Raw genomic sequence first — 57,671 nt, 5'->3', positions numbered from 1 at the left:
ACGAAGCCGGAGAATGGTTTCTCTGTCGGTGCGACAGTGCGGATAGTGGCATCGCGTGCGCCGGGCGGCTGAGCCCAGTCGATCAATGCATTAAGAATTTCGCGGATACCGAAGTTGTTAATCGCAGAGCCGAAAAACACCGGCGTCTGAATACCCGCTAAAAACGCTTCTTTATCGAAAGGATGGGATGCGCCATGCACCAGTTCGACTTCCATCCGCAATTGTTCAATCTCACGCGGGAACATCTCATCGAGACGTGGATTGTCGATGCCTTTGATGACTTCGAAAGTCTGATCGGCTTTTTCACTCCCTGGCGCAAACAATAAGATTTCGTCCCGCAGCAGGTGATATACGCCGCGGAATGATTTACCCATACCAATTGGCCATGTCACCGGCGCGCACTGGATTTTTAATACTGTTTCCAGTTCATCGAGCAACTCTAGCGGATCGCGGGTTTCGCGATCCATCTTGTTCATCAATGTGATGATCGGTGTGTTGCGCATGCGGCAAACGTTGAGCAGCTTGATGGTTTGTGTTTCGACACCTTTGGCGGCATCGATCACCATCAATGCAGAGTCTACGGCAGTCAGCACGCGATAAGTATCTTCCGAGAAGTCCTGGTGACCGGGCGTATCGAGCAAATTGACCACGTGGTCACGGTATTCGAATTGCATAACCGAGCTGGCGACAGAAATGCCGCGCTGCTTTTCAATTTCCATCCAGTCAGAGGTGGCGTGGCGTCCGCTCTTGCGGCCCTTGACGGTACCGGCTAACTGAATCGCGCCTGAAAACAGCAACAGTTTTTCGGTCAGCGTGGTTTTACCGGCATCAGGATGGGAAATAATACCAAAAGTGCGGCGGCGTCCAACTTCGCTGGCGATTTGTTCGAGCGAAACGTTATTTGCGGAAACTTCGGCAGAATCGCTGATTTGCTCGCTGGCGTGATCAATCCCCTGAGCGATGGCTTGATCGACTGACGGTTGCGCGGAAATGGGTTCTTGCATGATGCGTGCTTCAAACGACTACGGTCGCTTGCCTTGATAGATTTCAGAAAACGGGAAAATGCGCGTGGGCTGCTGCAGCGGATGCTGCAATTGGGCATTACCGGGAACTCGCGATTATAACGTATCGGGAGCCTGTCGGACTGACGAGAATCGGTGCACGTATGATCTGGGGTATCCTTATTTATCCCGGTGCTCCACCAATAACAGTATGCACGCCGCGAATACAAGGAGACATTACAATAATCGTCGACCTCGCTCAGCCTGACGTTTGCATCGGATTGGTTGGTACTTCAGGGCGGTAATACTGCAATATGCCTGGAAGATTTTTACCTTCTCGTCATTCTAACCAAACCATATCACGTGATTCACCCATCAGGTAGGCGCGGTTAGGTTCCATCACGTCGCGCAGATAGCTCCACAGAGCGGCGACGCGGGCTACATTGCGGGTTTCGGCCGCTGCGACCAGCCAAAACGTGCGCTGTATGTCAACTTGGCCGTCGAGTACCGGTACCAGATCATTGCTTTGCTGGGCCAGAAAACAAGGCAGGATCGCCAGGCCTTGGCCGCGGCATGCCGCCGTATATTGCGCGATTACGCTGGTACTGCGAAAAGCGCGAAATGCAGAGGGCGCGACGTTTTCTTTATAGCGTAACTCTTCCGAAAAAACCAAATCATCCACGTAGCCAATGAAAGGATGGCTTACCAGATCGTCAGTTGTGCGGATAGTGGGGTGGTTAGCCAGATATGCCGGAGTTGCGTATACCTTGAGCACGTAATCGGTGAGCTTGGTCATGACATAATTACCACTTTGCGGCCGCTCAAGGGTGACGCCGATATCCGCCTCTCGTTTAGATAAATTAACAAAGCGTGGCACCGGTAGCAAATCAACACTGATATGCGGGTGGCGGGCGCAAAAATGCGCCAGATGCGGTGCCAGCACAAAAGTGCCAAAACCCTCGGTGGCACCCAATCGGACTTGTCCCGACAGCAATCTATTGTGTCCACTCAACTCTTCTGCCGCCGCATACACCGTGCTTTCTACCTGCTCTGCGTATTCGATCAGGCGATGACCTTCGGCGGTCAAGGTATAGCCTTGATTATTGCGCTCAAATAGCTGGCTACCAACTTGTTCTTCAAAGCGCCGCATTCGTCGCGATACGGTCGAATGGTCTACACCCAGTTTTTTTGCTGCGTCAACCAAGCCCTGACTGCGTGTCAGCTCCAGAAATACGCGCAGGTTGTCCCAATCTAGTGCCGCCATCGTTGTATTTTCTTAAATATACTTGCTTTGCAAAAATGCAAAGCCATTGTGAATTATTTTCTATTGTCACAATAATAATGCACATGCAGAATGTGTCGACACAATATCGAAGGATTTATTCAAGATTGTCCCGGCCAGTCATACCGACGAAGACTTTATGAGAGTGTAAAGCTACGAAGTGTTGGGCTGCTTAAACATTTTGCGTAAATCTTATATCAATAAAATTAGGGGACAACCATTATCTCAAGGCAACAGCTGCTACAAAATCCCACGACGCGAATGTTGTTTCCAAAAAAATGCGTGAAATTCCGATCAATGATGCGGTGATGCGCAACGCCTCAATTCGCCCTGATGGCAGGGTGATTCACGATGTGTATTTGTATCAGGTCAAAACGCTAGCCGAGTCGAAAGGACCTTGGGACTATTTGAAGTTGTTATCGACTATTCCGGCAGATCCGGCATTTAACCCAATGGATGCCTCTTGCTCGCTGGTGAAATAAAGAAGTGAACGCAGCGTGATGCCTGAGTTTAATTAGCATTCTTGCTTTCGTTATTAAGTTTATCTCTCGATTTAATGTGAATTATTTCTGCACGCCTAATTTTTATTATTTATTTGAAGGAAGTTAATCATGTCTGACACAAGTATCCCTAACGTGCCGCTGTACATCAACGGCAAAGCAGTTCAGTCCACCAGCACAGAGTGGCGTGATGTCGTCAATCCGGCCACGCAAGAAGTCGTCGCCCGTGTTCCGTTTGCGACCAAGGCCGAAGTCGATGAGGCGGTTGCTACCGCCAAACAAGCCTTCCGCACTTGGCGCAATACGTCGCTTAGTCAGCGTATGCGCATCATGTTGAAGTTTCAGCAGCTATTGCGTGAAAACATTGCACCGCTCGCTGAATTAATTACGCGTGAACATGGGAAAACTTTACCAGACGCAGAGGGCGAAATCATGCGCGGCCTGGAAGTGGTCGAGCACGCTTGCTCCATTACTTCGTTGCAACTCGGCGAATTGGCAGAAAATGCGGCGACAGGCGTCGATGTTTATACAATCCATCAACCAATTGGGGTCGGTGCAGGAATCACGGCATTTAACTTTCCAGTTATGTTGCCGTGTTTTATGTTTCCGGTCGCAGTTGCGTGTGGCAATACTTTCGTATTGAAACCCTCCGAGCAAGATCCATCTTCGTCGCTGTTTTTAGTTGAATTGGCGCAAAAAGCCGGTTTGCCACCGGGTGTATTGAACGTCGTCCATGGCGGTCCTGATGTCGCCAATATGTTGTGCGATCACCCTGATATTAAAGCGGTGTCGTTCATCGGCTCCACCAATGTCGGTACCCATATTTATCGCCGCGCCAGCGAGTCCGGCAAGCGTGCGCAATGCATGATGGGTGCGAAGAATCATTGCATCGTGCTGCCGGATGCGAATAAAGATCAAGCGATCAATAATTTGCTGGGCGCTGCGTTTGGTGCTGCTGGTCAACGTTGCATGGCGAATTCGGTGGTTCTTTTGGTTGGTAAGGCAAGAGATTGGTTGCCGGAGATTGTGGCACGCTCCCGCACCTTGAAAATCGGTCCGGGCAGTGACCGGACTGCTGATCTCGGACCGATGGTGTCAAAAGCGGCCAAGGCACGCACAGAACGTTTGTTAGGGACCGGCGTAGAGCAAGGCGCAAATCTGTTGTTGGATGGTCGTAATTGCCAAGTCGCTAATTACCCGGATGGCAATTTCGTCGGCCCGACTATATTCTCCGGCGTAAAAGCCGACATGGATATTTACACGCAAGAGATTTTTGGGCCTGCGATGTGCGTAGTCGAAATGGAGACATTGGACGATGCGATTGCGTTTATCAATGCCAATCCTAATGGCAACGGCACTTCAATCTTTACGTCTTCGGGTTGGTCGGCGCGCAAATTCCAAAATGAAATTGATGTCGGTCAGATCGGTATCAATGTCCCGATTCCGGTGCCTGTGGCGTACTTTAGCTTCACTGGTTCACGTGCTTCCAAGCTTGGGGATTTGGGACCAAACGGCAAACAAGCCGTTCAGTTTTGGACCCAGACAAAGACGGTGACGGCACGCTGGTTTGCACCCGACGATGATGGTGGTCAGATCAATACCACGATCTCAATGAAATAAGCTTGCACGCACATCATTAGCGAAGGCAGCGTGCTGTCTCCTGATCGACCATTTGGATTCTTCTGGTCGACAGGTTTTGATCAGCCGTTTGCCAGAGCAATATCGCGGGCTAAATACGACGCTAAAGTTATTTAGGTGTTCTGCTAAATGTAGAGTTCAGTAGTTAAGGAGATGGAATATGAATAGCGATGTAGTCTTTATCGGTCTTGGCAATATGGGTTTGCCAATGGCGCTGAATTTGGTGCGTGCCGGGATGCGTGTTAGCGGCCATGATTTGGTACCCACCAGTGTTGAAAAATTTATCGCCGGTGGTGGCAACAACAATCCGGATTTGGTTTCTGCAATCAAGGTCGCCAAGACGATTATTACCATGCTGCCGGCCAGTCGCCATGTTGAATCTGCGTACTTTGGCGATAATGGTATTTTGGCGCAGGCAAAGCCTGGGACGCTGCTCATTGACTGCTCGACTATTGCGCCGGATAGCGCTCGCAAGGTAGCCGCGGCCGCGAGCGAAAAGGGCTTCACAATGGTCGATGCGCCAGTATCTGGGGGCACGGGCGGGGCGGTTGCGGGGACGTTGACGTTTATGGTCGGCGGCTCTGAGGACGGATTTAACGTCGCCAAACCAATGTTTGAGATCATGGGAAAAGCCATCTTTCATGCTGGCGAAAGCGGGGCTGGTCAGACCGTTAAGATGTGCAACAACATGCTGCTGGGGATATTGATGATCGGCACCTCCGAAGCGATACGTTTGGGTATGGCGAACGGTATGGACCCCAACGTATTATCGGAAGTCATGTCAAAAAGTTCGGGCCGTAATTGGGCGCTCGAGGTATACAATCCCTGTCCGGGCGTGATGGAAAATGCCCCCGCATCTAAAGAATATAGTGGTGGTTTCGGTGTCGATCTGATGTTGAAGGATTTGGGCCTCGCGACCGAAAATGCATTGTCAACCAGCAGCAGCATTCCACTGGGATCGTTAGCGCGAAATCTTTACGACATTCACAGCAAGAGCGGAGCGGGCGGTTTAGATTTTTCGAGCATTTTCAATATGTTTGCCAAGGCGAAATAAGGACAGGGTTCGCCCAATCCGATCGCGCGCTTGCATTCTTTTGTGATGGGTGATGGCGATAAGGATGCAGGCCGATCGCTTGTAAAGCGATATCGATTTACTCGCGTTGATCACATTGGACTTCGCATAGTGCTAACAAAAAAATGCCCCGACAGTCGTTGAGACTTCGGGGCATTTTATCTACGTTAATACCGCTTTTTAACAGCCTACATAAAGACTCTTAGATGGCTAAGCGGTATTTGCATTAATTGACAGTAGCTGACATTAGTTACGAACAACTTTTTTGTATTCGTTGGTGCGCGTATCGATTTCGATCATGTCTTCCTGGCTCACGAACAGTGGCACTTGAACGGTGTGACGATGCGCTTCGACAGCATTTTCAATCTTGGCTTCTTTCAGGACGTTGCCCGAAGTATTGCCTTTAATTGCTGGCTCTGAGTACACAACTTGACGCACGATTGTGGTTGGCAGTTCGACTGAAATTGCTTTGCCATCGTAAAACACAGCTTCGCATTCCATGCCGTCTTTTAGGTAGTGCAAAGCATCGCCCAAGTTCTCGCCTTCAATTTCATATTGCTCATAGTCAGCGTCCATGAATACATACAAAGGATCGGCGAAATATGAATACGTCACTGCTTTTTTATCTAGCACAACGACATCAAACTTATCGTCGCCGCGCATGACGTTTTCTTGTGGGCTATTTGTCAAAAGATTCTTCATCTTCCACTTATAGGTAAAGCCCGTACGGCTCGAACCGTTGACATCAGAGCGCAAAATGATCATTGGCTTACTGTCAACCATAATGATGTTGCCAACGCGAATTTCTTTTGCAGGTTTCATAGCGAATAGTCGTAAAAAAGGTGGTTACTGAAGAATCATCTGTAGATCACTGGCAAAGAGCCGCGTGCCCACGTTTGATTGAATGTTGAAATGCGTTAAAAATTAGCCCTACATTTTAACCTAATTTCCAGCCTCTATTACCGAACTGTTTCGGCAAACTTGAGTAAATTAGAGGTGAAGTCACCATTTTTCATCATTTGAGACTCCCAATCCATAGACAACATGGCAATTTTTTCCAGGTCCGCTGCGAATAGAAGCCAACTCTCGGGCAAATGCGACGTCCAGTTACGGTTGTCATTGGTGGCACCGTTCCAGCCCAGACAGAAAGCTGTTGAAATCTCCGTTTCGGCTGTATGGCATTGCAGAAATGCCTTCAATTTAACGTGGTGTAAATCTTTGTCTTGTGGATAGATTTGCCAGATAAACGGTTTTCCCGCCCATTGGGCACGGACGAATGAGTCCTCGCCGCGCACAAAATTCAGATCACAGGCCCATAACAGTTTGTCGTAATCTGGTTGCGGCATGAAGGGCAGCACCTGCACGGTTAAACCGGCGCGGGTCGTAGTGGCACCCGCAATTGCATCCCGTCCAAGAAATGCCTGCACGGCATCCACCGCGACGCCTTCTGGTATCAGGCAAGTAACCGCAGTATTACCATTTTTCCAGCTATCAAACAACGCCGAAACGGGGGCATTCGGATAGCAGAATAGCGAGACTTTGAGAGATGCCATCTCCGCCGGTGTTACGCCAAATCGGGCAAGAAAAGCCGACATTGCGGCAGGATCATGTTGAAAGGCATGGCGTTGTTGTTGTAGTTCTGACTCGCGCAGTAAACCGCCAGTTTTATCCGTAAATCCAGGAAAGAAAAAATACTTGGTCAATGATTGCGATGGCAGCGACGATAGCTTATGACAGCCTTCTACCCAGGTTTCTGCGCTGAGACCTTCCAGATTAAGCCAGACAGGTTTAGGCGAACGCTGCGCCATCGCTACAATGTAGGTCGGCGGTATGTCACAGGCAAAAAATTCAATGACTATATCGGCAACATCTTCCGACGTAAACGGCGCACTTTGATCGCGCCAATGGCGCACCGTTACGTTCGCAATCTGCTGCGTCTCTCTTTCCACACTGACCTCAGGACAAATCTGCTGAAAACTCCGCAAGTCATCCACCCATAAAGTGACGGCGATGTCATGCTCGCGCTCTAACTGCCTGGCCAAACGCCAGCAAATACCGATGTCGCCAAAGTTATCAACGACTTTACAGAACAGTGCCAGCGATGTTGGTTGTGTTTTTATTTGATGCATTTTTAATGATTTACGATATAGATTAATTGATTTTTTTCGCTGAACGGTTTTCACTGCGGGGCGAACGATCTTGGGAGCAGATAGCAAGTTGCTACAAGCAGGGCAAAAGTAATCGGGAATAGCCGCACAGCCGCCACCGCGGCATATTCTCAATCGTCATAACAGCTCGACATTTAGCAAATTCAAATAACAACTTTCGCGTGTCGTGTTAACAAAGTCCGCCAAATAAGGCTTTTCCGACGCTTCCGGCAGACAAGCGGCATAGAGTTTGCCAATCAACCCCGCGGGTGTAATGCGTTTGGATAAAACATAGTCGCGGTTCAAATAATTTTGTGCCGCCCAGATCGGCAGGGTAGCGATTCCACGTCGACTTGCCACTAGTTGCAGCATGGCGACGGTCAGTTCAGTCGTGCGGCGAGCCGTATTAATACCAGCAGGTTTAAGGACCTGGCGCACCACGTCGAGCATGTCGTCGGGAACCGGATAGGTGATCAAGGTATCACTGGCAAAATCTTCCGCCACCAGAAAATCGTGTGCGGCCAACGGATGATCGTGCGCCACCAGCGCCACGATTTCAAAACTGAATAACGGATGATAATCGACTTTCTCGTCCAGATCGATTTCTGCCACGATAGCGACATCAGCTTTATGTTCGTACAACAAACCGACCGGATCAGCCTGAAAGCCAGATACGATATCCAGTTCGACCTCGGGCCAACGCTTGCGAAAAATATCCATCGCCGGCATCAGCCAGTCAAAACAGGTGTGACACTCAACCGCTATCCGTAATTGTCCAGCGACACCTTGTGCCATCCGGACCAGATCGCGCTCGCTTTCGGCGACCTGCGGCAATACCGTATCCGCTAGTTTTAGTAGTCTTTCGCCCGCTGGCGTAAATCGGACTGGAATCGATTTACGCTCGAACAAACTGGTGCCGTGGTGATCTTCAAGTTGCTTAATCTGATGAGATAACGCGGATTGGGTGACATTCAGCAGCGTAGCAGCGCGCAGCAGATTGCCAGCCTCTCGCAAGGCGTTCAGGGTCTTTAAATGACGTAGTTCCAGAATAGATTGCATTGACGAAGTGTCCTCGTGATCTGTGTAGCTTTGGCAGTCTTGATTTTGACTATGAGTAAAATTCAAGTTGATTCTTAATATTTGTCGTTTGAATCATACGGCAAGTTACCTCAAACTACCAGCCATCGCATTCCAGCGCACCCACGCATCGTTTTTAAGGAAATATAATGGCACTAGCACACGTTTTGGGATTTCCCCGTATTGGCGCTCAACGTGAGTTGAAATTTGCACAGGAATCGTTCTGGCAAGGAACGACCGACGAGACTGCGTTGCGTGAGACCGGGGCAACACTACGCGCCCGTCATTGGAGGTCGCAAGCCGATGCCGGGCTGGATTTCGTCACCGTCGGAGATTTCGCATGGTACGACCAGGTCTTGGGTACTTTGGCATTGCTGGGTGCGATTCCCAAGCGCTTCGGGTTTGATCCAAAGCAATTGAAATTGGCCGAATATTTTACTTTGGCAAGAGGCGACAAGCAGCATTTTGCAATGGAGATGACCAAATGGTTCGATACCAACTATCACTATCTCGTGCCAGAGTGGAGTGCCGATAGCCAGTTTGACGGTGGCGTTAACTGGTTATTTGATGAGATTGCTGAAGCGCAAGCGCTCGGTTACCGCGTCAAAGTCGCGTTAGTCGGACCGCTGACGCTTTTGCATGTGGGGAAGGTGAAGTCTGACCGCAAGGTTGATGCTGAGCGCGATAATAAGCTGGACTTGTTACCCAGCGTCCTCGCCGGCTATAAAAAATTGCTCAGTCGGTTGCAGGTATCCGGCGTGGAAGTCGTTCAGATTGACGAGCCGATTCTGGCGTTGGAACTCGATAGCACCTGGATTCAGGCTTTCTCTCCGGCATACGCGGCGCTGGAACCGGATGCGCCACCATTATTGTTGACCACCTATTTCGGTGAAGTGCAAGAGCATGCCGCACTGCTGCGCGAGTTGCCCGTAATGGGCGTCCATCTCGATTTGGTACGTGGCGCTGGCCAACTTGATGCCATTACCCACGATTGGCCGGACGGCAAAGTATTGTCACTCGGTGTGGTCGATGGGCGCAATCTATGGCGCTGCGATCTCGATAGCGTATTGACCACACTCAAACCGTTGCAGGCGCAATTGGGCGACCGATTATGGATTGGCTCTAGTTGTTCGTTATTGCACGTTCCCGTTGATCTCAAATGTGAAGATAAACTCGACGTTGAGTTGAAAAGCTGGCTCTCATTTGCGACACAAAAACTATCAGAGATCGTCGCTCTAAAACTGGCCTTGAATACCGATAAGCTTTCAAACTGCACACGCGAAGTCGATGCGCAATTTGTTGCATCAAGGACGGCATTGGCAAGCCGACGGCACTCAACGCGGATTCACAATCCACTCGTGCAGAAGCGTATGGCAGCACTAACGGAAGGCGATGCGCACCGGACCAGCGCATTTAAAACACGTATCGATAAGCAGCAAGAAAAGTGGAAGCTTCCGCTATTTCCTACAACGACGATTGGCTCTTTTCCTCAAACGCAAGAGATACGCAAGTCGCGCGCGGCGTACAAGCGCGGCGATATTGGTCATCTGGATTACCTTGATCAAATGCGCGATGAAATTCGCCTGGTGGTACAAAAGCAAGAGGAGCTTGGTCTTGATGTGTTGGTACACGGCGAACCGGAACGCAATGACATGGTGGAGTATTTCGGTGAGCAATTGTGGGGTTACGCATTCACGGCCAACGGTTGGGTGCAAAGTTATGGTTCGCGCTGTGTCAAACCACCGGTCATTTACGGTGACGTGTATCGTCCAGAAGCGATGACTGTGGGATGGAGCCAGTTTGCTCAAACACTCACCGACAAGCCTATGAAAGGGATGCTAACCGGCCCCGTGACGATGTTGCAATGGTCGTTTGTACGCGATGATCAACCGCGCGAAACCACCGCGCTACAGATTGCCTTAGCGCTCCGTGACGAAGTGCACGATCTGGAAAAATCCGGTATCGGCATGATTCAGATTGACGAACCAGCGTTCCGCGAAGGCTTACCGCTCAAAGCAACTGAGTGGAAGCATTATCTTGATTGGGCTGTGCGCGCATTTAAGATCAGCGCCGCTGGCGTATCCGACGAAACGCAAATTCATACACACATGTGCTATTCGGAATTCAACGATATCTTGCCGTGGATCGCCGCCATGGATGCGGACGTCATTACAATAGAAACCTCTCGTTCTGATATGGAATTGCTGGATGGATTCGGTGAATTTTCCTATCCAAATGATATCGGTCCCGGCGTCTACGACATCCACTCCCCGCGGGTGGCGCAAGTCGACGAAATGGAACGTTTGCTACGCAAAGCCCGCGGTGTGATTCCTGATCAGCGGCTATGGGTTAATCCTGATTGCGGTTTAAAAACGCGTGGATGGCCGGAGACTTATGCCGCGCTGGAAAACATGGTCACGGCAGCAAGGCGGTTGCGGGCCGAGGTGGAAGCCGAGCGCAAGGCTGCTTAGATTTGATGATTCGGAAAGAATAGAGATAAATCTATGTCTGAAGTTATTTTATGACTAGCGTCTATTTGAAATTTCGTTTTGTGAATGTGCATTACATGGGTTTTTTATGCACAAAAGTGTACAGTAAAGGCGCAGTAAGTCACTGCGAATAATTGCAAAAATCGGAGGTAGCTTTAGTCGCTCGGATAAGCTCTGCTACAACGAGTATTTTTGTGAACAATTGAAGTATTTAAATATCAATAGTTACAGGCTATCGTGGCGACTTATACCACGTTAGTCTGGTAAGGCCTCATCCCCATGCCACCCATTCCATATAAAAAATCAGGCACTATTGAATTTTGGCGCCCTGAACGAACTGCATTAATACAGTGGTTTTTGAGATGCATTTTTAATGTCTCCGGATGTGGAGACGTAAAAATTATGCGACATAGTATTTCAATAAATTACACCAGATTAGTCGGGCAGGATGGCGTTGATTAGTATCGGCATAGAGATGATAAGATTGTCCCTGAAATAGATAATCGCGGATTATTCTTAATTTTGAAAATGGCATACATTTTCAGAAAGTTCTTAGCACTATTGATGATCATTACCGCTTAATATTGCCATAGAGTTTTTCACCTCCACGATTGCAAGATGCGATAAAGATTGCATTAAATCGTCCTCACGTTCGTAGCGGAAGGTCTTTCCCCAATGTCCAGCAGTCGCACTCTCAGCGCATCTAGCAGCGCTATTCCAACACGCCTGAATCAACCTGCGCTGGTGCCGATTAGTCTCTCTGGCACGGAAGGCATGAACGCATTATTCGATTACACCGTCGTGCTGATGACACCCGAATCCTTGATTCATCTGAGTGAAGATATCGGCAATGTCAATCTCGATGATTTCATTGGTCGCGAGTTAACCATCATGATTGCATTGGATGGCAGCGGTGGATTTTTCGACAGCGCATTTGCTGACAATCTGCTTGGCAACATCGGTGCTGGGACGCGTGAAATCTCCGGCTTGATTACCGCTGCCCGTGTGCTGCGTCAGGAAGGACGCCATGCGCTGTACGAAGTCACCTTGCGCCCATGGTTGCATCTGGCGACACTGACCACCGACTGCAAGATATTTCAGGATCAAAGCGTGATCGAGATCATCGATCTGCTGTTTGCCGACTACGCCTTTCCAGTCGACAAGCGTCTCATTGAGACTTATCCCAAACGCGACTATCAGACCCAATACAACGAAAGCGACTTTACGTTCTTTAGTCGATTGTGCGAAGAATGGGGAATCAATTATTTCTTCGAGCATGATAATGGCGTCCATCGACTGGTCTTAATCGACAGCATCGGTGCGCATAAGAATTCGCCCAGCAGCGCTTATCACGTGGTGCAGTTTCATACGGAAGGCAAACATATCGATGAAGAGTGTATTCATGCCTTTTCACCCGTACATCAACTTACCTCCGGCCAGTACACGACGCGGGATTATGACTACACAAGGCCCAAGGCCAATCTCACCGCCAACCGCTACGATCCCCGCCCCACTGCGCACAGTGAGCAAGCCGTCTATCAATGGCATGCCGACGCGCATTATAGCCAGCCGAAGGCGGGTTCCGGTTCAGCAAGCACCAACCCGGAAAGCCAGAATGATCCGTTTGCCGAAGGCGATTTCATCGCCCGTTTGCGCATGCAAGCCTTACACAGCGTCGGCCAACGAGCGCAAGGCCAAGGCCATCTACGCGGCATGGTGCCCGGTTGCATCTTTACATTAGAGCGCCATCCGCAGACCGCCGCCAATCGCGCGTATGTGATTGTCTCGACCACGCTGATAATCGACGAAGCCGCACAAGAAACCCAGGCATCCGACAATGCACACCGGCAACGTTATCGCGTCCACGTCGACTTTACGGTGCAACCGGCCAGCGAGAACGTGCGACCGGAACGGTCTACACCCAAACCGTTCACCCACGGTCCCGCCACCGCCACAGTGGTCGGTCCGCAGGGACAAAACATCTGGACCGATACCCTCGGGCGCATCAAGATCCAGTTTCCATGGGACCGCCTCGGCCAACACAATCATCAGAGCAGTTGCTGGGTCCGCGTCGTCGCACCGTGGGCTGGCAATCAACTCGGCGGCATGCATATTCCGCGCATCGGTCAGGAAGTCATCGTCGACTTTCTCGGTGGTGATCCCGACTTGCCGCTATGTACCGGACGGGTGTACAACCAACTCAATACGCCACCGTGGGCATTGCCGAGCCAGAGTGCGCTATCCGGATTTCGCTCACGGGAACTGACACCTGACGGCGGCAATGCCGCCAGCGGACGCAGCAACCATCTGATCATGGATGACACCGCTGGCAAGATTCAGAGCCAGCTTAAAAGCGATCATCAGCACAGCCAATTGAGTTTGGGCCACATTACACGCATCGAAGACCACGCCGGTCGCAAGGAATCCCGCGGTCAAGGATTTGAACTGCGCACCGACGGGCATGGCGCAATCCGTGCTAAAAACGGTCTGCTGATCAGCACCGAAAGCCGCCCCAATGCCAGTCGTCACATCACCGATCTGGGCGAGACGGCACAGCGCCTGATCGATGCGCACGGCCAACAGAAAAGCCTCGGTGAACTGGCGCAGCAACATGGTGCGCTTGAAGCCGATGAGCACAAAGCGGTCACCACTTCACTCACCGATCAGAACGATGCGATTCAAGGGACCGTTGGCGAGGCCAAAGACGGCAGCTTTCCCGAATTAACCGCACCGCATCTGATACTCGCCAGTCCAGCGGGGATCGCTACCACGACGCCGCAATCGACCCACATTGCCAGCGGTGAACATGTTGCGATCACCAGCGGACAGGATATAAGTTTGTCGGTCGGACAGCGGCTCATCGCGAATGTGAAAAATGGCATCCGGCTATTCACCAGCAAAGGCGGTATTAAGGCCACGTCAGCCGATGGGAATATCGACATTCAGGCGCTTAAACACAGCGTTAATTTACTCGCCAAACTAAATATTACCCTCACCGCGAATCGGATCGCTATTAACGCCAAAGAGGAGGTCGTAATCAATGGCGGTGGCAGTTATACCAAATGGAGCGCCAACGGAATTGAAAGTGGGACGAACGGCGGTTGGGTCGCACATGCCGCCAGTCACGCAAATATGGGCGCAAAGAACGTGACGATACCCATATTGCCAGAGCCGGTAATGGTGAAAGAGCAAATGGTCTTTGATCTTCACACTGTAGCTGGCCTAAAGCTGCTTGCGCCAGAACCTTATGCCCTCTATCGCGATGGCGCCTTGCTCAATCAAGGCGTCACTGATGCATGGGGACGAATCGTGATTGACAACCATACCAAGACTAGTCGCTACGAGGTGGAATGGGCAGACGGTAATCGTTTCACCTTGCCCGTAAGCGCACACCCGGGCGAAGCACAACACCAGCTGTCGCGAAAAGGCTTGCGCCAATTGGGCAAAACAGATGATGGCCGGGATTCGCAAGTCCGTAATAGCAAGAACTAATAGCAACAGCTAAAGCACAAACTATTTTTTCGATTTACCTGAAAGCCAAAAGACAGGAGTTCCATGCCACCGAATATCAAAGACCTATTTTTTACTGAAACGACCCATGTTGATGAAGTCAACTGTCGGGCTACCATGAGTCGGCAATGGTTATTGGAGAATCGTAATGGTGTTGGTCGGCATCCGATTTCGGTCGACAATCACCTCGATTTTTATATCTGCGCATCAGAAGCATTTCCCCACATTGTTAAAGATATCAACGGGGCTATAAAAAGCATTGATTTGATCTGCTGGGGTTTTGATCCCGGTATGGAAGTGACAGATCGCAACGCAAAGGATTGGCCGCGTAGTACCACTTACGGCGATTTATTGCGTGAGAGAGCCAGTAAAGGCGTGACGGTGCGTTTGCTGGTGTGGTTCGCTGATGGATGGTTTGGCCCTATTGGTCGTGTGGCAAGCAATCTTTACGGTCATCCTAAATGGGGGCGGGCCAACAAGAGCGACCCCAACTATGCGCGTGCCAAATTTTGTGAAGACTGGTGGGATGATGCGATGGCGGGGCGTATTCCCAATCTGCATGTGCGTTATCGCTCAGCTGATGCTGGAGCGATAACGGCGAGCTTGAAAGGAGAAACGCCACGGTTTACGGATATTGAAGTGTTAGGCCTGATCCGCGTAGCAACGCATCACCAAAAGCCGATTCTGATTGATGTCGAACTGCGAGAGGAAGCGGTCGGCTACGTGATGGGACTCAATTCCACCACCGACTATTGGGATACGCCTGCGCACCTTTATAACGATGAGCGACGCGGGCATCAACGCGAAGGCGGAGCGGATAAGCGCAATCCTGGGCTCGGACTTAAACCATTCCGTGACTACGCGATTCGGGTGAAGGGTAAAGCGCTGCATTGCCTGAACCGGAATTTTGTGACCGCATGGGATAAGGCCAAACGGAACTGGGACCCTGTGCCTGAATCCTCTAAAGTGTCTGCCATACAGGGAGAGACGGGCAAGAAAAATTCCAATACTAGCCGTGCCAAACTTGTTAAAGACATGTTGGACGAGACCTTCAAGGGCCCGATTGTCAAACTGGGCGGAGGCGACAGTCAACCGGGCTGGTTGCAGTCCGCGCGGGAGGCGATCACGCCGGATGCTTTTAGGCTTCTTCCTTCCGGCACAACGCGGCAGATGGCGCAGATCGTGCGTACCCAACCGGAAGAGTCGGACAAAACTATTCAGGAAGCCTACTGGCTGGCCACCAGTCAGGCGCGCAATTATCTCTATATCGAAAATCAATACTTTCAGTACACACCATGGGCAGAACATCTGAAAGCCATGCGTAAGCGTTATGTTAAGCGTATGCGGGAATGTGGATGGGGAGCCAATGTTCCCGATTTATATGTTTTTATCGTCATTCCCGAAGCCGAGCGCCACGGGATGGTCCCGCGCACCTACGATACCGTGGCCGAACTGGGCCAAGCCCAGACCATGAAGAACTACGATGAGGCAGTCAGGCAGCAACGTGAATGGAGTTTGGGCTTTTTCAATCAATGGATTGCGACTCCTTTCAAGAAGCTTATGTCGCTTGGGAGGCTGATACCGTCAATTGACGAGATCACCAAGGGGGATATTGTCGACTCGGCTGCGCGCATCCCGGTAACCGAGGCGGAGTTGGAGGGGATGGGCATCAAAATCCTGATCGCCAAGCTGTATACGCAGGATTCGCATTCGAACCGATGTCGTGAAATTTACATCCACAGCAAACTGATGATTATCGATGACGTGTTTTTAACGCTCGGTAGCGCCAACATGAACGTGCGCAGCATGGTGGTGGATAGCGAAATCAACATCAGTTGTGTGAATGCGGAATTTGCACGGGGCGCACGGACGAGGGTATGGGGAAATTTGGCGGGAGAGGAGTTGGATGGCAGCCAAAAGAGCATCAAAGAAGTCCACCGCGACTGGATAAAAAAAATGAAAGAAAATGCCAAATTTGTTGATAAACAAAATGGGCGGATTCAGGATTTCATCGTCACCTACTCCGACCAGCGAGGGGGAACTGGCGTTACTGGCGTCCGCGTGGCGCAAGCCCCTGCTGCCGCTACCTATAACGAGGCATTGGCATGACAGTCCAATGCAGTGGGCAACCGGTTTGGAAAAATGGGATGCTCACCTTGCTCAACGTTATTTCACCCGCGCCAAACCGGACCCGATGCGGATTAGGCCGCTGGTCATCAGCGCTTTTTCTTTTTATTTCACTTACACTGACAGCCTGCTCCATGGATAACACACTTCCCCGTCACCAAATTCCCCCGCTTTTTTTTCCACACCGTACCGAGTTCCTCTGCAAGCATGAATTGACGGTAACGCCGCCAGTGGATCCGCAGGCAGAAATCTGGTATCAACAGGCGGTGGCGCTGGACACGCCCACGCTCTGGAAGGAGGACCGTGACTGGCCGCAAATTCTGGCGCTGTACACCAAAGCAGCGGAGCGCAAGCACTGGAGGGCGATGAACAATCTGGCAACGTTGTATCAGACCGGGGTGTGGGGGTTGATCGATTCGGATAAACTCTTGGTGGCACGACAACCGCAGGTGGCGATGGCACTGACAGAACAGGCGATGCAGATGGGCGTACCGCTGGCGTACGCGGTGATGGGCAATTATTACGCCGATGGCTTTATCGTCAAGCCCGACCCAACCAACGCGTGGGCTTTCTGGCAGCAAGCCGCGGAGATGGGAAGCAGTTATGCCCAGTTCACGATAGGGCGCAGTTTGAATTCTGGTAGCGACGCGCCCGAACGTGGTCGGTGGGCCAATGTGCCGATCGCCCTCAAGATGCTCGAATGTGCGTTTTCACAGGGCAATGGAGATGCCGCGGAGGAACTAGGAATTGAATATAACCTTTTCATAAAAGACAAACCGCGCGCACTTCATTACCTGCACGAAGGCGTCAAATTCGGGAGTTGGGGGGCCGCAAATTATTTGCGCAGCGAATTTCAATCAGTCGGCGGCCTCTCTCCTTATGGTATCGATAATTCACGCGCTGAGCGCTATGACATATTTAATGATGCCATCGAACGTAATCGCGATCTCCGCTTCCCCAACCTGGACAAAGTGTTACCTTTACCACCCGCCGACCTGCCGCAATGGAACGGTAACAAAGAAGACCTGATCAACGCCGCCAAACAGGTCGTGCCAATCCCGCCCCCTCCGGCACCCACGCCTGGAGCGGACTTAACCGGCCGTGCACATATCCCGCAAGGGTGGGTATTGCCAGAATATCCCAAGGTGCCCTATGCTTTGTTGAGAGAGGGGCATAATCATGTGTCATCGGAATACGAGGGCGTCAGAGTGCCTTTTAGCGGCTATTGGCTGCCTCAGTTACTGGCGCGGACCAGCTATGAGGATCTGCTTTTTGATCGCCAGCAGGCCCCGCAACGCTATACCGATAACGAAGGGTTCGACAATCTGCGCCATTTTCTAGGGCCAAAATCCGGCCGTATCATGTGGCATTTTAGAGGCGATCCCGAGCAGTTACCGGTCCCCGCCCGTATCGGACAACTCAGCAGCGGTGAATGGCGCGAAGCGCGGGCCAATCCGGTCCGCACTGAGTGTGACGGGGCAGAAACCTGTCCCCACACCGGCATCTGGCAACCGCTCTTGCCGGACGAACATCCCCTCAAAGCACTGGTTAACTGGCGCTGGCGCCAAACCTGGGCCGTCAAGGGACAACCTTTTCCCGATCCGCAGCAGGATTGGCTGGTGGATGTAGCGAACTATGCGGTGAAGTGGCGATTGATTGAGATGGGGTGATGAGTATGACGCTGCGATATCGCCTGCGACGTTTTATTCATCGACTACTATTAACGCTATCTTCGGCAATGGTGCTGTCGCTTCTCGTGCTGTCCGTAGCATCGTGCTCCATGGATAACACACTTCCCCGTCACCAGATTCCCCCGCTTTTTTTTCCACACCGTACAGAGTTCCTCTGCAAGCATGAATTGACGGTGACGCCGCCGGTGGATGCGCAGGCAGAAATCTGGTATCAACAGGCGGTGGCGCTGGACACGCCCACGCTCTGGAAGGAGGACCGTGACTGGCCGCAAATTCTGGCGCTGTACACCAAAGCAGCGGAGCGCAAGCACTGGAGGGCGATGAACAATCTGGCAACGTTGTATCAGACCGGGGTGTGGGGGTTGATCGATTCGGATAAACTCTTGGTGGCACGACAACCGCAGGTGGCGATGGCACTGACAGAACAGGCGATGCAGATGGGCGTACCGCTGGCGTACGCGGTGATGGGCAATTATTACGCCGATGGCTTTATCGTCAAGCCCGACCCAACCAACGCGTGGGCTTTCTGGCAGCAAGCCGCGGAGATGGGAAGCAGTTATGCCCAGTTCACGATAGGGCGCAGTTTGAATTCTGGTAGCGACGCGCCCGAACGTGGTCGGTGGGCCAATGTGCCGATCGCCCTCAAGATGCTCGAATGTGCGTTTTCACAGGGCAATGGAGATGCCGCGGAGGAACTAGGAATTGAATATAACCTTTTCATAAAAGACAAATCGCGTGCACTCCATTACCTTCACGAAGGCGTCAAATTCGGTAGTGTAGGTGCTGCAATTTATTTGCGTGTTGAATTTGAGCAAGTCGCAGGGCTTGGGCCTGATGGCATCGATACTTCACGCGCTGATCGCTATCTAGTCTTCAGCGATGCACTCGGACGCAATCGCGACCTCCGCTTCCCCAACCTGGACAAAGTGCTGCCTTTACCGCCCGCCGACCTACCACAATGGAACGGTAACAAAGAAGAGCTGATCAACGCCGCCAAACAGGTGGTGCCAATCCCACCCCCTCCGGCACCCACGCCCGGGGCTAACTTGACCGGCCGTGCGCATATCCCGCAAGGGTGGGTATTGCCAGAATATCCCAAGGTGCCATGGGACTAAGCGATAGAGGAAACAATTAGGAGTAGCTACAATCAGAACAAAACCGCTTAATCGGAGTAGCGACTATCCAGCTTGCTTAATCTGTGACGTTAGCAGCGTTCCAAAGGTCGTTAAATTTACTACCGCTACATCGGATACTGCCCAATAGGTCATTCCACTGATTGTCCAGTGCGCGAGATGATAGCCTTGCCGGGTTTCGGTGCGTGGTACGGCGTCGTGATCGCTAGTTGGCCAAATATACAAATTGATGGGATGTAGCTGGTGATGGTAAATCAATGCAGCTACCGGGCGACCATTGATATAGTCGAGTCTTCCGCCTGTCAGTGGATACCCTTGTGGGGCAAGATCGAATACAGGGGGAGAAAAATTCAGCTTACCGTTGAACCACGGTTTGACCGTGTGACGGTCGGTGGAAATGACGTCGGACAGATGGTCTACTTGTAACGAGCGGACGTGGCTAGCTACAATCTCTTCCGTCAATTGATCTTGTGCTGATGGAAGCGAGAGAAACATGCTGACACTCCAGAGCGCAGCAGCCAGAGTTGCTAGGAATGCGCCCACGTTGAAGCGGTCCAAATGCCAGCCGAATCTCTCGCCAGGTCGCCAACGTTTGGCGGTGGGCGCAACAAAGGTTGATCGCTCTTTTGGTAATGCTTCGCTGATTCTTTGCGCGAGACCGGCGGGTGCTTCAAAGTGAAATGCAGCGGATTTTAACTCGGCACTAAGTTGACTTTGTTGCGCAAAATCTTGTTGACATTCGAAACAGTTATTCAAGTGACGCTCGATCTGTATCGTCTCTGATACCCCGAGTTCTTGATCGACGTAGGCGGGTAAGAGTTCAAGTACTTCGTCATGTTCCATCAAATCCCCCGCTGCATTGATGTTATCGGTAGGTCGGATGATGCTTGCTTTACCGCCGATGTAATTGGTGCCGGTTGAACTAGCGGTGCTTGGCTAGGAACGGGGTTAGCCTCGTTAATCTTATTTTTTTTTGCCGAATTGGTTGGCAATAGATTTTCTCGCAATGTGCTTTGCAATAAACCACGACCGCGTCCCAAGCGTGACATCACCGTGCCAACCGGAATGCCGATGATCACTGAAATTTGCTTATAAGAAAGCTCTTCCAGTTCGCGTAGCACCATCACCTCCCTAAATGCCAACGGCAACGCTTGCAAGGCACGCAATAGTTGCGCCTGACTATCTTTTTGCAAAAGTATATTTTCCGGATTGTTATCAAACTGGTGGGAGATACCAATATTTTCGCCATCGATACTGTGACTTTGTTCATCGAACTCGGTATTTTGCGTCGGATTTTTCTGATGCCATGTATAGAAAGTATTTCGGACAATAGTTAGGAGCCATGCACGACCATCTTCGCCATAAAAACTATCAAAAAAAGTAAACGCCCGCAGATAAGCCTCCTGCACGATATCCTCAGCATCCGTTCCATTGCGCGTGAGCCATCTAGCCAAGTTAAATGCCGAGTTTAAATGCGGCATCACAATGGCTTGAAAGCGCATTTCTTTGGATAACTTCGTCATGCGTAGATTTCCCGTGTTCTCTCTATCATACCGCTCGAGGTTAAATTTTATTCCCCAAATGACGAAAAATAGTTCTGTCCTTTTTTTTGAGGTATTTGGGAATAAATATTCCTTAATGCTGGTATTCGCTTTACCGTTCAAATGATCGGCGACTATGGGAAAACCGAGGAGATTCACATGAGTAATCAACTAAACAGACGCAGTTTTATCCGACTTGCCGGTCTGGGTGGTGCAGTATTTGCTTCAGGTTTGAGTGGTTGGGCAAGCGCGGCGAATAGTTCAGGTAATACTTTAGAAAACTTCTTTTTTGTGCAATTGTCTGACACGCATTGGGGCTTCGAGGGCGCACCTAATCCAGATGCACGTGGCACTTTGCCAAAAGCTATCGCGGCTGTTAATGCACTGGAGCAATTGCCGGACTTCATCGTATTTACTGGCGATTTGACACATACCACAGACGATCCGCAGGAACGCCGGAAGCGCCTGACAGAATTTAAAAAAATAGTCTCAGAGTTAAAGGTAAAGCAGGTTTATTTTATGCCCGGTGAGCATGATGCCGGACTGGATCAGGGCGCAGCTTATCAGGAATTTTTTGGCAAAACGCATTACACCTTCGATCATAAAGGAGTGCATTTCATCGTGCTCGATAATGTTTCAGATCCGGGTGCAAGTATTGGCGAAGAGCAACTGAATTGGCTCGCAGCTGACTTGGATAAATTAGCGCCAGACGCAAGAATCGTCGTGTTTACGCATCGTCCATTATTTGATCTTTACCCGCAATGGGATTGGGCTACGCGGGATGGTGCAAAAGCGATCGCGCTATTGATGCCACACGCTAACGTCACAGTGTTCTACGGGCATATTCATCAAGAAAATCACCACATGACCGGTCATATTGCGCACCATTCCGCAAAGTCTCTCATTTTCGCGTTGCCCGCGCCTGGATCACAGCCAAAGCGCACGCCACTGGTCTGGGATAGCGCACAACCGTATCGCGGTTTAGGTTTTCGAGAGATTGCCGCAATCCAAAAAAATCCTGAGCTCAATCTAACCGAATTGCCGATTGCGAAGGGGTAATCATGAATGTGAATACAGAACGCCGCCAGTTTTTGATGGGTATCGCAAGTGCCGGGGCTAGTGCCATTTTCGCAGTGACGATCCCAAGCGGTGCGTTGGCAGAGACACCCAATGAAGTAATAAAGGTGGTGGCGAGTAGATTTACGTACGCGCCTAATCGCATTATGTTGAAGCGAGGACTCCCGGTGGTATTGGCGTTCTCGACGCTTGACATGCCAATGGGATTTAATGCGCCCGACTTTGGTATTCGCACAGATATTTTGCCTGGAAAAGAATCACGGATACGTTTTACGCCGGATAAGGTCGGAGAGTTTATTTTTCACTGTGATTTATTTTGTGGTTCTGGTCATGAGGATATGACCGGTGTGCTGGTGGTGACATAACCAATAGTTATGCGTAATGACAACAGTAAAATAAAATACTCAGTCAAAGGTGTTCTCGCTCGTCTCACTGGCCAGAGTGATTCGAGCGATAGCGAGCTACCTGTCTGGAAAAATCACGAAAAAAAATTAAGGCAGTGGAAAAATCAAGCAGGTGGTAGTCGCGTGCGCGTATATTTTGCCATCAACATCAACGATGTTTGCTTCGGCTACGCCGACTTGTTTTCCGACCTGGATCACTTTTCCGATGGCTCTGACCGGACCTGTTTTTTCAGTTAATGCACGGAGCAGATTTACTTTCAGTTCCAGTGTGGTGTACCCGATCCCCTTGGGAAGCATTGTGTGCACTGCGCACCCGAGTGCGGAGTCGAGTAGTGTGCAGAAATAGCCGCCATGAACGCTGCCAAGCGAGTTGTAATGCTTTCGGCCGGGCGTACCCTGAAACACGACACGGCCTGGCTCACCTTCGAGTGGAATAAATTCCATCGTCTCTCCAATATGCAAAGACGGCAATTTGCCTTCCCAGATATGTTGGAGAAATTCTATGCCGCTAAGCTCTTTCAGTTGTGCCAGAGTCGCCACTCCTGGCGGGGCGAGTCGCGATCTTACGTCTGCTTCTTGCGCCTGCCAAAGGGTTAATATTTCTTCGCGGCTGTTCATTTGTATCCTTGGTCTTAATATTACAAAAAATCGATGAGAGTAGACCGTTATTTCGTCCGACGATAAAAATAGAACTTACGCAAAGCCGCCCCAGCGGCGTTGTGCTTTCCTTGCCGCCTACGGACCCGACCTGCGCGGCCCGAAACTAACATACTGTCTGCGTCGGTAGGGTTGGCAAGCCAGTTGCTGGGATAATTTTGCGCAACTCACTTAAAAAAATAATGATGATCATCACAATTTATTCAGCATGATTATGCCTTGATGTAGTTATTGGTGTTGAGAGGGCGTTTGGAAAATCCACTGCGTGAATTAGGTACGTCCTAAAAATGCGATAAATTGTGGAGGTCGTCTCAATTTTGCAACTAAGTTGCATTTTTGTTGCAACTCAGTTGCATTTTTGTTGATGAAATCTTGGTTGGCATTTAAACTAGGCAGTATTGCGGTGCTAATGGGGTGCAGTCAGTTTACTTTGGCCATCATCCCCTTTTGCCGATCTATTTATGATCTTTGACCGCCCTGTTATTTACATGAACGACACGCCATTTTTTCTGCTGACACTACTGCCTTTGTCGATTAATCACGCTGCAAAGAGCGATCTGAAAAGCGATCTGGCTTTGTTAGGGCGGAACCTTGAGGGTAGAAATAGTCGGTCTTCGGGCGAACCATGCAATTGATCGTTTTAAATAGTTTCCCGCGTCGGCGAATGCTCAGGACGCGCTTCTATCAAATCGCTTTGTGGTGTGCGGTGGCTATTTTGGTGGCGCAGCTGATTGGCATTGCTTTTCATCGCCATAGTTTGCTTGAGGAGTCGAGAGAATGTGTTAGCTGCAATCTTGCCGTCCATGTACCGGCACCGCCTTCGTTGCTGCCGCTCATGGCGTTGGTACCGATGCTGGTTTTTGTGTATCACCTCGCCCCCGACAAGGCGCATTTCTTCGCGCTACCGCTAAGAGGTTATCTCACGCCGCACTCACATGCGCCGCCGCAGTTTTATTCTCGCAGTTAACTTCCACACTATTTTGATGCAGTTAGGCGACGACAGCCTGGTTATAACTTGTTTATAGCCTGGATGGAGCGCGGTTGCATTTTGCCATTTCGGAGTTTGAGAATGAAAACACGTTTGTTGCGGCTAAGCGCCTTGATTGCGCTTTCCACCGGTATTTCCACGCCTTTTACTTATGCACAAACAGCACAATCAGCGCAGATTTCGACCCAGAAAATCAGCGGTTTAATTCATGATGCACTCGGTCATCCCTTACCGGATGCAAAGGTTGATTTGAACGACGCGGCAGGTCACGTCGTTGCCACCACCATTAGCGATAATCGGGGAAGTTTTATATTTTCTGACATCGCACCCGGCAACTATGCCCTGAACGTAGATAAGCCAACTTTTTCTCCCGAGAAGAAATTGATCAGGGTGGCCAAAAATGTGTCCAGCCCGACCATTTCTTTGACGTTAATCAGCGCCGAGACTCTGGATCAGATCGTCGTGACGAGTGAGCGGCTTGATCGCGCCAGAAATGGCATTTCTGTAGAAACCGGCAGCAGTATCTATCGGATTGGGCGCAAGGATATTGCCGCACTGCCACAGGGCGAAGACACGCCGTTTAATCAAGTACTGTTGCGTGCGCCTGGTGTGGCACAGGATTCCTATGGTCAACTACACGTGCGTGGGGATCATGCCAATTTGCAGTACCGCCTCAATGGCATACTTTTGCCGGAGAGTATTTCGGGATTCGGGCAGACGCTTGATACGCGTTTTGTCGATAGCGTGAATTTATTGACAGGTGCATTGCCAGCCCAATATGGTTATCGTACTGCGGGTGTTGTCGACATACATACCAAGACTGGGCAAGTTGAAAACGGCGGTAATATCGGTGTTATGTTCGGAAGCAACAATACCCGACAAATTAGTGGGGACGTCAGTGGCTCCCATGATGCATTTAGGTATTACCTCAATGGATCTTTTGATGCAAACAATCTCGGTATTGAAAATCCGACCGGCGCATCGACCGCTCTTCATGATCGGACATTGCAAAATAAGGGATTCGGTTACTTTTCTTATTTGTTGAATCCCGATACGCGGGTTAGTTTGATCCTTGGTACTTCGGACGGCCGCTTTCAGATTCCCAATACCGCTGGAGAAACACCGAGCTTTCAGCTCAATGGCGTCAATAGTTATCCTTCGGCGAACGTGAATGAGCGCCAGCGAGAGACTAATCGCTATGGCATTCTTGCCTTGCAAGGCGTGATCGGTAACGACATTGACTATCAAGTTGCTGCATTTAGTCGCTATTCCAAAGTGTTATTTGAGCCCGATCCGGTTGGCGATTTGCTTTATACGGGTGTCGCCTCGCGCGTTCTGCGTACCGGATTGGCAAATGGTTTGCAGGCAGACGGAAGTGTTCGCCTAAATGACAGTCACACATTGCGTGCCGGTATTTCTTATACTCGCGAGAGCCTCAAAAATAGCAATGATTCACTGACATTTGCTGCTGATGACAACGGCAATCAGATGGGAACGCAACCATTTTCGATCAATGACCAAGGTCAGAAGACAACCAATCAGACCGGCGTCTATTTGCAAGACGAATGGAAACTAAACGACAAGTTCACCATCAACACCGGTGCACGGATGGATTGGTTAAATGCTTATGTGTCGGCCAGTCAGTTTAGTCCGCGTATCGGTGTGGTCTATCAGATGACGCCGCGTACGACGTTTCACGCAGGCTATGCAAAATACTTTACGCCACCAACGAGTGAGTTGATCGCTGCAACGACAGTCGCCAGCTTCAATGGCACGACTAACGCTGCAGCGAATAATCAGAACGATGCGGTGCAGGCCGAAAGTGCCGATTATTTCGATCTTGGCGTTGTGCATCAATTGACGCCGCATTTAACGATTGGATTGGATGGATACTACAAAAAAGTGAAAAATATGCTGGACGAAGGCCAGTTCGGCTCCGCTTTACTGTTCACCCCGTTTAATTATGCGCAAGGGAAAGTGATCGGTCTGGAGTTAACCCTCAACTACCGTAACGATAATCTTGGAGCGTATTTCAATGTGGCGCGCTCGTCCGCATTAGGAAAAAATATTACCTCAAGCCAGTACAACTTTGAGCAAAGTGAATTGGACTATGTATCCAATCATTGGGTCCATTTGGATCACGATCAAAGTATGACCGCATCGGCTGGCGTTTCGTATCTTTGGCAGGGCACGACATATAGCGCAGATGCGCTGTACGGGAGTGGCTTGCGTAGTGGCTTTGCTAATACTGAACATTTACCTTCATATACAGAAGTCAATCTTGGTGTAAGTCATATTTTTAAAGACTCTCCGGTAGGAAAACTGACGACGCGTCTAAGTGTTATTAACGTGTTTGATCGGGTCTATCAAATTCGCGATGGTTCAGGGATTGGAGTGGGCGCCCCGCAATTTGGTCAGCGTAGGGGCATGTATGTGGCGATGACTAAATCTTTTTAGCGGATAGACGAAAAATCGCCTCAGCGGCGTTATCCCTCCTGGCCTTAGTTTCGTAATGTCTTCTTCGGTCTGCCTTGCTGAGACGTTTTTGCGTCAATCCTTGATTAAGCTGTGTTTGACGGCAAAATCACCGCTTTTCTGGCTTATACTAAAAAACAACGCATTGATATTTTAAAAGCCGCGCTCCAGAAGATCGCGGCTTTTTATCATTTAGCAAGGCGCTTTCGGCAGAACTCAACTCGAACCCGGAGACGTTATCTTATCCGCGGCAATCCTTCCATCCCGTATTTCGAATACGGCATCCCCCAACAGGGCGACATCAGCGGGATCGTGAGTGATCACCAGCATTGGCACATCGAGTTGCTGTTGGAGTGCGCTTAGTTCACTTCGCATACGATCACGTAATGCTGGATCGAGGGCTGAAAATGGTTCGTCGAGCAGTAAAATATCTGGTTCGAGAACTAACGCGCGGGCCAACGCCACGCGCTGACGTTGACCGCCGGACAGTTGATGCGGATAGCTATTGGCGGTGGTATTAAGCTCGAATAATGTCAGCCATTTTTTGACCGCCGGAAAGTTGTTTGCTTTGCGTGGATTGAACCAACCAGATCGCAGACCGAAGGCAATATTTTGTGCCACGGTTAAATGTGGAAACAGCGCGTAATCCTGAAATAGATAAGCAACCTTGCGCTGTTGCGGTTGCAGATTAATGTTGCTGGCTTGATTAAATAGTTGTCGTTCATTGATGCGGATGAGACCTTGGTCCGGCGTCAGTAGCCCCGCAATGGAAAGTAACGTCAGGCTTTTACCTGCACCGGAAGGTCCAAATAGGACAATCCGCTTGCTATCGGAGATGAAGTCGATATCGAGTTGAAAACGGCGATCATCGGCTTGTAATTGTTTGCGGATTTGAACTTTAATGGTCATGGTTTGTTCAATACGCCCGGCGCGGATTTTTTGGTACCAAACGTCCCGCGATCAGCAGTAGTAAGACGCAGGTCACGGATGTAATCAATACCAATAAATTGGCCGTATTGTCGTCACCCGCTTGCACAGCTGCATAAATAGCGACTGATAGTGTTTGCGTGCGGCCTGGCAGATTACCTGCAATCATCAAAGTCGCACCAAACTCGCCAAGTGCGCGGGCGAATGCCAGTAAAACACCCGCGCTGATGCCTTTGGATGCAAGCGGTAGTGTGACGCGGAAAAACACAGCAACTTCTGAAATGCCGAGAACACGTGCCGCATTCTCCAATTGTGGATCAACGTTTTCGAACGCGGCGCGCGCAGATTTTAATACTAGTGGAAATGCGACGATGGTGGATGCGATAACCGCCCCTTGCCATGTGAAGACCAGCTCAATGCCCCATTTTTCAAGCCATTCACCGACCACGCCCCGGCGACCCAGAACGACTAATAAATAGTAGCCGAGCACGGTCGGCGGTAGCACCAATGGCAACGTCAGGATCGAGTCGACCAAATCACGGGCCGATGAGCGCCAGCGCGCCAATCCGTAGGCGATGGCGACGCCAAAAACCAAATTTAATAGCGTCGCCCAGCCTGCGACTTTGAGCGAAAGAGCAAGTGGAATCCAGACCGCATTCATCGGGTATCAATCATCGATATGCTTTATCATTTTTGGCTTTAGTCAGTAGCGTTAGTCGTTAAGGTTTCAAAAAACCATAGCGGGCCAGCGTTGCCTGACCTTTGGCCGATAATACGTAGCTAATAAATTGTGCGGCAACTGCCGGCTGTTTGGTGTTGGTCGTCATGGAAATCGGATACGTCACCGGCGTGGTGGACGGGACGCGAACGGCGACTTTCACTTTTTCCGGCATGATAGCGGCATCGGTCGAAAATACAAAACCGGCATCGACTTCATCACGTGCCACGTAATCCAGACTTTGCCGAACGTTTTGCGCAGGAATTCCCTTTGCTTCGACGGCGGTCCATAAATTATCACGCTCCAGAGCGGCTTTAGTATAGCGACCAACTGGAACTGATGCAGGATTGCCGTAAGCGACACGTTTGACGGCGGGCGACAGCAAATCTTTAAGCTGGGTGATTGCCAGCTTGCTATCTGCCGGAACGATCAAGACGATTTGGTTGCTCGCGAAGTTTTTGCGGCTTACGGATTGCACCGCTTTTCCTGTTTCAGCCTTGTTCATCGCATCCTGATCGGCGGAGGCAAACACGTCTGCCGGTGCGCCTTTGACGATTTGTTGCAATAAAACGTCGGAGGCAGCGAAATTCAGGATGACCTTGGTATCGGGATGTTGGGCTTCAAAGTCTTGCGCCACTTCTTTAAAAGCATTGGTCAGGCTGGATGCGGCTGAAACGATCAGATCTGCAGCGTGTGCGGATGCGCTCGACAGCATGAGTGGCAATGCGGCGACAACAACGACGGCAAAGCGTTTGAGTGTTGGTAGCATGCGTGGTGTCATCAGAGTTCTCCGAAGGTAAGATGATAGTAGGCAACTAATGAAAGTAACCCGGATAGAGCAAAAACGATAGCGAAATATATGGCAGGATATAACGAGCGTCAATACTTATAGTTTTGCAGTAATCGTTCCGAATAGTCATAAGTGTCTGGCGGCGACCATCTTCGACTTGCTACAATCAGTGCATGACACATACTAAATCGATACGGCTGCGAGTAATGCGGGGTGGAGTTATTGCATTTGGGCCCGGTAAGGCGGCGTTGTTGCTAGCTATCGCCCAATATGGATCGATTTCCGCCGCAGCGCGCGCGCTGGGGATGTCCTATCGGCGTGCGTGGTTACTGGTAGAGGAAATGAATACCAGTTTTCAGGAGCCATTGGTGGCAACTGCAACTGGTGGTGCAAACGGTGGTGGGGCGCGCATCACTGAATTGGCCCAAACAATGCTGAGGCGATATGAACACATGACCGCGAAAGCAGAAGTCGCGGTAGCGCAGGATATGGCGTATTTTGAGTCCCTGATGGCGTCAACAGTCGACGTTTCTCCTGGCGAATAGAGGTTTTCGCGTCAATGTGATGATGACGATGCTTAGTGACATCGGTGCAGTTTTCAGCCCTGACGTGCAAGAATTGACTATGCTGTACCGGTCGGGACCCGTATTCCGATCTGCATGCCGGCCTGTAATGCCGATCAATAACGTTATAAAAAATGTGTTTCTTGTAATTTAATCAATCGTATAACTCAGGATCACGCCATTATTTATGCGGACCACTCTTCTTGAATATCGAATCCGCATCCAGCGCCTATTTCATTTTTCTCCCAGCCATTCGATGCTGTTATGGGCGGTAATCGTTGGCGTGTTGGGCGCGCTGGCAACGGTTCTGTTTCGTGAATGTATCGTTGGCTTGCAATTGTTGTTGACAGGGGAAAGTGGCAGTTTTGTGAGCATCGCAAAGGGCTTGCCATGGCACTGGCGGGTAATATTGCCGACCGGCGGCGGCGTTGTGGCCGGTTTGATTCTTATACTGGCAAAACGGGTGCCATCCGCGGCTACCTCGGATTACATGGAGGCAGTCGCGATTGGTGATGGCAATATTCCAGTTCGCCATAGTCTTTTGCGCAGTTTGTCTTCGTTAGCCACCATTGCATCGGGAGGATCAATCGGGCGCGAAGGATCAATGGTGCAGTTATCCGCGCTGGCGGCTTCTCTGGTGGGGCGTTTTACGCATTTTGAACCTGGTCGTTTGCGACTTTTGGTGGCATGCGGTGCGGCGGCAGGTATTACATCCGCTTATAACGCGCCGATTGCCGGAGCTTTTTTTGTGACTGAAATCGTTCTTGGCGCGATTGTGATGGAGAGTTTTGGTCCGGTAGTAGTTGCCGCGGTTGTTGCTAATATGACTATGCGAGCGTTGCCGGGTTATAAACCGGCCTATGAAATGCCCGCCTTTCCAACGATTGCCGGGGCCGAAATAGTACTCTTCGTCATGCTCGGTATTTTGGCCGGTTTCGCAGCCCCGCAGTTCCTGCGTTTATTACAAACGTCTAAAAAACAATTTCAAAAGACTAAATTACCGCTTCCTTTAAGGTTGGGTTTGGGCGGTTTGATTGTCGGCGTCATATCGGTGTGGGTTCCTGAAGTCTGGGGTAACGGCTATAGCGTAGTGAATTCGTTGTTGCATACCTCATGGCTATGGTGGAGTGTTGTGCTTATAGTGGTGGCCAAAGTTGTGGCAACTGCGGTTACGGCAGGTTCGGGTGCAGTTGGTGGTATTTTTACGCCGACCTTGTTTGTCGGTGCAGCGATTGGGTTTTTGTTCGGCCTGGCGGTACATGCACTATTACCCAATGTCAGTTCTCCTCCATTTGCGTACGCTATTGTTGGAATGGGGGCGTTTTTGGCTGCGGCGACTAGTGCCCCTTTGATGGCGATCTTGATGATTTTCGAAATGACGCTGAGCTACTCGGTGATGTTGCCGCTCATGTTGTCATGCGTGGTTGCTTATTTCATCGCCCGCAGTCTGGATGGCGCATCGATGTACGACATCACGCTGAAGCGCAATCGCGATACGCAGGAGCGATTGCGGCTGCGTGGAATACATATGAGTGATCTGATTCGTCCCGCAGATACGGTTCTTTCAATGGACGCATCGTTCGATGAAATGAGTAGCCTGTTCTTGAAATATCCGGTGAAGTATATCTATATCGTTGATGAAGCTCAGCACTATTGTGGTGTGGTGGCGCTACAGGATATTACGTCGGTTTTATTAGATAAAAGTGATACTTCAGGTCGTGTAGCGGCTGATTTTTTACGTCGGGAATTTTTGCATATCATCACTCCCGATATGTCATTAGGTAATGCGTTACAGTTATTTCTGGATCACCAAGGCGAGCGTTTGCCTATTGTGCGCAGTCAGGCTGAACCGGTGTTGTTGGGAGCTATTTTCAAGAGCGCATTGCTGGAGGCTTATTTCCGTCTGGACAACGTAAAAGGCTATGCGGGGTAGGCCAGTTTTTGTGGCTTACATTTTTGGCGCGATGCAACACGCTGCCCAAGCCAGCAACCAGCTATACGTTCGCGTTAGCCGTTTGTCGTTAGTCCTTACGATTTTGAATTAATCTTAGTAGGTGCACTCTTACTAATCTCTGCGGCAGTGTCAGTTAAAAGACTTTCCAGCGTCCCTTTAAAAGAGGGAAAGAAAGGCAAGGTGCAATGTTGATTCCCAAATGGTTACACGCTCGTACTGAACCAAAAATTACATTTGAGACACCTATTCCGGCTTCTGACGTCGCCATGGATATTGTGCGACGTCGTTGTCAGGCATTGGTCGCCCGTCGTGCGATGTGGTCGGCCGGGGCCTCGGCGTTGCCGGTGTTTGGGGTGGATATCGCCATCGATATTCATTTGTTGTCAGGTCTAATCCAAGATATCAATGCAGAGTTTGGTCTGTCACCAGAGCAGATTGAAGTTCTGCATCCAACCCGTAAAGTCGCCATTTACAGCGTCATTGTGGGCGCTGGCAGTACCTTGGTTGGCCGTATCGTGACGCGTGAATTATTGCTCAAAATATTAATGCGCAGCGGTGTCAAGCTGGTCAGCAAAAATGCCGTCAGATTGGTTCCGATAGCTGGGCAGATGGTCTCTGCTGCGATTGGTTATTCCGCTTTTCGCTCGGTGGGCAATCGCCATATTGATGCTTGCGTTAAAGTTGCCAAAGAATTATCTAAAATGCAATCTTTGCCGGATTAACCACTAGCGGTGGAAGAACCGTTTCGCAAAATCTTGACCGAATTGTGAGGATGTTAGGGCGAAAATGCGTGCAGAATGCACACTTAGTCGCCTAAAACAGGGCTAAAAGTGTGATATCTGCCATCGAGTCGCTGAAATTGTTAAAATACGCCTCTTCTCCATTGCAAAGCAGTTATTTGGACTATTTATAGTTCAATCCAGAAAGCTTGCGCTAGCCACGAATTGCAACGTACCGCATACGACAATCATCGTGCGAGGCGGATCTTTTTTTTGTTGCTAACCACATCGACAAAAACGCTGCCGCGCTGCCGATATGCAGTTGGAATCACCCTTTACCAAGATAGATATTTTTATGCTGAGTTATCGCCACGCTTTCCATGCAGGCAATCACGCTGACGTGCTGAAGCATCTCGTGACCATCCAACTGCTTGATTACCTCGGCCAGAAGGATACCGCTTATACCGTCATTGACACCCACGCAGGCGCGGGCGTGTATGCGCTGGATGGCGGTTATGCGTCAAAAAATGCTGAGTTTGAAACCGGTATTAGCCGTCTTTGGAGCCGTAAGGATTTGCCGCCAGCGCTCGCCGAGTATGTCAATGTAGTGCGCAAACTCAACCCGGACGGCAAACTGCGTTTCTATCCTGGCTCGCCGTATTGTGCGGATATCACCATGCGTGAACAAGACCGTTTGCGTTTGTTTGAACTGCATCCAAGCGACAGCAAGATATTGACTGACAATTTCCGCAAACTGGATGCGCAGCGTAGTCATAGTAACAGTCGTGGTAAACGCGTCATGATTACGCAGGGTGATGGCTTTTTGGGTTTGAAGGCATTATTGCCGCCGCCGTCGCGCCGTGGTTTGGTCTTGATTGATCCGCCTTATGAAGTTAAGGACGATTATCGTTTGGTAAAGAATACGCTTGAAGATGCGCTGTTGCGCTTTTCAACCGGAACTTATGCGGTGTGGTATCCAGTGCTAAATCGCATGGAATCGCGTCAAATGCCGGATAAATTAAAGCGTCTGAAAGCAAATGGCTGGCTCAACGTCACCTTGACTGTCAAGACACCGTCGCCGGATGGTTTCGGTTTGCACAGTAGCGGTATGTTTGTCCTCAACCCGCCATGGACGCTTGAGCCGCTGTTAAAAGAATTGATGCCGTATCTGGTGAAAACACTGGGCACGGATTCAGGCGCTGGCTTTACGCTGGAATCTGGTGCGACTGCAGCGGTGAATACTGGCACGCGTCGCGTGTAACTGGTAATCGCCGAATCCGCAGCAATAACATTGGCAGCGTTTCCGCTATGGGAACGCTGCCTTTTTCGTTGTATTGCAAGAACATTCCGAATGCGAATACAGTTAACGAATGGTCAGTTTTGTTAGTTACTTTTCAGTGAAACGCGCTTTTCCAATAACGTTAACCAGCGTTCGCCACATCCCGCATCATTGATACACAACGCATAGTCAGTCACCGTGCGCGCAGCACGCTCAAGCAACTGAATGTCTGCTTCATGTTGGCGAGCGACGTGCGGATCTTCAAGGAACAGCACGCGCCGACATTGCTGACGATCCAATATCAGTTCTGCAATTTGTGCGTCGCCACCCATTGGGCCACTCAAAAAGGGTTTCACCCAATGACTTCCGGCTTCTTCGCCTTTGATTTTTTGCGCCAATTTGTTGAGCAGACTACCGGTAGTACCGGTCGCGCAGCGAAACGCAAATTGATCGAGCAGAGAAAAATGGCGTTCGGCAATGGCCAGCATGCGTTCTTTCATGGCGTCGTGCGCAATCAGCGCGATGCCTTCATTCGCAAGATCAAAGGACAGGTCAAGCTCTGGATTCGGCACTGCGCCGAGCGCGACGGACTCCAGTTCCAGCCATTCCCGCGCACCTGCTAACGTCGATAAAAAAGGCTTACCGTGAATCACGCACTGACGTTTCAGCGCCACGGCTTCCGGGAAGGTTGACGACGGATCCACTGGATCCATCAAATAAATCACTGCATCGAGCGTACGCGTTGGATCACTATCGACTACGCGCGAGACCAGTTTCATCAAACCGCCTTGTCGTCCGTAGGGAAAGCGCTCCACGTGTGGATAGCCGTCAAGCAAGCCAAGCTGGTTGATTGCATCCAACGTGCGGCCGACGACGATTAAATTCGGCTGTAAATGCTGTTCAATTGCTGCACGACTACCATTTATTAACTGCGCAAGCGGTGAGTGCGGGGCGTCTTGATGCGTGCGGCTTGAGGCCAAGCCGATGCGGTAGGGGCGACGATCACTGGCGGAAATGACTGGCATATGGCGTTATGTCCCAAAGGGAAGAAATGGAAAATGGTACTGCAAACACTAACGGAGTGAATCGCTCATAGATTCTTATCTCCGTTGCTGTTATTTAGTACGCTCTTATTTAGCAGTAACTGGGCTGCAACTAAGCAGTAACTAAGCAGTAACGTCCCATTCTGCTCAATGATCGCAGGTTAGCCAGTTTGAATACTTGCATACCCGATGCCGTCACAATTGCTTTTGGCAAATTTGCGGGTGATGGCGAAATCGCACTACAATACTAAGTATGAATAAAGCCTTTGTCAAAGAATCCGATGGCGATGACGACGATCTGGAGTTTGGATTGCCGCCAATTCCTGCGGGCACCAAAAATTATATGACGCCTGCCGGGCATGCGCGCATGAAAGCTGAGTTGCTCGATTTGATCGATAACGCGAGGCCTGAAGTTGTCCGCATTGTCTCGTGGGCGGCCTCAAACGGAGATCGCTCTGAAAATGGCGATTATATTTACGGCAAGCGGCGATTACGTGAAATTGACCGACGGATTCGATTTTTGACCAAGCGCCTGGATCAGGCTGAGATAGTCGATCCGAGCGTGCATCATGGTCGCGATCAGATTTTTTTTGGGGCAACAGTGCGCTACCAAAATCATGCCGGCGAAGAGCACACGGTGACTATCGTTGGGATCGACGAGCTTGATCCGTTACATGGAAAAATTAGCTGGATTTCACCGGTTGCACGTGCGCTGACCAAAGCGCATGAAGGCGAGTTCGTCACCTTGATGACACCTGCCGGATTGGATGAGTTAGAAATACTGGATGTCGAATATCCCGCATCTTCCTGAGGTGAAAACGATTGCGCATGTGATCCGCGTTGGTGGTTATTTCGACGACGGCAGACTATCTTAAATGGATCACAAAATTGATACTTTGGCGAAAAATAGGTTACAAAGTTATAAATGGGTGTTGTTTTTCGACAACGTCATGAGGACGAAATATTGATTCACTAGCATGCCTCCTTTTCTACAGGAGACATCATGAAAGTTCGTAGCGTCAAGCCAACACCAACGTCCGGTGTCCAGCCAAGTCTTAAGCAGCATTCCACGCCACATCTTAAAACCTGTAATACCCACATTCTGCGAGCCATCGCCATGCTGTGCATCGTCACACCGGTCGTTGGATATGCCCAGCAAGCCACCGATCTGGGTGCGGTCAGTGCGGCTGACGGTTCGGGTTCTGCAACCCAGACATCGCGTATTCCTGCTGCCGCCAAAAGCGCACCGTCCCAAGGGTCATTGGAGGCACGGTCAGCCCAATCCGAAGTGAGCGAAGCTTTCATTCGTAACTATACTTCGCCGATTGCTGACTTTAGCCAAGTGATTCAAATGACGCCGGGCGTGTATAGCTATAGCCCAAACGGCCCTGGTCTTGGTGATACCAAGACTTACTTTCGCGGTTTTCAGGATGGTGACTATTCGGTGACCTTTGATGGTATTCCATTTCAGGACACCAATAGCCCGACTCACCATACGTGGGCCTTTTTCCCTGCACAGTTTATCGGCGGTGCGGTGGTTGATCGCAGCCCTGGCTCTGCGGCGACAATTGGTCCCGCCAATTTCGGTGGCTCAATTAATTTATTATCACGTAATCTTGATCCGCAGCAACGCACCAGCGTGACCGGATCATACGGGACCTGGAACACGTCTTTGATTGGTCTCGAACATGAAACTGGACAGTTTGGGTCCGACGGTTCTTCAAACCTTTTGTTCAATGTGCATGAGATGAAATCGGACGGGTACGAAACCTATAACAAGCAAAAGCGTGATGCCATTTCACTTAAGTACCAGTTTGCAATCACCGACAACACTGCACTGACTGTGTTCGCATCGTCAATCGATTTGCACACAAATACGCCGAACACCAAGGGCCCGACCCGCGCGCAAGTTGCGCAGTATGGCGACAATTACCTTATGAGCGGCGACCCAAAACAGGCCAACTATTACGGCTATAATTTTTATCATGTCACATCAGATTTTGAATATCTTGGTTTGACCTCGAATCTGGGCAACGGCTGGAAGCTGGACGACAAGTTGTACACCTACGCTTATCACAACCAGCAAAATTACAACGGCACCACGATCACGACGACTAGCGGCACTGACAAGCTCAATGCGTATCGGACTTACGGCAATTTGCTACGTCTTAGTCAAGAATCAGGCATGGGGACTTTACGCACCGGTCTGTGGTCTGAATATGCAGATACCAATCGCTACCAGATTCCGTCCGATCCCCGTACCTGGATTGATGCTGTACTGCCAAATTTTCATGAGAAATTTAAAACGACGACACTGCAACCGTTTGTTGAGTACGAGTTTAATGTCACGAATGATCTTAAAATCACTCCAGGCGTGAAGTATGCGTCTTACCGTCAGGATTTTACGCAGTTTGCTGACAACGGCAAGACGGTCGGTAGTCTCGGTGGCGCGCCAAGTATTTCGCATGCAACGACCTATAACTCGACGCTTCCGTCGTTGGATGTGCATTACAAACTGCAACAGAACTGGTCTGCTTACGCCCAGTTTGCGACCGGTAGCGAGATCCCGCCGACCAACGTTTTTGACGTCAAAAATGCGAATGTCACTGTGTTGCCTGCAATGGTTAAGACCAAGACTTTTCAGATTGGTACTGTGTGGAAGTCGGAGCGATTTACGTTAGACGTCGATGCTTACCATATCAAGTTTGATAACGCCTATTCATCGTCGACTGATACTAGTGGTAATACCACATTTTATGCCAACGGAACGTCAGTGACGCAAGGTGTCGAAGCGGAAAGCAATATCATTCTGGGCGGCGGTTTCAGTCTGTATATCAATGGCACTTATGGAAGCTCCAAATATTCCAACGGTCAATGGGTTGCCAGTGCGCCGAGCGATACTGAAACGCTGGGTCTGAGTTACGAGCAAGGTGCCTGGAATACAGGCTGGTTCACCAAGCGCGTAGGCAAGATGTATAACGACAACGGTGGTATCCATCAAGCTGTGTCAATTGATCCGTTCCTTCTATCGAATCTGTTCGTCAACTATACATGGAAGAATCCAGTGAGTTGGGCTAAGCAGGCGAAGGTTCAGTTCGGTGTCAATAATCTCTTTGATAATCACAGTATCGTTGGCGTGACACCGGCCTCGACAAAAACCTCAGTCCCGGCTCCGGGTGACCAACTGACTTTGCTTCCAGCGCGTAGCACTTCTTTGACGCTCACCCTTGATTTCTAATTCTGTCATCTGATTTAGCGGGGAAGCATTGCTTTCCCCATTTTCTGATGATTGATTTCTGACCTTTGATTGCCTATCTAAAATTATGAATATTTCACATTTATTTGAACTGGCCAATGACTCCGGTGGCACACTGTATTTGATGATGGTTTTGTTGCTTGTAGCATTGACCGTTATCATCGAGCGCACCCGTCATTTGTCTAACATGCAGCAAGGTGGCGAACAGTTAATTGCTTTGCTAAAAAAAGACAACGTCCAGCTCAGTACGTGGTCTGTACCAGAAAAACTGGCAAAATTGCCGCATGTCCGCTTGTTTGACGTCTTGCAGAAAGAACCCGCCAGCGCCGACCGGGATACTTTTGGCGGTCATCTGGAGGAGGCCATCATGCATGAAGTACCAATTCTTGATCGCTCATTGTGGGTGCTTGACACGGTAATCACGTTGGCGCCTTTGCTTGGTTTATTCGGCACCATCATTGGCATGTTCAACGCATTTCATGTGCTGGGCGACGCCCAGAATGGCGCTGCGCAGATCACAGGTGGGATTGCTGAAGCCCTGATTGCGACTGCTTCAGGTCTTTTGATTGCAATGATCGGTCTGGTATTTTTTAATGCCTTGCATACTCGCGTGCGAATTGTTTTGCATCAGCTTGAGACGATCAAGATTATGCTGGTCAATCGTCACGATCTTCTGGCTTCACACTCGGCTTTGCGCGCTGCATCGCACGTGTCGACATTGGTTCCAGCGACGTCACACGTCAAGTCGATCACATTGCCAGCGAGAGCCTGAGATGCGTTATCTGGAAACACGGAAAGCCCGTATCGAAATTATTCCGATGATCGATATCATGTTGTTTTTACTGGTTTTTTTTGCGATGTTGACGTTACGCATGATTCCTACTTCGGGCCATGTCACCAAATTGCCAACCAGTTCAACTGCCGTCACAATGCCACCTCCTAAATTGTTGGTCGAAATTGCACCGGATGGCGCGTTGCTTGTCGAAAATCACACGCTGACGGCGACGCAACTGACCGCGTTGCTGCGCAAGCGCGACAGTGGAAAAACATCTGTCACCATCGCGGGAAATCAGACTGCATCATTGCAGCAGGTGATGGAAGTGATTGATGCTATTCGTAACGGTGGCGCGACCGAAATTGGTCTCGCTACGCGCAATGCCAACACCAAATAAGGGCGGCTATGTCTGCAACTATTCCCATTCATCGCTTTCCTGTGGGAGCGTTTGGCCTAGCGGTTCTGGTAGAGATTGCGTTGGTGACCGTCGTCGGTATTATTTTGGTTGCAACGCCTTCGAAGCCTGCCTTATCGGCGCCGGTACCGATTACTCTATTGAGTGAAGAGAAGCCGCCAGAGGCGCTTCCGACGCCCAAACCACCTGAGCCAGCGCGGCCAAAACCGCAGCCGACTCCAAAAACAAAGGTGATCCCGACCAAACCGCAAGCGCAGACCGTTCCGCAGAAACCAGTTACACCGCCAACCATTCCGCTGCCACTCGCACAGACACCAACCGCATTTGCCGAACCGACTTCGATGCCTGCACCGCCATCACCGCCTACGCCACCTCCGGCTACTAGCGGTAAGGCCGATGCAAGTCTTGCGTATGCGGCCAAAGTGCGCGCTGCGGTGCAGGCTGCGGTTGCCTATCCACCAGCGGCGGCCGCATTGCATTTTTCAGGTCGTGTGCGAGTGGAGTTCCATTTGCGAGATGCCATTCCATCGCAAGCCAGCGTGATCATATCGAGCGCCATCGGCATGATTGATCGGGCCGCGTTGCAGTCGGTGCAGAACGCGCACTATCCCGAGCCACCAACGGATATGCGTGGCGTCGATAAGTTGTATCAAGTTTGGGTTGAATTTACACGCTGAGTACTTTGAGCACTTCGAGCACTTTGAACAAGTTAAGCATTTAAAACTTAAATCATTTCTAAGGTTATTGTTATGCGCAATTTATATACATCTTTAGCGTTCTGTCTCTTTGCAGCATCCTCTTTTATCGGTTCACCTGCGATCGCAAAAGGCGCTGAGCCATTTATTTCAGCAAGAGATATTGATTTGGTGAAGTTATTGCCGCCGCCGCCCCCTAACGACTCGGCTCAGACCAAGGCCGAGTTGGGAGAGATATTGACCGTGCAGGTCACGCGTACGCCGGAAATGGTAGCGCGGGCTAAAGCCGACGCTGTGGAAAATATCTGGCGATTTGCAGATGTGCTGGGGCCAAATTTTAAGCCTGAAAATTTGCCAAAATTTTCGGATTTTTTCTCGCGTGTCGTGAGTTCGGAGGGAGCAGTGGTGGACCCATCCAAGAATTTTTGGCAGCGTCCGCGCCCCTATCAATATAGTGATCTGGTCAAGCCAGTGGTTAAACTGACGGCATCTGGATCTTATCCTTCCGGCCACGCAACGGGCGGCACATTGATGGGGATAGTTTTGGCAAACATGGTGCCCGAAAAGCGTGCCGAAATTATGGCGCGCGCGCGCGAGTATGCGAATAATCGTATTGTCGGTGGTGTACATTATCCCTCAGACATTGAAGCCGGTCGTATTGTCGGGACATTGATCGCCGCAAATCTCATGATGCGTGATGATTTTAAGACTGGCTTTGCCTCGGCTAAAATTGAGTTGCGTAATCAACTGGGTTTAGCCGAGGATTTATCTAAAGACAATAAGTAATCAGAGCAAAAAAATTAGTTCTAATAAGCTAACCAAGATTGTAGGCCGACGCTTTTATAAGAATTTTATAAGAGATTTTTGTAAAAAAGGTTGCATAAGATTTTCTGCACGAAATGTTATGAATCTTTATTGCATCATCATTTAGCCAAATACATTTTTATCCTTTGAAAGGAATGCCAGCATGTTTCTTGTTTCGCTGCGCAACACGCAAGTTGCATTATCCCTCGCCATTACTTCTCTGGCGATAGTGGGCATGTTAAGTTCAGTTGATTCTCTTGCCAATCAGAAGGGAGTTGAGGTCAGCCATCAACCGCACTATCACGTCATGGATAAATTTCATTTGGAAGGCGATGTGAAATGGGACTACATGACGATGGATGCTGAGCACCGCCATTTATTTATCGCACACGGCGATCGGGTGGAAGTATTTGATGTCGATAAAAAGAAACTAGTCGGCGCAATTCCGAATACCCCTGGGGTGCATGGCGTTGCGATTGCCTCTGATTTGGATCGAGGATTCACCAGTAACGGGAAAGGCAATTCAGTAACCATCTTTGCGCTGTCCACTCTTAACATTATTAGCACTACCGTTACCGAAAAGAAGCCCGACGGGATTGTGTACGACCCGCTCAGCAAACGTGTATTCGCGGGCAATGGCGGGTCGGACAGTCTCACGCCGATTGATGCACTGGCGGGGAAGTCACTTGCTGCGATAGCATTGGGTGGTAAGCCGGAGTTTGTGGCGGTCGACGGAAAAGGGCGTTTATTCGTGAATTTAGAGGATAAAAATCAACTGGTTATCGTCGATACACAGAAGTTGCAAGTGATTCAGCGGGTCGATTTATCTGCAAGTTGTGACGAGCCAGCCGGGCTTTCGATTGATCTGGTGACGCAGCGGTTATTTGTTGGTTGCCATAATCAAAAGATGGCTATTGTCGACGCTAGTTCGGGCGAGATACTGGATTCTGTGACTATCGGTAGAGGCAGCGATGCAACTGCTTTTGATGCGACGACCAAATTGGCATTCAGTTCGAATGGCGATGGCACACTTGATATCATTGGCGCTCGTGACTCTACCCACTATCAACGCATGCAAACGGTCAACACCATACAGGGAGCAAGAACCATGGCGATTGATCCGGTTTCTCACAATATATATGTGGTAGCCGCAAAAATAGAATTTGCGGGTAAAACTCCACGGAAAAAAGCAACGTCACGACCACGGTTTATTCCTGATACGTTGACCTTAGTGACCGTTTCGCCTTGAAATAATCAATAAATTCTCAATCACTGGCGGTGTGGCATTACCCGTACTTGAAAGTAAGGGGAATGCCACAGTTCAGCAGATTTACTGTCGGCAGTTATCTTTTTTCGTACTGTTGATTGCCGAATAAAATGCTACGCTCTTTGTCGCCCGTCAACGGCTTACGTAAGTCAGCCAGCACTTCCACGCCGCGGATAACGGCAGGGCGTTGACTGATGGTGTCGAACCATTTTTCCACATGTGGAAAATCACTCAATTCGACGCCTTGATTTTTCCATGAACGCAGCCACGGGAAAGTCGCCATATCGGCGATGGTATATTCGCTCCCGGCCAGATAGGCGTTGGTAGCCAGTTGTTTATCGATGACACCGTACAGGCGTTTGGCTTCGTTGGTATACCGATCAACGGCGTATGCGATTTGGTCCGGTGCGTACATGCGGAAGTGATGCGCCTGTCCTAACATGGGACCCACGCCGCCGACCTGAAACATAAGCCATTCCAATGTCTTAAATCGTTCCCGATCAGTATTACCGAGGAATTGGCCTGTCTTGCTGGCAAGATAAAGCAAAATAGCGCCAGATTCAAATATCGAAATCGGTTCGCCATCGGGACCTTCCTCATCAACGAGGGCAGGAATTTTATTATTAGGAGAAATCGATAAAAAGTCTGGAGTGAACTGGTCGCCAGCGCCAATATCGATAGCGTGTACGCGATAAGGCAATCCACATTCTTCCAGCATAATATGTATTTTATGACCGTTAGGTGTTGGCCAGCTATAGACGTCTATCATCAATATTTCCTTTGCGGGGTGATCAATCGGTGTGAGCAATGCGTAAGTGTTAACTGTCAAACTTTAAATGGTTTTTAGTCGTTGCAGCGCCTTATGCAGGGTTTCATCTTGTTTCGCAAAACAAAAGCGCACGATGCCGGATTGACGTGGCGTCGAGTAAAAAGCGGACACAGGAATCGCAGCAACGCCAATTTCACTAGTTAACCAGCTCGCAAATTCCACCTCACTTGTGGAGGAAATTGCGGAGTAATCCACGCACTGAAAATACGTGCCATCAGAAGGTAATAATTTGAAGCGAGAATCTTGTAAGCCAGTCCGAAATAAATCACGCTTGCGCTGATAGAAGGCGGACAGTTCCAGATAGGGCGCTGGATTCTGCATATACTGTGCAATCCCATACTGGACAGGCGTATTGACCGTGAAAACGTTGAATTGATGCACTTTGCGAAATTCCGCAGAGAGGGCAACGGGTGCTGCAACGAAACCAATTTTCCAGCCCGTAACGTGATAGGTTTTGCCGAAGCTCGACACAATAAAAGCGCGCGCGGCCAGCTCAGGATGACGGCTGATCGATTCGTGCGTCAAGCCGTCATACACCATGTGTTCATAGACTTCATCCGATAAGATCAGAATGTCGGTGTCGCGTACGATGTCTGCCAATGCTGCTATATCAGTGGCGCTCAGCACGCTGCCGGTGGGATTGTGCGGAGAGTTGATCATAATGAGCCGGGTGCGTGGACTCACCGCTGCCGCGACGTTATCCCATGGCACAGCGTATCCGTTTGCGCCGAGTGTCATTTGTACAAAGACCGGTTTGCCGCCAGCCAATTCAATGGCTGGCACGTAGCTGTCATAAGCCGGCTCGATGACAATCACTTCATCGCCGGTGTGGACCGCACACATAATGGCCGTCAGCAAACCTTGGGTGGCGCCCGCAGTGACGGTGATTTCAGTGGCCGGATCATAACTATGCCCGTGCAGTTTTTTGATCTTCTCAGCGATGGCTGATCGCAGTGAAGGTATACCCACCATTGGAGGGTATTGGTTCAGGCCATTCTTCATGGCCTCGCTAACGGCGCCGACCAGCGCAGGATCACAATTAAAATCGGGGAAACCCTGGCCTAAGTTGACCGCATTTTTTTCAATCGCAAGCGCTGACATGGTTGTGAAAATGGTGGTGCCAACGTTAGGTAGTTTTGACCGCAACGTCGGAACGGTGGCGTTTAGGGAGGTAAGAGGTGCCGTAAATGCGGCAACATTGGGCAGCTTGGTCATGAGTTTTTATGATCAGGTATCGACGATAACAGATGCGGCTGTGGTTAATTTTCCGAGAGCCATCCAGCAGTGCGATGCCGGTCCGCACTTGTACTAGTTTCATCGGGAAATTTTGACAAACACATGAAATTTTTTTAAATATTTTGCTCGGCAACAGGTTTCTATAATTACATGCTTATTTTAGCGGTTTGTGGCCGAACTCATATAAGAAGCGTAATTACTGTTGCGGCAGTTGCCAACTCTGAGGGGGAATGATCGAAAAAAGTCCTAATTTAGCGGTCTTGCGAGCTAGCTTCAGGAGCGCTTTGTCCTTGGTAATGAGCGTTGTGGCGTGCGTATCTAGTGCCAATTCCAGAAATTTCTGGTCATCCGGGTCGGAGCAAATCGGTAATCGGATATCGGTGCGGGGAGATAGCGCCTCCGGCTCAACATATTTTATATATGTTTCGAACGCCAGGTTGAATCCCGGACGCGTCTCGTCGTTAATGGGCAGGTGCGAGTAATGCAAAACCAGTTGCCATTCCATGCGGCAGTCGGCACGCGTTACGGCTTCAACCTCGCCTGATTGAAGCGCTGCCATCAATGCTGACCAGCGTGGGTCACGGAAAACAAATAAATCTAAACAGACATTCGTGTCGATTACGATGCGCTTCGGTATCATTGGGAACAATTCTTTTCGGTATGTTTATTTTTTGAATACATGAGTACGGATATTATCTATGTTAATTGTTCTATCGCCTGCCAAGTCGCTCGATTACACCACGCCACCGACTACTGATCTACATACATTGCCAGATTTTATTTCGCGCTCGGCTGAATTGGTTGACGTGTTAAAAAAAATGTCACCCGCAGAAGTGGGCGGACTGATGCATATTTCCGATGCTCTTGCGCATCTGAACGCCACGCGGTTTTCCTCCTGGTCAACAAATTTCAGCAGCATTAATGCCAAACAAGCAATTTTGGCATTCAATGGTGACGTCTACGCAGGATTTGATGCCAACTCGTTGAACGCGAAACAATTGTCTTATGCACAAAGTCGCGTCCGTATTTTATCCGGGTTGTATGGCATGCTGCGGCCACTCGATCTGATGCAGCCTTACCGACTGGAAATGGGGACAAAACTGGCGAATCCTGGCGGCAAGAATTTATATGCATTTTGGCATGACACCGTAACACTAGGGCTAAATCAGGAGTTAGCCAAACTTAAAGCCGATGTCTTGGTCAATCTGGCATCGGATGAGTATTTTAAAGTGGTTCGACCCAAAGTCTTGGAGGCGAGTATCGTCGCACCGGTTTTTGAAGACTGGAAAAACGGTAAATATAAGATTATCTCCTTCTATGCGAAGCGCGCGCGGGGGTTGATGGCACGCTACGCGACCGTGAATAAAGTTACAGATCCAGAGCAATTGAAAGACTTTGATGTAGAGGGTTATCAATTTGCCGCAAAAGATTCTGATGCGGCGCGTTGGGTATTTCGACGCCGCCTCGCTGCTTAACCCATGGTGTTTATAGGCGCTTCCCTTCTATAAAGGTTGTAAATAAGCACGTTTCTCCTGTTTTTATGGATATCGATCAGTGAAAATAATGGGTAATAATCCTGTGGTTTGACCGCCTCGGTCCTCCCGCGTTAGAATGTCGGGTTATTAAAATAGTGGGCTTTGCCGATAATGCGTCGCAATCTCGTAGCTGGAAATTGGAAAATGAATGGCAGCTTAGCTGCCAACACGTCATTGCTGGCGGAACTGAAGGCTGGCCTTGGGGCGACTAATTGCGATATAGCAGTATGTGTGCCATCTCCGTATTTGGCCCAGTGCCAGGCCGCGCTTGCCGGAACAGCATTGGCTTGGGGCGCGCAGGATGTATCTGTTCATGCTTCCGGTGCCTATACGGGTGAGGTGGCGGCCTCTATGTTGATTGATTTTGACTGTAAGTATGTGATTGTCGGCCATTCCGAGCGGCGCGCGTATCATGGTGAGTCCAGCCAAATGGTGGCGCAAAAAACGTTGAGTGCGCTGCAGGCGGGTTTAACCCCGATTGTTTGCGTGGGTGAAACCTTGGCACAACGTGAAGCAGGACAAACCGATGCTGTAGTCGGTGAGCAGTTAGATGCCGTACTGGCACTGCTTGAGGTCTCTGCGATCAAGAAGATTGTGATTGCCTATGAGCCGGTATGGGCGATTGGGACGGGTAAAACAGCCACGCCGCAAATGGCGCAGGATGTCCATGCAGCTTTGCGGAGTAAAGTGTCGCTTAGGGACAGCGAATCTGCATCGGTTGTAAAGATTTTGTACGGCGGGAGCATGAAGCCCGATAACGCAGCCGAACTCATGGCAATGCCGGATATTGACGGTGGCCTGATCGGTGGTGCAGCATTGAAGGCAGCAGATTTTCTTTCTATTATTGCTGCGGCTTGAGCTTCGCACCGGTGAGACATCGATTCGCTCGTAATATCGATGTGACTTGCCGGTGTCAATAAGGCGGTAGGTCCACCAGCTATTGAACAGCTGATTAATAAGCTATTCATGCGGGTGCGGCGGAAATATAGTAGTGAAAAGCGCTAAAAGAATTAGATCGTAAAAAACAGAAGTATCTCTCCATTGGAAAATCATTAAATGAACTCAGTACTTACTATTATCGTTGTCGTTCAAGTTTTGTCGGCGTTAACGATTATCGGACTTGTCCTATTGCAGCATGGTAAAGGTGCCGATATGGGCGCAGCTTTTGGCTCGGGCGCTTCAGGTAGTTTGTTTGGAGCGACTGGCTCATCGAATTTTTTGTCAAAGTCGACGGGTTTGGCCGCGCTGATTTTTTTCTGTGCAACATTAGCTTTGGTTTATTTGGGTAGTCATCGCACTGCAGCAACTGGCGGTGTAATGGACAGTTTGCCAGCGGCATCCGCACCGGCGGCATCGATTCCATCGACTACGGTTCCTGTGCCAAATACAGCGGGTAGCGCGCCAGCGACACCGGCCGCAAGTGCGCCAGCGGCAGCGACAAATCCAGCTGCGGCAGGGCATAGTACCGACCCTTCGAATCAAATCCCTAAATAGTTTTAGTTTAGAACGTAATTACTGGGTTTTAATCAAATTGTGCATTGAACAAAAATGCGAAAACAGGTTAAAATATGCCCTTATGCCGACGTGGTGAAATTGGTAGACACGCTATCTTGAGGGGGTAGTGGCGAAAGCTGTGCGAGTTCGAGTCTCGCCGTCGGCACCAAGCTTTTAAAGTCAGCAAAGTTGTTCCTACGCTGGTTTGTTATCGAGGAACTAGTGATGGTAGATTCAAGCAGTTAAGTCTTATACGGATCGAATTAATCGGTATAAAACTTAACCTCACATCACTTTGCTAACCGTTCAAATTATTGGCGAAAAATCGTGAACCTCGAAAATTATTTCCCCGTCTTATTATTTATATTGATCGGTATTGCGGTTGGTGTTATGCCGCAATTGCTGGGTCGTATTCTTGGGCCACATCGGCCCGATGCTCAAAAAAACTCTCCATACGAATGCGGTTTTGAAGCATTCGAAGACGCGCGCATGAAGTTTGATGTGCGGTATTACCTTGTCGCCATTTTGTTCATTTTGTTCGATCTGGAAACTGCCTTTTTCTTCCCTTGGGGTGTCGCTATGCGAGATCTCGGCTGGGCTGGCTTCATCACGATGATGGTATTCATCGCTGAATTTGTTGTCGGCTTCTGGTACATATGGAAGAAGGGCGCGCTGGATTGGGAGTAAATCATGTCAATTGAAGGTGTATTGAACGAAGGATTTGTCACCACTACGGCTGATAAACTCATTAATTGGACGCGTACCGGTTCCTTGTGGCCGATGACGTTTGGTTTGGCTTGTTGTGCAGTCGAGATGATGCACGCCGGAGCCTCGCGCTACGACATGGATCGTTTCGGCGTTATTTTTCGCCCATCGCCGCGCCAGTCGGATGTCATGATCGTCGCAGGAACGCTCTGTAATAAGATGGCACCTGCGTTACGTAAGGTTTACGACCAAATGCCGGAGCCTCGTTGGGTTATTTCAATGGGTTCGTGTGCAAACGGTGGTGGTTACTATCATTACTCCTATTCAGTAGTGCGTGGTTGTGATCGTATTGTGCCTGTTGATATCTACGTTCCCGGCTGCCCTCCGACTGCTGAAGCCCTGCTGTACGGCATCATTCAGCTGCAAAACAAGATTCGCCGCACCAATACGATTGCGCGCTAAGAGAACCGAATGACGACGAAATTAGAAACCCTTGAAGCAGCTGTGCGTAATGCGCTAGGCGACGATCTTCAAAGTCTGACTGTTGCCTTCGGCGAGGTCACCATTATCGTCAAGGCGTCGAATTATTTGTCGGTCATGCGCGTACTACGTGATCATGCCGATACGCGCTTTGAAGAGTTGATCGATTTATGCGGCGTTGATTACTCAACGTACGGTGATGGGGCGTGGGACGGTGCACGTTTTGCTGCCGTTTCGCATTTGCTGTCCCTCGAACATAACTGGCGCTTGCGCGTGCGTGTATTTGCGCCCGATGATGAGTTGCCTATTCTGTCATCTTTGACAGGTATTTGGTCTGCTGCTGACTGGTACGAACGCGAAGCATTCGATTTCTTCGGAATCCTGTTCGAAGGTCATAACGATTTACGTCGTATTTTGACCGACTACGGATTTATCGGTCATCCGTTCCGCAAAGATTTCCCTGTTTCTGGCTACGTTGAGATGCGTTATGACCCAGAGCAAAAGCGCGTAATTTATCAGCCTGTTACGATAGATCCGCGTGAAATCACGCCGCGCGTGATTCGCGAAGAAAATTACGGGATCAAATAATGGCAGAAATCAAGAATTACACGCTGAACTTCGGTCCGCAACATCCTGCTGCGCATGGTGTTTTGCGCCTCGTGCTGGAGTTGGATGGCGAGGTTATCCAGCGTGCCGATCCGCATATTGGTTTGTTGCACCGCGGAACTGAAAAATTGGCAGAGCAAAAAACCTATTTGCAATCGGTTCCTTACATGGATCGTCTCGACTACGTGTCGATGATGTGTAATGAGCACGGATACGTGATGGCTATCGAGCGCTTACTAGGCCTCGAAGTGCCTTTGCGTGCGCAATACATCCGCGTCATGTTCGATGAAATAACCCGTTTGTTGAATCACTTGATGTGGATCGGCGCGCATGCATTGGACGTCGGCGCAATGGCAGTATTGTTGTATGCATTCCGCGAACGTGAAGATTTGATGGACTGTTATGAAGCAGTTTCCGGCGCACGGATGCATGCCGCTTACTATCGTCCCGGCGGTGTGTATCGCGATCTGCCTGACCAAATGCCGCAGCATAAAGCATCGATTGTTCGTAACGCAAAAGCCATCAAGGCCTTGAATGAAAACCGCCAGGGTTCAATGCTGGATTTCATTGAGGATTTCACAGCCCGTTTTCCTACATACGTTGACGAATACGAAACCTTGCTGACGGATAATCGTATTTGGAAACAGCGGCTGGTTGGCGTCGGTGTTGTCTCACCAGAGCGCGCCAAAGCCATGGGTTTCACGGGTCCAATGTTGCGCGGATCTGGTATCGAATGGGATTTGCGCAAGAAGCAACCCTACGAAGTTTATGATCTACTGGATTTTGATATTCCAGTCGGTAAGAACGGCGATTGTTACGATCGCTACCTTGTACGCGTCGCAGAAATGCGTCAGTCAAACCATATTATCAAGCAGTGCGTAGAATGGTTGCGAAACAATGATGGTCCGGTGATGACGACTAATCACAAAGTGGCACCATCTTCTCGCGTTGACATGAAATCGAACATGGAAGAGTTGATTCATCACTTCAAACTCTTCTCTGAGGGATTCCACGTGCCGCCGGGTGAAGCCTACGCTGCCGTTGAACATCCAAAAGGTGAGTTTGGTGTGTACATTGTTTCCGATGGGGCCAATAAGCCATATCGTCTGAAAATTCGTGCACCCGGCTTCCCGCATTTGCAAGGTTTGAATGAGATGGCTAAGGGCCACATGATTGCGGATGCCGTCACTATTATCGGAACGCAAGATATTGTGTTTGGAGAAATTGACCGCTAAGGATTGACTTTTGGATACCTAAAAAACAGTACGAATGAACTTGGTTTTGTTTGAAGATGTTGGCAGCCCGCAGAAGTACGGAAGTGCTGTGAGCATCACAAAAGCGAATTCGGTTTGTTTGGCAGATTTTTAGAAGTTTCCAATAGCGAGTACATGTTTTCGTGAGTGTGGTGCGCTTTACAGCACTCGCCGTGAATTTACCAATAACCAGCGCAGATCACCGCGTACGAATGGCCAACAACATGTTGTTAAGTCAAGATACATACAAAAAAATTGATCGCGAGGTAGCGAAGTTTCCTACCGACCAAAAACAGTCGGCAGTAATGGCTGCATTGGCGATTGCGCAGGATGAAAAAGGCTGGCTGTCGCCAGAACTGATGCATGACATCGCCGATTATCTCGAGATGCCGGCTATCGCGGTGCAGGAAGTCGCGACCTTTTATAACATGTACAACACCAAGCCGATCGGTAAACATAAGATCACGATTTGCACCAATTTGCCTTGTCAGTTGTCCGGCGGCGAAAAAGCAGCGGCACATCTTAAGCACAAATTAGGTATCGACTATCGCGAAACCACCGCAGACGGCCAGTTCACGCTGATGGAAGGTGAATGCATGGGCGCTTGTGGTGATGCGCCGGTGCTATTGGTTAACAACAAGCGCATGTGCAGCTGGATGTCGAACGATAAGATCGATGGCTTGCTAGCGGAATTGACCGAATCGAGCCCAAAATGACCAGTCTGCATAATCGACATATCAATCCATTGATCCTTGCAGATCTCGACGGTGACAACTGGCATTACGAAGATTATGTTAAACGCGGTGGTTACTCTGCGTTGAAGCGCATTCTGAATGACGGTATCACGCCGGAACAAATTATTGCAGAACTAAAAGCGGGATCGTTGCGTGGTCGTGGCGGCGCTGGTTTTCCGACAGGTTTGAAGTGGAGTTTTATGCCACGTCAGTTTCCCGGTCAAAAATACCTGGTCTGTAACTCGGACGAGGGCGAGCCTGGCACGTTTAAAGATCGCGACATTATTCGCTACAATCCGCACGCATTGATTGAAGGTATGGCGATTGGTGCGTTTGCGATGGGTATCACCGTCGGCTACAACTATATACACGGTGAAATTTGGGCTGGCTATGCGCGTTTCGAAGAGGCGCTGGATGAAGCACGCGCTGCGGGCGCACTGGGTGACAAAATATTCGGAAGCGCTTTCAGCTTCCAGTTGCATGCGTTCCATGGTTATGGCGCTTACATTTGCGGTGAAGAAACCGCATTGCTCGAGTCGTTGGAAGGTAAAAAAGGGCAACCGCGCTTTAAGCCACCGTTTCCAGCCAGCTTTGGTATGTACGGCAAACCGACGACCATTAATAACACTGAAACATTTGCGGCAGTCCCTTTTTTGCTCAATATGGGCGGCGCAGCATATGCCGGACTAGGTAGGCCAAATAACGGCGGTACCAAGATTTTCTCGATTTCGGGCGATGTTGAATTGCCGGGCAACTATGAAGTGCCTTTGGGCACGCCATTTGCCAAGTTGTTAGAACTCGCTGGTGGTATGCGTGGCGGTAAAAAAATCAAAGCGGTGATTCCCGGCGGTTCGTCTGCTCCTGTGATACCTGGCAGCGTCATGATGGATACCGATCTTGATTATGACGCCATTGCAAAAGCGGGGTCAATGCTCGGTTCTGGCGCAGTGATCGTGATGGACGATACACGTTGCATGGTCAAGGCTTTACAACGATTGTCATACTTCTATTTTGAGGAGTCGTGCGGGCAATGTACGCCATGCCGCGAAGGTACCGGTTGGCTATATCGACTGGTTCATCGGATTGAAAATGGCGAGGGTCGTCCAGAGGATATCGATCTGCTCGATACTGTCGCGGGCAATATCATGGGCCGCACGATTTGCGCGCTTGGTGATGCAGCAGCGATGCCGGTACGCGGTTTTCTGAAGCATTACCGTGAAGAATTCGAGTATCACATTGAGCATAAGCATTGCCTGGTGCCAGCGTATGTTTAAAGGGCGGCGCTAAAAATTTACTGCGCGACCATATGACACTATTGATTGAGTGAAATTATGTGTGTTTGTGATGGCGTAATTCAAAACAGTAAGCAAAATACTTAGGCAAGAAAAGCAAAAGCCATGGTCGAAATCGAAATAGACGGCAAAAAAGTGGAAGTCCAAGAAGGCAGCATGGTAATGGATGCTGCCAATAAAATTGGTACTTACATTCCCCATTTTTGTTATCACAAAAAACTCTCCATTGCGGCTAACTGCCGCATGTGTCTGGTCGAGGTAGAAAAAGCACCGAAGGCCTTGCCTGCTTGCGCTACACCAGTAAGCGCCGGCATGATCGTGCGCACTGCAAGCGACAAAGCAGTCACAGCGCAAAAGAGCGTGATGGAATTCCTGCTCATTAACCACCCGCTTGATTGCCCAATTTGCGATCAGGGTGGCGAATGCCAATTGCAGGATTTGGCGGTTGGATACGGTAAATCTTCCTCCCGTTACGAAGAAGAAAAACGGGTAGTGTCTCCCAAAGATGCTGGTCCACTGATCTCCATGCAGGAAATGACACGTTGCATCCAATGCACCCGCTGCGTACGTTTCGGCCAGGAAATTGCTGGCGTCATGGAGTTCGGCATGGTGGGTCGCGGGGAACATTCCGAAATCACGACCTTTGTTGGTAAGACTGTTAACTCTGAACTGTCCGGCAATATGATCGATCTTTGCCCGGTTGGCGCGTTGACTTCCAAGCCATTCCGTTACAGCGCTCGTACCTGGGAACTGTCGCGTCGGAAATCAATTAGCCCGCATGATGGCCTTGGTGCCAATCTGATCGTCCAGGTTAAGTCGGGCAAAGTGATGCGCGTGCTGCCTTTAGAAAACAATGATGTCAATGAGTGCTGGTTGTCCGACAAAGACCGCTTCGCTTATGAAGGGTTGAACAGCGCCGAGCGCTTGACCAAGCCGATGTTGAAGCAAGACGGCAAGTGGCAGGAAGTTGAATGGCAAACGGCCTTGGAATACGTGGCGCATGGTTTGCGTAATGTCCGCCATGAACACGGTGCTAATGCGATTGCCGCGTTGGGCACGCCGTATTCAACGTTGGAAGAACTCTCTCTGCTGCAGAAAGTTGTGCGTGGACTTGGTTCAGAAAATATCGATTTCCGTACCCGTCAGTCAGACTTCGCTCTGGATGGCAAGGTCTCACCTTGGTTGGGTATGTCGATCAACGAATTCGCTGACCTTGATCGGGCGTTCGTGATTGGCTCGTTCCTGCGGAAAGATCATCCGTTATTATCGGCACGGCTACGTTTGAGTGTGAAGCGCGGCGGCAAGTTGAGCATTCTGCACGCCACTGATGATGATTTGCTGATGCCCGTCGCTAATAAGATCATCGCCGCACCGTCCGCATGGCTGGCTATGCTTGGTGAGGTTGTGGTAGCGGTTGCACAAGCAAAAAGTATTGCCATACCTTCGGGTTTTGAGAATATTGCGCCATCGGCGAGTGCAAAACAAACTGCCACAAGTTTATTGTCAGGTACTTCGAAAGCAGTATTACTCGGTAACGCGGCTGCGCAGCATCCACAAGCGTCACAATTGCATGCGGCCGCTCAGTGGATCGCGCAACAAACTGACGCCAGGTTTGGTTATATGACCGAGGCAGGGAACACAGTTGGTGGTTATCTGGCGCAGGCCATCCCTGCGGTTGGCAAAGGTGCCAATGCCCAAGAGATGTTTGCTTCACCACGCAAGGCCTATGTTTTATTAAATGTTGAGCCTGAGTTGGATAGTTTTAATCCGCAAGTCGCGCGTGCTGCACTCAATCAGGCTGAAATGGTTGTGGTTTTATCGGCGTATAAGCACGCTACAGATTATGCCGACGTCTTGTTGCCCATTGCCCCATTTACCGAAACTTCCGGCACCTTCATCAATTGCGAGGGACGCGCCCAAAGCTTCAATGGCACGGTGCGACCATTGGCGGATGCAAGACCAGCTTGGAAAGTTTTACGCGTGTTAGGAAACTTGCTCAGTTTGCCCGGTTTTGACTACGATACTTCCGAAGCGATTCGTGCAGAAGTACTTGGCACCGATAATCTTGCAGAAGCAAATCTGCAAAGTCGTCTAAATAACATCTCTGATGTTGCATTGCAGCCAGTGTCGGCAGTCATCGCAGTCAGCGATGCTATTGAGCGTGTTGCAGATGTACCTATCTATTTCTCTGATGCGGTTGTCCGTCGCGCCTCATCGTTGCAAACAACTACCGATGCACAGGTGCCGCAAGCCTGGTTATCTGCGACGCTAGCCCAGAAAATGGGTATCGCAACGGGTGACCTGATTAAGGTGAAGCAAGGGCAGGGCGCTGCATCGTTGATGGCGGCAATAGATGTGGGCTTGCCCGAGAACGTGGTGCGCATAGCCGCAGGACATTCATCTACAAACGCATTGGGTGCGATGTTTGGTTCTATCAGCGTGGAGAAAGCGTGATGGATCATTTTATCGCGGCCATCAATGCGGCAGGTACCGACAATTTAGGTATGGTCTGGCCACTCATCTGGAGCATCGTCAAGATCGTCGTCATCGTTGTGCCACTATTGTTATGCGTGGCTTATTTGACCTATTGGGAACGCAAACTGATCGGCTGGATGCATATTCGCCTCGGCCCAAATCGCGTCGGTCCTTTCGGTTTGTTACAACCGATTGCCGATGCGCTGAAGTTGCTGCTTAAAGAAGTAACCTTGCCATCGCGTGCAAACAAATACCTCTTTTTTATTGCGCCGATCATGACCATCATGCCAGCGTTGGCAGCGTGGGCTGTGATTCCATTTGGTCCCGAAACAGTGCTGGCTAACGTCAATGCCGGTTTGCTATTCGTGATGGCGATTACATCGATGGAAGTCTACGGTGTGATTATTGCGGGCTGGGCGTCAAACTCTAAATACGCTTTCCTCGGCGCGATGCGTGCTTCGGCACAGATGGTGTCGTATGAGATTGCAATGGGTTTTGCGCTGGTGATCGTGTTGATGGTGTCCGGCAGCTTAAATCTGACAGATATCGTTATGGGACAAAGCAAAGGTTATTTCTACGATAAAGGTATTGGCTTCCTGTCGTGGAACTGGTTGTCTTTGTTGCCTGTATTCGTGATTTACTTTATTTCTGGAATTGCCGAAACAAACCGTCATCCGTTCGACGTGGTTGAAGGTGAGTCAGAAATCGTTGCCGGTCACATGATTGAGTACTCGGGAATGTCGTTCGCGATGTTTTTCCTGGCGGAATACGCCAACATGATCTTGATATCGATTCTCACAACATTGTTATTCCTGGGTGGTTGGGCATCTCCGGTGCAGTTTCTGGATTTCATCCCTGGATGGATTTGGCTCGGTGCGAAAACGTTCCTGGTTGTGTCGATGTTTATTTGGGTCCGTGCGTCTTTCCCGCGCTATCGTTATGACCAGATCATGCGCCTCGGCTGGAAAGTATTTATCCCTTTGACGCTCGCTTATCTGGTGATAGTCGCAGCCTGGATTCAAAGTCCGTGGAATATCTGGAAGTAATGGAAGGTTTATAGCAAATGGAAGCGATCAAGGATTTTTTCGGTAGCTTGATGCTATTGGAGCTGCTCAAGGGATTACGGCTAACCGGCCGTTATCTGTTCGCGCGCAAAATTACAGTGTTATTCCCTGAAGAGAAGACACCGCAGTCACCCCGATTTCGTGGTCTGCATGCGTTACGTCGTTACCCCAATGGCGAAGAGCGTTGTATCGCGTGCAAATTGTGCGAAGCAGTGTGCCCTGCGATGGCGATTACGATTGAGTCAGAGCAACGTGATGATGGATCGCGCCGTACTACGCGTTACGATATCGATCTGACCAAATGTATTTTTTGTGGTTTCTGCGAAGAGTCTTGCCCAGTCGACTCTATCGTTGAAACACATATTCTCGAATATCACGGCGAAAAACGCGGTGATCTGTACTACACCAAAGAAATGTTACTCGCAGTTGGTGATCGTTATGAACCCGAGATCGCCGCTGCCCGTGCTGCGGATGCTGCATACCGTTAATTGGTATTGCTCCCGGTTTTGAGGACGATTTATCCTCAAGCCTGAATTTAAAGCTTATTTAGCTGACTTTTTTGGTCGATTATGGAATTTAAGACATTCTTGTTCTACGCGTTTTCAGTGGTGTTGGTGATGGCCGCTTTACGTGTTATCACAGCGCGCAATCCAGTGCATTCAGCTTTATTTCTGGTGTTGGCGTTCTTCTCCGCAGCTGGTATCTGGATGTTGCTCAAGGCCGAGTTTCTGGCGATTGTGCTGGTCCTGGTGTACGTCGGCGCGGTAATGGTGCTGTTCTTGTTTGTCGTAATGATGCTGGATATTAATCTTGATAAATTACGAGAGGGATTTTGGGGTTACTTTCCACTAGCAGCAACGGTGGGTGTGATTATTGTCCTGGAAATGGCCGCGGTGTTACTGCGCGGGTTCTGGGCACCGGAAAGTGAAGTGCCCGCCATTTCCGCCAACATAGGCAATACTAAAGCGCTCGGCTTACTGATTTATACCCAATATGTTTATGCGTTTGAAATTGCAGCGGTAGTCTTATTGGTGGCAATTGTGGCTGCGGTTGCATTAACATTGCGCCGTCGTAAAGACACCAAAAGCATGGCTCCGCATGAGGCGGTCAAAGCGCGCAGTGGTGATCGGATTCGTCTGGTCAAGATGAAGTCCGAGCAGCGGCCATTCGATGCGCCACCGTCGCCAGAGAAAAAATAAGAGGAACGCAGCATGACTTTATCACTGTCACATTATTTGATCCTCGGCGCGATTCTTTTTGCTATCGCGATCGTGGGTATTTTTTTGAACCGAAAAAACATTATTGTCTTGCTGATGGCAATTGAATTAATGTTGTTGTCGGTGAATATTAACTTCATCGCCTTTTCGTATTATCTGGGCGATGCAGCTGGACAAATTTTCGTTTTCTTCATCATGACCGTGGCGGCAGCAGAAGCGGCGATTGGTTTGGCAATTCTGGTTGTGTTATTCCGTAATCTTGACACCATCAACGTAGAAGATCTCGATAGTTTGAAGGGTTGACGTATTGGCCGGAACGGCTTGAATAAGAATGTTAACCCGTGGCATGGAGCAATTGGTTTTGAACAGAAGATGTTCTGAAATAAGCGTTCGGAGGGTAAAGTTCTGGAGTCGTCGTTCAGGCAAAAGTGGCCGTTCATAAGTAAAACAAGTGACAGCGCACAGTACGGCGGATTGTGCGGCGTGCATATCGCGACCAAAGCGAACAACGAATAAAGATAAGGTTCATCATGGCGGGGCAACTTAACCCACAATTACTTCTGGCTGTACCGTTGGCACCTCTTGTAGGTGCAGCAATCGCAGGCTTGTTCGGAACGCGATTTTTTGGCAATGTAATCGGACGCAAGACTTCGCACACAGTGACGATTCTGGGCGTACTGATCGCGTTCATTATTTCAATCCAGACATTATTTGCAGTGATAGATGGTGCCTCATTC

The 57,671-nt window shown here is 49.8% G+C and carries 52 protein-coding genes, 1 tRNA gene and 1 pseudogene (2 of these 54 cut by a window edge); 39 read left to right on the top strand and 15 right to left on the bottom strand.

Annotated elements, in window-relative coordinates:
* Positions 1-1,004: the 5' portion of a peptide chain release factor 3 gene (locus tag ACXX82_RS04620; RefSeq protein WP_322232414.1), read on the bottom strand. The gene continues 709 nt to the left of window position 1, outside the view; the window shows 1,004 of its 1,713 coding nt (coding positions 1-1,004); the start codon lies at positions 1,002-1,004; its stop codon lies off the left edge, out of view.
* Between the two features lie 337 nt (positions 1,005-1,341).
* Positions 1,342-2,265: a LysR family transcriptional regulator gene (locus ACXX82_RS04615; RefSeq protein ID WP_322232413.1), complete on the bottom strand. Its 924-nt coding sequence runs from the start codon at positions 2,263-2,265 to the stop codon at positions 1,342-1,344.
* Between the two features lie 236 nt (positions 2,266-2,501).
* Here ACXX82_RS04615 and ACXX82_RS04610 point away from each other — a divergent pair.
* From ACXX82_RS04610 to mmsB, 3 genes and pseudogenes are all read left to right on the top strand, one after another.
* Positions 2,502-2,765 (top strand): annotated as a pseudogene (locus ACXX82_RS04610) (ABC transporter substrate-binding protein); the annotation flags it as partial.
* Positions 2,766-2,894: 129 nt separating this feature from the next.
* Complete coding sequence (locus tag ACXX82_RS04605; RefSeq protein WP_323507319.1) at positions 2,895-4,403, top strand: CoA-acylating methylmalonate-semialdehyde dehydrogenase; 1,509 nt, start codon at positions 2,895-2,897, stop codon at positions 4,401-4,403.
* Positions 4,404-4,581: 178 nt separating this feature from the next.
* A complete protein-coding gene (mmsB, locus tag ACXX82_RS04600) occupies positions 4,582-5,475 on the top strand; it encodes a 3-hydroxyisobutyrate dehydrogenase (protein ID WP_323507318.1) in 894 nt (297 codons plus the stop codon).
* A 264-nt stretch (positions 5,476-5,739) separates the two neighbouring features.
* On the opposite strand, the gene ACXX82_RS04595 is transcribed toward mmsB, so the two are convergent.
* From ACXX82_RS04595 to ACXX82_RS04585, 3 genes are all read right to left on the bottom strand, one after another.
* Positions 5,740-6,315, bottom strand: a complete 576-nt coding sequence (locus ACXX82_RS04595; RefSeq protein WP_322232410.1) for an elongation factor P — start codon at positions 6,313-6,315, stop codon at positions 5,740-5,742.
* 137 nt (positions 6,316-6,452) lie between these two features.
* Entirely contained in the window at positions 6,453-7,622 is a 1,170-nt protein-coding gene (gene earP, locus ACXX82_RS04590; protein WP_323507317.1) for an elongation factor P maturation arginine rhamnosyltransferase EarP, read from the bottom strand.
* A gap of 156 nt (positions 7,623-7,778) precedes the next feature.
* Complete coding sequence (locus ACXX82_RS04585) at positions 7,779-8,699, bottom strand: LysR family transcriptional regulator (RefSeq protein ID WP_322232408.1); 921 nt, start codon at positions 8,697-8,699, stop codon at positions 7,779-7,781.
* A gap of 167 nt (positions 8,700-8,866) precedes the next feature.
* Here ACXX82_RS04585 and metE point away from each other — a divergent pair, with 167 nt between their 5' ends.
* From metE to ACXX82_RS04560, 5 genes are all read left to right on the top strand, one after another.
* Positions 8,867-11,188 carry a 5-methyltetrahydropteroyltriglutamate--homocysteine S-methyltransferase gene (gene metE / locus ACXX82_RS04580; protein ID WP_458562511.1) on the top strand — a complete coding sequence of 774 codons (2,322 nt, stop codon included), beginning with the start codon at positions 8,867-8,869 and terminating at the stop codon, positions 11,186-11,188.
* Between the two features lie 693 nt (positions 11,189-11,881).
* Positions 11,882-14,698, top strand: coding sequence for a type VI secretion system Vgr family protein (locus tag ACXX82_RS04575; RefSeq protein WP_458562510.1), 2,817 nt, complete (start codon positions 11,882-11,884; stop codon positions 14,696-14,698).
* Between the two features lie 63 nt (positions 14,699-14,761).
* On the top strand, positions 14,762-16,825 hold the full coding sequence (locus ACXX82_RS04570; protein WP_458562509.1) for a phospholipase D-like domain-containing protein: 2,064 nt from the start codon (positions 14,762-14,764) through the stop codon (positions 16,823-16,825).
* Complete coding sequence (locus ACXX82_RS04565; protein ID WP_458562508.1) at positions 16,822-18,513, top strand: SEL1-like repeat protein; 1,692 nt, start codon at positions 16,822-16,824, stop codon at positions 18,511-18,513. Before ACXX82_RS04570 ends, ACXX82_RS04565 begins: the two co-directional genes overlap by 4 nt.
* Entirely contained in the window at positions 18,513-19,649 is a 1,137-nt protein-coding gene (locus ACXX82_RS04560) for an SEL1-like repeat protein (protein WP_458562507.1), read from the top strand. Before ACXX82_RS04565 ends, ACXX82_RS04560 begins: the two co-directional genes overlap by 1 nt.
* A gap of 63 nt (positions 19,650-19,712) precedes the next feature.
* Here ACXX82_RS04560 and ACXX82_RS04555 read toward each other — a convergent pair whose 3' ends face one another.
* Together ACXX82_RS04555 and ACXX82_RS04550 are read right to left on the bottom strand one after the other, a co-directional pair.
* Entirely contained in the window at positions 19,713-20,510 is a 798-nt protein-coding gene (locus tag ACXX82_RS04555) for an anti-sigma factor family protein (protein ID WP_323506774.1), read from the bottom strand.
* Positions 20,510-21,190, bottom strand: coding sequence for a sigma-70 family RNA polymerase sigma factor (locus ACXX82_RS04550; RefSeq protein WP_458562506.1), 681 nt, complete (start codon positions 21,188-21,190; stop codon positions 20,510-20,512). Before ACXX82_RS04550 ends, ACXX82_RS04555 begins: the two co-directional genes overlap by 1 nt.
* A gap of 177 nt (positions 21,191-21,367) precedes the next feature.
* On the opposite strand from ACXX82_RS04550, the gene ACXX82_RS04545 reads away from it, so the two are divergent.
* Both ACXX82_RS04545 and ACXX82_RS04540 read left to right on the top strand, forming a co-directional pair.
* Complete coding sequence (locus tag ACXX82_RS04545; protein ID WP_322232399.1) at positions 21,368-22,267, top strand: metallophosphoesterase family protein; 900 nt, start codon at positions 21,368-21,370, stop codon at positions 22,265-22,267.
* 2 nt (positions 22,268-22,269) lie between these two features.
* Positions 22,270-22,650 carry a cupredoxin domain-containing protein gene (locus ACXX82_RS04540; protein WP_322232398.1) on the top strand — a complete coding sequence of 127 codons (381 nt, stop codon included), beginning with the start codon at positions 22,270-22,272 and terminating at the stop codon, positions 22,648-22,650.
* 126 nt (positions 22,651-22,776) lie between these two features.
* On the opposite strand, the gene ACXX82_RS04535 is transcribed toward ACXX82_RS04540, so the two are convergent.
* A complete protein-coding gene (locus ACXX82_RS04535; RefSeq protein WP_323506773.1) occupies positions 22,777-23,307 on the bottom strand; it encodes a PaaI family thioesterase in 531 nt (176 codons plus the stop codon).
* A gap of 664 nt (positions 23,308-23,971) precedes the next feature.
* Here ACXX82_RS04535 and ACXX82_RS04530 point away from each other — a divergent pair.
* Together ACXX82_RS04530 and ACXX82_RS04525 are read left to right on the top strand one after the other, a co-directional pair.
* Positions 23,972-24,313, top strand: coding sequence for a hypothetical protein (locus tag ACXX82_RS04530; protein WP_458562505.1), 342 nt, complete (start codon positions 23,972-23,974; stop codon positions 24,311-24,313).
* Between the two features lie 102 nt (positions 24,314-24,415).
* Positions 24,416-26,791, top strand: coding sequence for a TonB-dependent receptor (locus tag ACXX82_RS04525; RefSeq protein WP_458562504.1), 2,376 nt, complete (start codon positions 24,416-24,418; stop codon positions 26,789-26,791).
* A gap of 234 nt (positions 26,792-27,025) precedes the next feature.
* On the opposite strand, the gene ACXX82_RS04520 is transcribed toward ACXX82_RS04525, so the two are convergent.
* From ACXX82_RS04520 to modA, 3 genes are read right to left on the bottom strand one after another with little or no spacing between them, the layout of a single operon-like run.
* The gene (locus ACXX82_RS04520; protein ID WP_322232394.1) at positions 27,026-27,718 is read right to left on the bottom strand and encodes a sulfate/molybdate ABC transporter ATP-binding protein; all 693 of its coding nucleotides are present in this window, start codon (positions 27,716-27,718) and stop codon (positions 27,026-27,028) included.
* A gap of 7 nt (positions 27,719-27,725) precedes the next feature.
* Positions 27,726-28,397, bottom strand: a complete 672-nt coding sequence (gene modB, locus ACXX82_RS04515; protein ID WP_322232393.1) for a molybdate ABC transporter permease subunit — start codon at positions 28,395-28,397, stop codon at positions 27,726-27,728.
* 58 nt (positions 28,398-28,455) lie between these two features.
* Positions 28,456-29,235, bottom strand: coding sequence for a molybdate ABC transporter substrate-binding protein (gene modA, locus ACXX82_RS04510; RefSeq protein ID WP_458562503.1), 780 nt, complete (start codon positions 29,233-29,235; stop codon positions 28,456-28,458).
* 182 nt (positions 29,236-29,417) lie between these two features.
* On the opposite strand from modA, the gene ACXX82_RS04505 reads away from it, so the two are divergent.
* The 4 genes from ACXX82_RS04505 to ACXX82_RS04490 all read left to right on the top strand — a co-directional run bounded on the left by ACXX82_RS04505 (position 29,418) and on the right by ACXX82_RS04490 (position 33,741).
* Positions 29,418-29,789: a winged helix-turn-helix domain-containing protein gene (locus ACXX82_RS04505; RefSeq protein WP_322232391.1), complete on the top strand. Its 372-nt coding sequence runs from the start codon at positions 29,418-29,420 to the stop codon at positions 29,787-29,789.
* A 205-nt stretch (positions 29,790-29,994) separates the two neighbouring features.
* On the top strand, positions 29,995-31,740 hold the full coding sequence (locus ACXX82_RS04500; RefSeq protein ID WP_322232390.1) for a ClcB-like voltage-gated chloride channel protein: 1,746 nt from the start codon (positions 29,995-29,997) through the stop codon (positions 31,738-31,740).
* A gap of 206 nt (positions 31,741-31,946) precedes the next feature.
* Positions 31,947-32,483, top strand: a complete 537-nt coding sequence (locus ACXX82_RS04495) for a hypothetical protein (protein WP_322232389.1) — start codon at positions 31,947-31,949, stop codon at positions 32,481-32,483.
* Positions 32,484-32,835: 352 nt separating this feature from the next.
* Positions 32,836-33,741: a 23S rRNA (adenine(2030)-N(6))-methyltransferase RlmJ gene (locus ACXX82_RS04490; RefSeq protein WP_322232388.1), complete on the top strand. Its 906-nt coding sequence runs from the start codon at positions 32,836-32,838 to the stop codon at positions 33,739-33,741.
* Positions 33,742-33,863: 122 nt separating this feature from the next.
* On the opposite strand, the gene ACXX82_RS04485 is transcribed toward ACXX82_RS04490, so the two are convergent.
* On the bottom strand, positions 33,864-34,784 hold the full coding sequence (locus tag ACXX82_RS04485; protein WP_458562502.1) for a methylglyoxal synthase: 921 nt from the start codon (positions 34,782-34,784) through the stop codon (positions 33,864-33,866).
* A gap of 271 nt (positions 34,785-35,055) precedes the next feature.
* Here ACXX82_RS04485 and greB point away from each other — a divergent pair, with 271 nt between their 5' ends.
* From greB to ACXX82_RS04450, 7 genes are all read left to right on the top strand, one after another.
* Positions 35,056-35,613, top strand: coding sequence for a transcription elongation factor GreB (gene greB, locus ACXX82_RS04480; protein WP_322232386.1), 558 nt, complete (start codon positions 35,056-35,058; stop codon positions 35,611-35,613).
* 192 nt (positions 35,614-35,805) lie between these two features.
* A complete protein-coding gene (locus ACXX82_RS04475) occupies positions 35,806-38,040 on the top strand; it encodes a TonB-dependent receptor (RefSeq protein WP_322232385.1) in 2,235 nt (744 codons plus the stop codon).
* Between the two features lie 85 nt (positions 38,041-38,125).
* On the top strand, positions 38,126-38,830 hold the full coding sequence (locus tag ACXX82_RS04470; RefSeq protein ID WP_458562501.1) for a MotA/TolQ/ExbB proton channel family protein: 705 nt from the start codon (positions 38,126-38,128) through the stop codon (positions 38,828-38,830).
* Between the two features lies 1 nt (position 38,831).
* Entirely contained in the window at positions 38,832-39,230 is a 399-nt protein-coding gene (locus ACXX82_RS04465; protein WP_322232383.1) for an ExbD/TolR family protein, read from the top strand.
* Positions 39,231-39,238: 8 nt separating this feature from the next.
* The gene (locus tag ACXX82_RS04460) at positions 39,239-39,925 is read left to right on the top strand and encodes a TonB family protein (protein WP_322232382.1); all 687 of its coding nucleotides are present in this window, start codon (positions 39,239-39,241) and stop codon (positions 39,923-39,925) included.
* Positions 39,926-39,997: 72 nt separating this feature from the next.
* A complete protein-coding gene (locus ACXX82_RS04455) occupies positions 39,998-40,729 on the top strand; it encodes an acid phosphatase (RefSeq protein ID WP_322232381.1) in 732 nt (243 codons plus the stop codon).
* 181 nt (positions 40,730-40,910) lie between these two features.
* Entirely contained in the window at positions 40,911-41,996 is a 1,086-nt protein-coding gene (locus tag ACXX82_RS04450; protein ID WP_458562500.1) for a YncE family protein, read from the top strand.
* Positions 41,997-42,090: 94 nt separating this feature from the next.
* Here the strand turns inward: ACXX82_RS04450 and ACXX82_RS04445 are convergent, their stop codons facing one another.
* From ACXX82_RS04445 to ACXX82_RS04435, 3 genes are all read right to left on the bottom strand, one after another.
* Entirely contained in the window at positions 42,091-42,783 is a 693-nt protein-coding gene (locus ACXX82_RS04445; protein WP_458562499.1) for a glutathione binding-like protein, read from the bottom strand.
* A gap of 63 nt (positions 42,784-42,846) precedes the next feature.
* The gene (locus tag ACXX82_RS04440) at positions 42,847-44,058 is read right to left on the bottom strand and encodes a pyridoxal phosphate-dependent aminotransferase (protein WP_322232378.1); all 1,212 of its coding nucleotides are present in this window, start codon (positions 44,056-44,058) and stop codon (positions 42,847-42,849) included.
* 217 nt (positions 44,059-44,275) lie between these two features.
* Complete coding sequence (locus ACXX82_RS04435; protein ID WP_322232377.1) at positions 44,276-44,719, bottom strand: putative toxin-antitoxin system toxin component, PIN family; 444 nt, start codon at positions 44,717-44,719, stop codon at positions 44,276-44,278.
* A gap of 58 nt (positions 44,720-44,777) precedes the next feature.
* On the opposite strand from ACXX82_RS04435, the gene yaaA reads away from it, so the two are divergent.
* The 16 genes from yaaA to nuoL all read left to right on the top strand — a co-directional run.
* Positions 44,778-45,554, top strand: a complete 777-nt coding sequence (yaaA, locus tag ACXX82_RS04430) for a peroxide stress protein YaaA (RefSeq protein WP_322232376.1) — start codon at positions 44,778-44,780, stop codon at positions 45,552-45,554.
* 171 nt (positions 45,555-45,725) lie between these two features.
* Positions 45,726-46,472, top strand: a complete 747-nt coding sequence (gene tpiA / locus ACXX82_RS04425) for a triose-phosphate isomerase (RefSeq protein WP_322232375.1) — start codon at positions 45,726-45,728, stop codon at positions 46,470-46,472.
* A 198-nt stretch (positions 46,473-46,670) separates the two neighbouring features.
* Complete coding sequence (gene secG, locus ACXX82_RS04420; RefSeq protein ID WP_322232374.1) at positions 46,671-47,108, top strand: preprotein translocase subunit SecG; 438 nt, start codon at positions 46,671-46,673, stop codon at positions 47,106-47,108.
* 84 nt (positions 47,109-47,192) lie between these two features.
* Positions 47,193-47,277 (top strand) — tRNA-Leu (locus ACXX82_RS04415).
* A 158-nt stretch (positions 47,278-47,435) separates the two neighbouring features.
* Complete coding sequence (locus tag ACXX82_RS04410) at positions 47,436-47,795, top strand: NADH-quinone oxidoreductase subunit A (protein ID WP_108439673.1); 360 nt, start codon at positions 47,436-47,438, stop codon at positions 47,793-47,795.
* A gap of 3 nt (positions 47,796-47,798) precedes the next feature.
* Positions 47,799-48,275, top strand: a complete 477-nt coding sequence (locus ACXX82_RS04405) for a NuoB/complex I 20 kDa subunit family protein (protein WP_014005578.1) — start codon at positions 47,799-47,801, stop codon at positions 48,273-48,275.
* 9 nt (positions 48,276-48,284) lie between these two features.
* The gene (locus tag ACXX82_RS04400; protein ID WP_323506764.1) at positions 48,285-48,881 is read left to right on the top strand and encodes an NADH-quinone oxidoreductase subunit C; all 597 of its coding nucleotides are present in this window, start codon (positions 48,285-48,287) and stop codon (positions 48,879-48,881) included.
* Positions 48,881-50,134: an NADH-quinone oxidoreductase subunit D gene (locus tag ACXX82_RS04395; RefSeq protein WP_322232372.1), complete on the top strand. Its 1,254-nt coding sequence runs from the start codon at positions 48,881-48,883 to the stop codon at positions 50,132-50,134. Before ACXX82_RS04400 ends, ACXX82_RS04395 begins: the two co-directional genes overlap by 1 nt.
* A 230-nt stretch (positions 50,135-50,364) precedes the next feature.
* Positions 50,365-50,868 (top strand): NADH-quinone oxidoreductase subunit NuoE, encoded by a 504-nt coding sequence (nuoE, locus tag ACXX82_RS04390; RefSeq protein ID WP_322240141.1) that lies wholly within the window; start codon positions 50,365-50,367, stop codon positions 50,866-50,868.
* Positions 50,865-52,160 carry an NADH-quinone oxidoreductase subunit NuoF gene (gene nuoF / locus ACXX82_RS04385; RefSeq protein WP_322232371.1) on the top strand — a complete coding sequence of 432 codons (1,296 nt, stop codon included), beginning with the start codon at positions 50,865-50,867 and terminating at the stop codon, positions 52,158-52,160. The genes nuoE and nuoF overlap by 4 nt, the downstream gene beginning before the upstream one ends.
* Before the next feature lie 123 nt (positions 52,161-52,283).
* The gene (nuoG, locus tag ACXX82_RS04380; RefSeq protein WP_323506763.1) at positions 52,284-54,632 is read left to right on the top strand and encodes an NADH-quinone oxidoreductase subunit NuoG; all 2,349 of its coding nucleotides are present in this window, start codon (positions 52,284-52,286) and stop codon (positions 54,630-54,632) included.
* Positions 54,632-55,699, top strand: coding sequence for an NADH-quinone oxidoreductase subunit NuoH (gene nuoH / locus ACXX82_RS04375; RefSeq protein ID WP_322232369.1), 1,068 nt, complete (start codon positions 54,632-54,634; stop codon positions 55,697-55,699). The genes nuoG and nuoH overlap by 1 nt, the downstream gene beginning before the upstream one ends.
* A gap of 17 nt (positions 55,700-55,716) precedes the next feature.
* Positions 55,717-56,205, top strand: a complete 489-nt coding sequence (gene nuoI, locus ACXX82_RS04370) for an NADH-quinone oxidoreductase subunit NuoI (RefSeq protein ID WP_205321414.1) — start codon at positions 55,717-55,719, stop codon at positions 56,203-56,205.
* An 81-nt stretch (positions 56,206-56,286) separates the two neighbouring features.
* A complete protein-coding gene (locus tag ACXX82_RS04365; protein ID WP_322232368.1) occupies positions 56,287-56,916 on the top strand; it encodes an NADH-quinone oxidoreductase subunit J in 630 nt (209 codons plus the stop codon).
* 12 nt (positions 56,917-56,928) lie between these two features.
* Positions 56,929-57,237, top strand: a complete 309-nt coding sequence (gene nuoK / locus ACXX82_RS04360; RefSeq protein WP_168055397.1) for an NADH-quinone oxidoreductase subunit NuoK — start codon at positions 56,929-56,931, stop codon at positions 57,235-57,237.
* Between the two features lie 227 nt (positions 57,238-57,464).
* Positions 57,465-57,671: the 5' end (the start) of an NADH-quinone oxidoreductase subunit L gene (gene nuoL, locus ACXX82_RS04355; RefSeq protein WP_323518868.1), read on the top strand. It continues 1,857 nt past the right edge of the window; only the first 207 of its 2,064 coding nucleotides appear in the window; its start codon is at positions 57,465-57,467; its stop codon lies beyond the right edge, outside the window.

The sequence above is a fragment of the Glaciimonas sp. GNP009 genome, assembly GCF_054343755.1.
Note: the sequence above shows the minus strand (reverse complement) of the source record. Positions and strands in the feature narration are given on the sequence as shown.

Coding starts and splice junctions, on each gene's coding strand:
- ACXX82_RS04615 (WP_322232413.1), bottom strand. CDS start 2,265: ATGGCGGCACTAGATTGGGACAACCTGCGCGTATTTCTGGAGCTGACA.
- ACXX82_RS04605 (WP_323507319.1), top strand. CDS start 2,895: ATGTCTGACACAAGTATCCCTAACGTGCCGCTGTACATCAACGGCAAA.
- mmsB (WP_323507318.1), top strand. CDS start 4,582: ATGAATAGCGATGTAGTCTTTATCGGTCTTGGCAATATGGGTTTGCCA.
- ACXX82_RS04595 (WP_322232410.1), bottom strand. CDS start 6,315: ATGAAACCTGCAAAAGAAATTCGCGTTGGCAACATCATTATGGTTGAC.
- earP (WP_323507317.1), bottom strand. CDS start 7,622: ATGCATCAAATAAAAACACAACCAACATCGCTGGCACTGTTCTGTAAA.
- ACXX82_RS04585 (WP_322232408.1), bottom strand. CDS start 8,699: ATGCAATCTATTCTGGAACTACGTCATTTAAAGACCCTGAACGCCTTG.
- metE (WP_458562511.1), top strand. CDS start 8,867: ATGGCACTAGCACACGTTTTGGGATTTCCCCGTATTGGCGCTCAACGT.
- ACXX82_RS04575 (WP_458562510.1), top strand. CDS start 11,882: ATGTCCAGCAGTCGCACTCTCAGCGCATCTAGCAGCGCTATTCCAACA.
- ACXX82_RS04570 (WP_458562509.1), top strand. CDS start 14,762: ATGCCACCGAATATCAAAGACCTATTTTTTACTGAAACGACCCATGTT.
- ACXX82_RS04565 (WP_458562508.1), top strand. CDS start 16,822: ATGACAGTCCAATGCAGTGGGCAACCGGTTTGGAAAAATGGGATGCTC.
- ACXX82_RS04560 (WP_458562507.1), top strand. CDS start 18,513: ATGAGTATGACGCTGCGATATCGCCTGCGACGTTTTATTCATCGACTA.
- ACXX82_RS04555 (WP_323506774.1), bottom strand. CDS start 20,510: ATGGAACATGACGAAGTACTTGAACTCTTACCCGCCTACGTCGATCAA.
- ACXX82_RS04550 (WP_458562506.1), bottom strand. CDS start 21,190: ATGACGAAGTTATCCAAAGAAATGCGCTTTCAAGCCATTGTGATGCCG.
- ACXX82_RS04545 (WP_322232399.1), top strand. CDS start 21,368: ATGAGTAATCAACTAAACAGACGCAGTTTTATCCGACTTGCCGGTCTG.
- ACXX82_RS04540 (WP_322232398.1), top strand. CDS start 22,270: ATGAATGTGAATACAGAACGCCGCCAGTTTTTGATGGGTATCGCAAGT.
- ACXX82_RS04535 (WP_323506773.1), bottom strand. CDS start 23,307: ATGAACAGCCGCGAAGAAATATTAACCCTTTGGCAGGCGCAAGAAGCA.
- ACXX82_RS04530 (WP_458562505.1), top strand. CDS start 23,972: ATGCAATTGATCGTTTTAAATAGTTTCCCGCGTCGGCGAATGCTCAGG.
- ACXX82_RS04525 (WP_458562504.1), top strand. CDS start 24,416: ATGAAAACACGTTTGTTGCGGCTAAGCGCCTTGATTGCGCTTTCCACC.
- ACXX82_RS04520 (WP_322232394.1), bottom strand. CDS start 27,718: ATGACCATTAAAGTTCAAATCCGCAAACAATTACAAGCCGATGATCGC.
- modB (WP_322232393.1), bottom strand. CDS start 28,397: ATGAATGCGGTCTGGATTCCACTTGCTCTTTCGCTCAAAGTCGCAGGC.
- modA (WP_458562503.1), bottom strand. CDS start 29,235: ATGACACCACGCATGCTACCAACACTCAAACGCTTTGCCGTCGTTGTT.
- ACXX82_RS04505 (WP_322232391.1), top strand. CDS start 29,418: ATGACACATACTAAATCGATACGGCTGCGAGTAATGCGGGGTGGAGTT.
- ACXX82_RS04500 (WP_322232390.1), top strand. CDS start 29,995: ATGCGGACCACTCTTCTTGAATATCGAATCCGCATCCAGCGCCTATTT.
- ACXX82_RS04495 (WP_322232389.1), top strand. CDS start 31,947: ATGTTGATTCCCAAATGGTTACACGCTCGTACTGAACCAAAAATTACA.
- ACXX82_RS04490 (WP_322232388.1), top strand. CDS start 32,836: ATGCTGAGTTATCGCCACGCTTTCCATGCAGGCAATCACGCTGACGTG.
- ACXX82_RS04485 (WP_458562502.1), bottom strand. CDS start 34,784: ATGCCAGTCATTTCCGCCAGTGATCGTCGCCCCTACCGCATCGGCTTG.
- greB (WP_322232386.1), top strand. CDS start 35,056: ATGAATAAAGCCTTTGTCAAAGAATCCGATGGCGATGACGACGATCTG.
- ACXX82_RS04475 (WP_322232385.1), top strand. CDS start 35,806: ATGAAAGTTCGTAGCGTCAAGCCAACACCAACGTCCGGTGTCCAGCCA.
- ACXX82_RS04470 (WP_458562501.1), top strand. CDS start 38,126: ATGAATATTTCACATTTATTTGAACTGGCCAATGACTCCGGTGGCACA.
- ACXX82_RS04465 (WP_322232383.1), top strand. CDS start 38,832: ATGCGTTATCTGGAAACACGGAAAGCCCGTATCGAAATTATTCCGATG.
- ACXX82_RS04460 (WP_322232382.1), top strand. CDS start 39,239: ATGTCTGCAACTATTCCCATTCATCGCTTTCCTGTGGGAGCGTTTGGC.
- ACXX82_RS04455 (WP_322232381.1), top strand. CDS start 39,998: ATGCGCAATTTATATACATCTTTAGCGTTCTGTCTCTTTGCAGCATCC.
- ACXX82_RS04450 (WP_458562500.1), top strand. CDS start 40,911: ATGTTTCTTGTTTCGCTGCGCAACACGCAAGTTGCATTATCCCTCGCC.
- ACXX82_RS04445 (WP_458562499.1), bottom strand. CDS start 42,783: ATGATAGACGTCTATAGCTGGCCAACACCTAACGGTCATAAAATACAT.
- ACXX82_RS04440 (WP_322232378.1), bottom strand. CDS start 44,058: ATGACCAAGCTGCCCAATGTTGCCGCATTTACGGCACCTCTTACCTCC.
- ACXX82_RS04435 (WP_322232377.1), bottom strand. CDS start 44,719: ATGATACCGAAGCGCATCGTAATCGACACGAATGTCTGTTTAGATTTA.
- yaaA (WP_322232376.1), top strand. CDS start 44,778: ATGTTAATTGTTCTATCGCCTGCCAAGTCGCTCGATTACACCACGCCA.
- tpiA (WP_322232375.1), top strand. CDS start 45,726: ATGCGTCGCAATCTCGTAGCTGGAAATTGGAAAATGAATGGCAGCTTA.
- secG (WP_322232374.1), top strand. CDS start 46,671: ATGAACTCAGTACTTACTATTATCGTTGTCGTTCAAGTTTTGTCGGCG.
- ACXX82_RS04405 (WP_014005578.1), top strand. CDS start 47,799: ATGTCAATTGAAGGTGTATTGAACGAAGGATTTGTCACCACTACGGCT.
- ACXX82_RS04400 (WP_323506764.1), top strand. CDS start 48,285: ATGACGACGAAATTAGAAACCCTTGAAGCAGCTGTGCGTAATGCGCTA.
- ACXX82_RS04395 (WP_322232372.1), top strand. CDS start 48,881: ATGGCAGAAATCAAGAATTACACGCTGAACTTCGGTCCGCAACATCCT.
- nuoE (WP_322240141.1), top strand. CDS start 50,365: ATGGCCAACAACATGTTGTTAAGTCAAGATACATACAAAAAAATTGAT.
- nuoF (WP_322232371.1), top strand. CDS start 50,865: ATGACCAGTCTGCATAATCGACATATCAATCCATTGATCCTTGCAGAT.
- nuoG (WP_323506763.1), top strand. CDS start 52,284: ATGGTCGAAATCGAAATAGACGGCAAAAAAGTGGAAGTCCAAGAAGGC.
- nuoH (WP_322232369.1), top strand. CDS start 54,632: ATGGATCATTTTATCGCGGCCATCAATGCGGCAGGTACCGACAATTTA.
- nuoI (WP_205321414.1), top strand. CDS start 55,717: ATGGAAGCGATCAAGGATTTTTTCGGTAGCTTGATGCTATTGGAGCTG.
- ACXX82_RS04365 (WP_322232368.1), top strand. CDS start 56,287: ATGGAATTTAAGACATTCTTGTTCTACGCGTTTTCAGTGGTGTTGGTG.
- nuoK (WP_168055397.1), top strand. CDS start 56,929: ATGACTTTATCACTGTCACATTATTTGATCCTCGGCGCGATTCTTTTT.